This window comes from Gemmata sp. SH-PL17, assembly GCF_001610855.1.
GTDB lineage: Bacteria > Planctomycetota > Planctomycetia > Gemmatales > Gemmataceae > Gemmata > Gemmata massiliana.
In genome coordinates this window covers 920282-977952 of sequence record NZ_CP011271.1, presented here as the reverse complement: position 1 = coordinate 977952, position 57671 = coordinate 920282, and the positions used below count along the sequence as shown (strand labels likewise).

Annotated in this window: 43 protein-coding genes (1 of these 43 cut by a window edge); 20 read left to right on the top strand and 23 right to left on the bottom strand. The window is 64.0% G+C overall.

Going from position 1 to position 57671, the window contains the following annotated elements:
* Positions 1-76 precede the first annotated feature (76 nt).
* Positions 77-874 (bottom strand): SDR family NAD(P)-dependent oxidoreductase, encoded by a 798-nt coding sequence (locus tag VT84_RS03915; protein ID WP_082838583.1) that lies wholly within the window; start codon positions 872-874, stop codon positions 77-79.
* Between the two features lie 67 nt (positions 875-941).
* Positions 942-1697 (bottom strand): segregation and condensation protein A, encoded by a 756-nt coding sequence (locus VT84_RS03910; RefSeq protein ID WP_052553254.1) that lies wholly within the window; start codon positions 1695-1697, stop codon positions 942-944.
* A gap of 148 nt (positions 1698-1845) precedes the next feature.
* Between VT84_RS03910 and VT84_RS03905 the strand changes: the two genes are divergently transcribed.
* The 4 genes from VT84_RS03905 (at position 1846) to VT84_RS03885 (ending at position 5244) form a co-directional block, all read left to right on the top strand.
* Positions 1846-2868 (top strand): S1C family serine protease, encoded by a 1023-nt coding sequence (locus VT84_RS03905; protein ID WP_082838582.1) that lies wholly within the window; start codon positions 1846-1848, stop codon positions 2866-2868.
* A 365-nt stretch (positions 2869-3233) separates the two neighbouring features.
* Positions 3234-3602 carry an RNA recognition motif domain-containing protein gene (locus VT84_RS03900; RefSeq protein WP_052553257.1) on the top strand — a complete coding sequence of 123 codons (369 nt, stop codon included), beginning with the start codon at positions 3234-3236 and terminating at the stop codon, positions 3600-3602.
* 542 nt (positions 3603-4144) lie between these two features.
* On the top strand, positions 4145-4414 hold the full coding sequence (locus tag VT84_RS03895) for a 50S ribosomal protein L27 (RefSeq protein WP_052553260.1): 270 nt from the start codon (positions 4145-4147) through the stop codon (positions 4412-4414).
* Positions 4415-4830: 416 nt separating this feature from the next.
* Positions 4831-5244 (top strand): HNH endonuclease, encoded by a 414-nt coding sequence (locus VT84_RS03885; RefSeq protein WP_052553262.1) that lies wholly within the window; start codon positions 4831-4833, stop codon positions 5242-5244.
* Between the two features lies 1 nt (position 5245).
* On the opposite strand, the gene proS is transcribed toward VT84_RS03885, so the two are convergent.
* The 4 genes from proS to VT84_RS03865 all read right to left on the bottom strand — a co-directional run bounded on the left by proS (position 5246) and on the right by VT84_RS03865 (position 10420).
* A complete protein-coding gene (proS, locus tag VT84_RS03880) occupies positions 5246-6787 on the bottom strand; it encodes a proline--tRNA ligase (RefSeq protein WP_082838580.1) in 1542 nt (513 codons plus the stop codon).
* Positions 6788-6964: 177 nt separating this feature from the next.
* Positions 6965-7249, bottom strand: a complete 285-nt coding sequence (locus VT84_RS42105) for a Gmad2 immunoglobulin-like domain-containing protein (protein WP_082838579.1) — start codon at positions 7247-7249, stop codon at positions 6965-6967.
* Positions 7250-7269: 20 nt separating this feature from the next.
* Entirely contained in the window at positions 7270-9129 is a 1860-nt protein-coding gene (locus tag VT84_RS03870) for a serine/threonine protein kinase (RefSeq protein ID WP_162271578.1), read from the bottom strand.
* 271 nt (positions 9130-9400) lie between these two features.
* The gene (locus VT84_RS03865) at positions 9401-10420 is read right to left on the bottom strand and encodes a WD40 repeat domain-containing protein (RefSeq protein ID WP_082838577.1); all 1020 of its coding nucleotides are present in this window, start codon (positions 10418-10420) and stop codon (positions 9401-9403) included.
* An 87-nt stretch (positions 10421-10507) separates the two neighbouring features.
* Here VT84_RS03865 and VT84_RS03860 point away from each other — a divergent pair, with 87 nt between their 5' ends.
* The gene (locus VT84_RS03860; protein WP_052553270.1) at positions 10508-11161 is read left to right on the top strand and encodes a hypothetical protein; all 654 of its coding nucleotides are present in this window, start codon (positions 10508-10510) and stop codon (positions 11159-11161) included.
* A gap of 265 nt (positions 11162-11426) precedes the next feature.
* On the opposite strand, the gene VT84_RS03855 is transcribed toward VT84_RS03860, so the two are convergent.
* The 5 genes from VT84_RS03855 to VT84_RS03835 form a co-directional block, all read right to left on the bottom strand.
* Positions 11427-11963: an ankyrin repeat domain-containing protein gene (locus VT84_RS03855; RefSeq protein ID WP_157469170.1), complete on the bottom strand. Its 537-nt coding sequence runs from the start codon at positions 11961-11963 to the stop codon at positions 11427-11429.
* 82 nt (positions 11964-12045) lie between these two features.
* On the bottom strand, positions 12046-13260 hold the full coding sequence (locus tag VT84_RS03850; protein WP_052553274.1) for an NADP-dependent isocitrate dehydrogenase: 1215 nt from the start codon (positions 13258-13260) through the stop codon (positions 12046-12048).
* 179 nt (positions 13261-13439) lie between these two features.
* The gene (locus VT84_RS03845; protein WP_082838576.1) at positions 13440-14222 is read right to left on the bottom strand and encodes a tyrosine-protein phosphatase; all 783 of its coding nucleotides are present in this window, start codon (positions 14220-14222) and stop codon (positions 13440-13442) included.
* A gap of 258 nt (positions 14223-14480) precedes the next feature.
* A complete protein-coding gene (locus VT84_RS03840) occupies positions 14481-16019 on the bottom strand; it encodes a Gfo/Idh/MocA family protein (protein ID WP_082838575.1) in 1539 nt (512 codons plus the stop codon).
* Between the two features lie 146 nt (positions 16020-16165).
* Entirely contained in the window at positions 16166-16900 is a 735-nt protein-coding gene (locus VT84_RS03835) for a prolyl oligopeptidase family serine peptidase (protein ID WP_082838574.1), read from the bottom strand.
* Positions 16901-17277: 377 nt separating this feature from the next.
* Between VT84_RS03835 and VT84_RS03830 the strand changes: the two genes are divergently transcribed.
* Positions 17278-17826, top strand: coding sequence for a hypothetical protein (locus VT84_RS03830; RefSeq protein ID WP_082838573.1), 549 nt, complete (start codon positions 17278-17280; stop codon positions 17824-17826).
* Positions 17827-17926: 100 nt separating this feature from the next.
* Here the strand turns inward: VT84_RS03830 and VT84_RS03825 are convergent, their stop codons facing one another.
* Positions 17927-19990: a choice-of-anchor X domain-containing protein gene (locus VT84_RS03825; RefSeq protein ID WP_082838572.1), complete on the bottom strand. Its 2064-nt coding sequence runs from the start codon at positions 19988-19990 to the stop codon at positions 17927-17929.
* A gap of 208 nt (positions 19991-20198) precedes the next feature.
* A complete protein-coding gene (locus tag VT84_RS03820) occupies positions 20199-21080 on the bottom strand; it encodes a protein kinase family protein (protein WP_082838571.1) in 882 nt (293 codons plus the stop codon).
* A gap of 374 nt (positions 21081-21454) precedes the next feature.
* Here VT84_RS03820 and VT84_RS03815 point away from each other — a divergent pair, with 374 nt between their 5' ends.
* Positions 21455-22207, top strand: a complete 753-nt coding sequence (locus VT84_RS03815) for an SDR family oxidoreductase (protein WP_082838570.1) — start codon at positions 21455-21457, stop codon at positions 22205-22207.
* A complete protein-coding gene (locus tag VT84_RS03810; RefSeq protein ID WP_052553290.1) occupies positions 22200-23654 on the top strand; it encodes an aldehyde dehydrogenase in 1455 nt (484 codons plus the stop codon). Before VT84_RS03815 ends, VT84_RS03810 begins: the two co-directional genes overlap by 8 nt.
* 9 nt (positions 23655-23663) lie before the next feature.
* Here VT84_RS03810 and VT84_RS03805 read toward each other — a convergent pair whose 3' ends face one another.
* Entirely contained in the window at positions 23664-25142 is a 1479-nt protein-coding gene (locus tag VT84_RS03805) for an amidohydrolase family protein (RefSeq protein WP_082838569.1), read from the bottom strand.
* 818 nt (positions 25143-25960) lie between these two features.
* Here VT84_RS03805 and VT84_RS03800 point away from each other — a divergent pair.
* On the top strand, positions 25961-26779 hold the full coding sequence (locus VT84_RS03800) for a helix-turn-helix transcriptional regulator (protein ID WP_082838568.1): 819 nt from the start codon (positions 25961-25963) through the stop codon (positions 26777-26779).
* Between the two features lie 225 nt (positions 26780-27004).
* On the opposite strand, the gene VT84_RS03795 is transcribed toward VT84_RS03800, so the two are convergent.
* A complete protein-coding gene (locus tag VT84_RS03795; protein ID WP_082838567.1) occupies positions 27005-28165 on the bottom strand; it encodes an aldose epimerase family protein in 1161 nt (386 codons plus the stop codon).
* Positions 28166-28337: 172 nt separating this feature from the next.
* Between VT84_RS03795 and VT84_RS03790 the strand changes: the two genes are divergently transcribed.
* From VT84_RS03790 to VT84_RS03770, 5 genes are all read left to right on the top strand, one after another.
* The gene (locus VT84_RS03790) at positions 28338-30293 is read left to right on the top strand and encodes a YjhG/YagF family D-xylonate dehydratase (RefSeq protein WP_082838566.1); all 1956 of its coding nucleotides are present in this window, start codon (positions 28338-28340) and stop codon (positions 30291-30293) included.
* A 4-nt stretch (positions 30294-30297) separates the two neighbouring features.
* Positions 30298-30966, top strand: a complete 669-nt coding sequence (locus VT84_RS40455; protein WP_239465671.1) for a hypothetical protein — start codon at positions 30298-30300, stop codon at positions 30964-30966.
* Between the two features lie 16 nt (positions 30967-30982).
* Positions 30983-31672 carry a hypothetical protein gene (locus VT84_RS40450; RefSeq protein ID WP_239465669.1) on the top strand — a complete coding sequence of 230 codons (690 nt, stop codon included), beginning with the start codon at positions 30983-30985 and terminating at the stop codon, positions 31670-31672.
* Between the two features lie 104 nt (positions 31673-31776).
* A complete protein-coding gene (locus VT84_RS39930; protein WP_204249850.1) occupies positions 31777-32394 on the top strand; it encodes a hypothetical protein in 618 nt (205 codons plus the stop codon).
* 243 nt (positions 32395-32637) lie between these two features.
* On the top strand, positions 32638-34236 hold the full coding sequence (locus tag VT84_RS03770) for a c-type cytochrome domain-containing protein (RefSeq protein ID WP_082838565.1): 1599 nt from the start codon (positions 32638-32640) through the stop codon (positions 34234-34236).
* Positions 34237-34381: 145 nt separating this feature from the next.
* On the opposite strand, the gene VT84_RS03765 is transcribed toward VT84_RS03770, so the two are convergent.
* Both VT84_RS03765 and VT84_RS03760 read right to left on the bottom strand, forming a co-directional pair.
* Complete coding sequence (locus VT84_RS03765) at positions 34382-36571, bottom strand: type VI secretion system Vgr family protein (protein ID WP_082838564.1); 2190 nt, start codon at positions 36569-36571, stop codon at positions 34382-34384.
* Positions 36572-36777: 206 nt separating this feature from the next.
* Positions 36778-37254 carry an Hcp family type VI secretion system effector gene (locus VT84_RS03760; protein WP_052553309.1) on the bottom strand — a complete coding sequence of 159 codons (477 nt, stop codon included), beginning with the start codon at positions 37252-37254 and terminating at the stop codon, positions 36778-36780.
* Between the two features lie 330 nt (positions 37255-37584).
* Here VT84_RS03760 and VT84_RS03755 point away from each other — a divergent pair, with 330 nt between their 5' ends.
* From VT84_RS03755 to VT84_RS03735, 5 genes are all read left to right on the top strand, one after another.
* Positions 37585-40695, top strand: a complete 3111-nt coding sequence (locus tag VT84_RS03755) for a PVC-type heme-binding CxxCH protein (RefSeq protein WP_082838563.1) — start codon at positions 37585-37587, stop codon at positions 40693-40695.
* Between the two features lie 670 nt (positions 40696-41365).
* The gene (locus tag VT84_RS03750) at positions 41366-42496 is read left to right on the top strand and encodes a thiamine pyrophosphate-dependent dehydrogenase E1 component subunit alpha (RefSeq protein ID WP_052553313.1); all 1131 of its coding nucleotides are present in this window, start codon (positions 41366-41368) and stop codon (positions 42494-42496) included.
* Positions 42497-42662: 166 nt separating this feature from the next.
* Positions 42663-43721: an alpha-ketoacid dehydrogenase subunit beta gene (locus tag VT84_RS03745; protein ID WP_052553836.1), complete on the top strand. Its 1059-nt coding sequence runs from the start codon at positions 42663-42665 to the stop codon at positions 43719-43721.
* A gap of 60 nt (positions 43722-43781) precedes the next feature.
* Complete coding sequence (locus tag VT84_RS03740) at positions 43782-45113, top strand: dihydrolipoamide acetyltransferase family protein (RefSeq protein WP_082838562.1); 1332 nt, start codon at positions 43782-43784, stop codon at positions 45111-45113.
* Entirely contained in the window at positions 45106-46398 is a 1293-nt protein-coding gene (locus VT84_RS03735; protein WP_052553319.1) for a glycosyltransferase family 87 protein, read from the top strand. Before VT84_RS03740 ends, VT84_RS03735 begins: the two co-directional genes overlap by 8 nt.
* Here VT84_RS03735 and panD read toward each other — a convergent pair.
* On the bottom strand, positions 46379-46738 hold the full coding sequence (gene panD, locus VT84_RS03730; protein WP_052553321.1) for an aspartate 1-decarboxylase: 360 nt from the start codon (positions 46736-46738) through the stop codon (positions 46379-46381). The two genes, VT84_RS03735 and panD, sit on opposite strands and share 20 nt — an antisense overlap.
* A gap of 97 nt (positions 46739-46835) precedes the next feature.
* Between panD and VT84_RS03725 the strand changes: the two genes are divergently transcribed.
* Positions 46836-47522, top strand: coding sequence for a DUF1080 domain-containing protein (locus tag VT84_RS03725; protein WP_052553322.1), 687 nt, complete (start codon positions 46836-46838; stop codon positions 47520-47522).
* Positions 47523-47687: 165 nt separating this feature from the next.
* On the opposite strand, the gene VT84_RS03720 is transcribed toward VT84_RS03725, so the two are convergent.
* From VT84_RS03720 to VT84_RS03700, 5 genes are all read right to left on the bottom strand, one after another.
* A complete protein-coding gene (locus tag VT84_RS03720) occupies positions 47688-50729 on the bottom strand; it encodes a protein kinase domain-containing protein (protein ID WP_082838560.1) in 3042 nt (1013 codons plus the stop codon).
* Positions 50730-50972: 243 nt separating this feature from the next.
* A complete protein-coding gene (locus VT84_RS03715; protein WP_082838559.1) occupies positions 50973-53057 on the bottom strand; it encodes a PPC domain-containing protein in 2085 nt (694 codons plus the stop codon).
* 96 nt (positions 53058-53153) lie between these two features.
* Positions 53154-53759, bottom strand: a complete 606-nt coding sequence (locus tag VT84_RS03710) for a hypothetical protein (protein WP_052553328.1) — start codon at positions 53757-53759, stop codon at positions 53154-53156.
* 603 nt (positions 53760-54362) lie between these two features.
* On the bottom strand, positions 54363-56687 hold the full coding sequence (locus VT84_RS03705) for a methyl-accepting chemotaxis protein (RefSeq protein ID WP_082838558.1): 2325 nt from the start codon (positions 56685-56687) through the stop codon (positions 54363-54365).
* Positions 56688-57387: 700 nt separating this feature from the next.
* Positions 57388-57671 carry the final stretch of an EF-hand domain-containing protein gene (locus VT84_RS03700; RefSeq protein WP_239465898.1) on the bottom strand. Its footprint extends 1192 nt past the window's final position, so 284 of the gene's 1476 nt are visible here — the last part of the coding sequence; its start codon lies beyond the right edge, outside the window; the stop codon is at positions 57388-57390.

Sequence of the window (57671 nt, the reverse complement as noted above, 5' to 3'; positions counted from 1 at the left end):
CAGGGTTACTCTCTCGCGCGGGTACTGGAACGGGTACGACCGCCACGGCACGCTTGGTTGGGCCGAGGCCCCATCCTCAAAGGCGCCGGCTCATCATCCACTTCACCGCACGAATCACCACACCGCGCGGGGCGAATCGCTCCAAAAACAGCATCACCTTGTTCCGCCAACCGGGGACGACCATCCGGCGGCCCGCTTTCATTGCGTTCAGACCGGCCTCGGCCACCGGGCGCGGTCCCATCGCCTGCCCCGCACTGAACACGCGCGTCGTTTGCATGCCCGAAACTGCCGCGAATTCAGTCGCGACCGGTCCGGGGCACAGCACCGTTACCGTAACTCCGGTCCTGCGTAGTTCGCTGTGGAGCGCTTCGGAGAACGAGTTCACGAAGGCTTTAGTGGCGTAGTAAACGGCCATGAACGGGCCGGCTTGAAACCCCGCGATCGAACCCACGTTCAGAATGCGCCCACTGTTCCGCGCGACGAACGCGGGTAGAAACAGCCCGGTCAGTTCAGTGAGCGCGGTGATGTTCACCTGAATCATTCGTAGCGCTTTACCGAGATCCGATTTCGTGAACGGGCCAAGATCCCCGAACCCGGCATTGTTCACCAGCACGTCGATCGTAATTCCCGCCCCTTGAACAGCGGCGAACAACTGGCGCGGCGCAGCCGGGTCCGCGAGGTCCGCAGGAAACACGTGACACGCAGCCCCGTGTTTCTGCTTCAGTTCGTCAGCGAGCGCGCGGAGCTGCTCGGCCCGGCGCGCGGTGAGAATGAGATCGTGATCGACAGCGAGCAGGCGCGCGAGCTCGACGCCGATCCCGGCGCTGGCCCCGGTGACGAGCGCGACCGGCCGCGGGGACGGTGGCGTGGACATAACGGTACTCGTTGTGGTGTGACGAACGACGTTTCGAGCGGTCCGTCACACGAATCGACCGGCTCGTTCAAGACAGGATAGGGTCCGCGGCCGGCTCGACCTCTGCCGGTGCGTCGGGAAGGGTGACGAGGAAAATGTCGCCGTCGAGTTCGGGCTGTTCTAGACCCAAACCACGGTGCCGGATCAGTTCGAGCACCGCAAGGAAGATGCCAATGAGTCGCGCTTTGTAATGCGGGGGCGGGAACGCTTCGCGAAACGGCAACCGACCGCCGGACGCGGTCACGCGCTCCATGAGTTGCGCTTCGTACACGTGCTGCGGGGTGTCATCCACCGCGATCGTGGTCGGCTGGAGCGCCTGTGTTTCGCGCATGAGCCGGGCGAACGCACTGACCAAGTCCCACAACTCGACCGGGCGCACTTTGGGCTCGTGTTCGCGCGCCGGTTCGGGCGGCTCCAGGCGCGAGAGCCGCGTACCGGCCTCTTCCGCCTTCGCCTCGAGCGCCGCTGCCGCGTCCTTGAACTTCCGGTATTCGAGCAACTGACGCACGAGTTCGCGGCGCGGGTCCGGTTGGTCGTCGGCAGCGTGGTGCTCGTCAACGGGAAGTAGCGACCGGACCTTGATCTCCATTAGCGTGGCGGTCATCACCAGGAACTCGCCCGCGGCTTCGATGTCCAAATCCTTGACGGCTTGAACGTAAGCGAGGAACTGGTCAGCGAGTTCGGCGATGGGGATGTCGAGAACGTCCACCTCGTTCCGCTTGACCAAATAAAGGAGCAGGTCGAGCGGACCGTGGAAAGTGTCGAGTGCGACAAGGTGTGACATGGGAACCGGACCGCAACCTTCGGGCGTTCACGCGCCCGGAGTATAACGGCCCCCGGGAAAGAAACCTAGCCGGGTAGTCCGGCCGCGCCAGCCTGCCGCTTGCCTGACCGGGATAGAATGGGCACCTCGAACGAGAAAGGTCCGTGCCATGTCGCGGTTCTGGCAGCACTTCATTACGAACGGCGGGGAGGATACCGACGCGCCCGGCGAACCGAAGCGCGAATCGACTCCCGAGCCGGAAGACGTACTCGATGCGTTCTCGCGCGCCGTTGTCGGCGTCGCAGACAAACTCCGCCCGGCCGTTGTAAACCTCCGGGTCGGTAAGGGAATGCGGGGTGGGAGCGGGTCCGGCGTGTTGTTCACACCAGACGGCTTCCTGCTCACGAATCACCACGTCGTCCAGGGGCACGAAAAAGTCCGCGTGCGCCTCAGCGACGGTGCGGAAATGAGCGGTCGCGTGGTCGGTAACGACCCGTGGACCGACCTCGCGGTGGTACAAGCGGAGGGCGGGTCGTTCCCGTTCGCCACGTTCGGCGATTCGGCGAAGATCAAGGTCGGCCAACTCGCCGTCGCGATCGGCAGCCCGCTCGGGTTTGAATCGACCGTGACCGCGGGCGTGATCTCCGCACTCGGGCGCACGCTCCGCAGCGTGTCCGGCCACTTGGTCGATAACGTCATCCAAACGGACGCGGCCCTCAACCCCGGCAACAGCGGGGGACCGCTCGTCGATTCGCACGGCCGCGTGATCGGCATCAACACCGCGGTCATTCAGCCCGCGCAGGGCATCTGCTTCGCGGTGCCGATCAATACCGCGAAGACGATCCTGCCGCAACTGCTGAAACACGGCCGGGTGATCCGCGGGTACCTGGGGCTGCACGTGCGGCAAGTACCGGTCGCGCCAGAACTTCGCGAGAAGTTCGAGCTGGAGCAAAAGAGCGGCGTCGAGATCCTGATGCTCGAAGAGGACGGCCCGGCACAGAACGCGGGGCTGTGGATCGACGATATTGTCATCGGCTTCGGCGGCAAAACCGTGGCAAGTGTGGACGACCTGCACCGCGCGCTTACGCAACTCCCGGTCGGAATCCCCGCGAAAGCCGCAGTGCTGCGCGAGGGGCGCCGGGTCGAACGCGCGGTGGTGCCCGGCGAGTACCCCAGCCCGGTACGCGGCTAATCGCCTCTCCTCGGGACTGTGAACTACACAGTTCCGAGGAAGAACATTTCAGGTTCCCGCAGAATTGCTCTTTTTATTCTGTAAACGCGGTGTATTATTCCTCACACTGATGTGGCGGGTGCCGCTCAGTCCAGGAGCTACGAATCGCTTTGCTGCCATCTGCTTCGACACTTCTTGGTCTTTCGACTCTGAGCTACCCTCACAGCCTCCAAGACAGTCAAGCCAGCATCGTTGCAGAGGAACTGTGGTACACGATCATTCCTCGTGAGTGATTGCGGCCCCAGCCACTCGTCAGTCCTGTCCTCAGCGCGGGGGGCTTCCGCGCAGCGTTCTATCGGGCCACCGGCCCAAGAGTAAGAAGACTAATGGCGAAGAAGTTGTACGTCGGTAACATCTCGTTCCAAACCACCAGTGACGACCTGGTGCAAGCGTTCTCCCAGTACGGCACCGTGCTGGGCGCGCAGATCGTCAGCGACCGCGAAACCGGCCGCAGCCGCGGGTTCGCGTTCGTCGAAATGCACGACGGCGGTGACGAAGCGATCGCGGCCCTCAACGGCGCCCAACTCGGCGGCCGCACCCTGACCGTGAACGAAGCCAAGCCCCGCGAAGAGCGCCCCCGCACCGGCGGTGGTGGCTACGGCGGCGGTGGTGGCGGCGGCTACGGTGGCGGGCGCGGTGGCAGCGGCGGTGGCTACGGTGGCGGGCGCGGCGGCAGCGGCGGTGGCCGCTACTAAGTAACCGATCACGCCCGTGGGCCGGCGCTCACTGGCTACGAACTCCCTTCTGCACCGCGCGAAGCGTGTTGACCACCTTCTGCGCGGGACGTGGGGCCGACTTTCGGGACCAAGAAGAGGGATTCTTCTTCGCCCGGACGAATGGCACCCGCGCCGCGGACGCGAGTACGTGGTCAGCGAGCGCCGGCCTCGGCGTTTTCCGATCGCCACCCGACACGTGATTGACCACCGCTAACATTTGCTAACATTTCCGGCTCAGCAGAGTCTCGCGGACCCCTCAACCGAGCAAAAACACTCGTTTTTCCAGTCAAATAGTAAAATTACACGATCTCACAGCCCCATGCCCGCGGCTAACAATCACCAACATTTCCCCGGTGTATGTACCCGCATCAATGGGTTGCAAAGCCGCACCTGGGATTATACGCCAGGCAGTGGACAAAAATCCACAAGAATACCTCCCGTACTCGCGCCTTGCCCACCCCCGTAGGACCGCTACAATACTCCATCCTGCGTAAAAAACAGAAATTCAGGAGAATAGAGTCATGGCACACAAAAAGGGTCAGGGGTCAGTCCGCAACGGTCGCGATTCGCTGTCGAAGCGCCGCGGGCTGAAGGCCTACGGCGGCCAGGCGGTCACCATCGGTAGCATCATCGTGACGCAGTGTGGCACCCGGTACTCGCCCGGTCGGTTCGTGCGCCTCGCGAAGAACAGCAGCATCTTCGCGCTGGTGGCTGGTAAGGTGTACTTCGACCAGGGCGGCAAGCGCATCAACGTGCTGCCCGACGACGCGACGGCCACCGCGATCGGCTAAAACAATCCGAGAGGAACGCAAACGAACCGGCCCGCGCGTACTGACGCGCGGGCCGGTTCGTTTGTTGAGAGTATCAGCTTCCGTTGTGGTGTAGGACGCGGTAATATTTGGTTAGGAGTTCCACTTCCGACCGGAACCACTCATGGCCGACGATCCCATCCTGTCTCTCTGGAGCCGACTCATTAGCCCAACGGGACACCCCCTCCCGCCAAACCTGGCTGGGTACGTTCTGCGCCTCGGATTTGATGACGGCGACCGGGCACGAATGGGGGAATTGTCTGAGAAGTCTCAAGCCGGGACACTTTCGATCGATGAGCGTGCGGAACTGGAAGCCTACTGCCACGCAACCGCGTTCCTCAGTGTGTTGCAGTCCAAGGCCCGCGTTGCGATACGAACGCCCAGCTCAATAAGCAACAATGGCACACCCGCGGCATGAATTCGTTCGTGCGCGGGCCGGTGCGGTATGCGAATACTGTCGCCTTCCGGAAGCCCTGTATCCCGGCCCCTACACGACGGAACACATCATCGCCCGACAGCACGGCGGGTCCGATCGCGACGACAACTTGGCTTACGCTTGCGGGCACTGCAACTTACATAAGGGGCCAAACATCGCCGGACTCGATCCCGCGACCGGCCTGCTGACGCGCCTGTTTAACCCGCGCGTAGATGTTTGGAACGATCACTCTGAATGGTCCGGTCACATCCTCACTAGCCGAACACCCGTTGGGCGCACGACGGGTGTTGTTCTGGCAATGAACGACGCGATGGCCCGCGTCGTTCGAGCCGCACTTTTGGCCGAGGGCGTGTTTCCACCGATCCCCCCGGCCTGATCTAGTACGCCCGTGCGAACACCACGCGGCGCGCGGACGGCTTACCGGTGAAGATGCACGTCCCGGCTTCCTGCGGGCCGTCGAACGGTAGACACCGGATCGTCGCCGCGAACTCCTTTTGCACACTCTCTTCCGTCTCGCGCGTGCCGTCCCAGTGGGCGTACACGAACTTCAGCGGCTCCGTGCCCGCTTCCGCAGCCTCCTCGCGCGCGGGGAACAGGGCCTTGAACTCGTCGAGCGTGTTCGCGGTCACGATGCGCGAGTCGCGGAACGCCTTCGCCCGGTTGTACAGCGATGCCTGGATGTCGCGAAGCAGTTTCGCAATGTGCTCGGCCGCACCCGTGAGCGGGATGCCGAACTGCTTCCCCTCTTTTCCGGGTACGTCGCGCCGGGCCACGGCGCAGGCGCCCTTCTCGATGTCCTTCGGCCCGATCTCCACGCGGACGGGCACCCCGCGGACCTCGTGCTCCGCGTACCGGAACCCGGGTTGCTTGTCGAACAGCGTGTCGATCTTCACGCTGATCGGCTCGTAGCCGAAGAAGTCGTCGCGGGGCAGCGCACGCAGCTCGGTCGCGAGCTTTTCCGCAGCGGCGATCGAGGGGCCGCGCTCCGTATCGTTCTTGCCCAACGGTACGATAACGACGTGCGTGGCCGCGAGCCGCGGGGGGATTACGAGCCCGTTGTCGTCGGAGTGCGTCATAATGAGGCCGCCGATGAGCCGCGTGCTCACGCCCCAACTCGTCGCCCAGGCGAACTCTTCCTTGTTCTCCTTGTCCTTGAACTTCACATCGAATGCCTTCGCGAAATTCTGGCCCAAGAAGTGCGACGTTCCGGCCTGGAGCGCCTTACCGTCCTGCATCATCGCTTCGATGCAGAGCGTGTACACCGCACCAGGAAACTTCTGCCCGTCGGTCTTGGGACCGACCAGCACGGGCATCGCCATCCACTCTTCCGCGAACTTCTGGTACACGCGGACCATCTGGAGCGTTTCCGCTTCGGCCTCTTGTGCGGTCGCGTGGGCGGTGTGCCCCTCTTGCCAGAGGAACTCGGCGGTGCGGAGGAACAGTCGCGTGCGCATCTCCCAGCGCACCACGTTCGCCCACTGGTTAATGAGTAGCGGCAGGTCGCGGTAGCTCTGTACCCACTTCTTGTAGGTGTTCCAGATGATCGTTTCGGACGTGGGGCGAATGATGAGCGGCTCTTCGAGTTCGGCCGCGGGGTCGACGTGCAGCGGCTTGCCGGGTTCCGCTTTCAGGCGGTAGTGCGTGACCACCGCGCACTCCTTCGCGAACCCCTCCGCCATCTGTTCTTCCTTCGCCAGGAAGCTCATGGGAATGAAGAGGGGGAAGTAGGCGTTGACGTGCCCGGTGTCCTTGAACAACCGGTCGAGCGCGCGCTGCATCTTTTCCCAGAGGGCGTACCCGGTCGGCTTGATGACCATGCACCCGCGAACGTCCGAGTTGTCCGCGAGCCCGGCTTCCTTGACGATGTCCAGGTACCACTGGGAGTAGTTCCGGGCGCGGGGCGTAATCACGTCGGCCATGAGAAGTTCCTTGACAAATGAGGCGCGCGCCCGGGTTTAACGCCGGGCGGCGCGTGTGGTCACGATTATAGATAGGGACGGCCCTGCGATCGAAAGGTGATCGGGGCAACGAGAAAGTCGCGGAAGGGTCCGTCGCTTAAGGTCACCCGAAGGATGTGAACCGTCCACTACCAATCGTCAACTCACGGTGAGCGAACCCACCGAATCGGACGCCGTCCCACTAACCGTTGCGACGACCGAGGCTCCCGTGTAGGCTTGGGTGGCACTGATATTCGAGTACCAGTCCCCGCTAACAGCCGTGACGAGAGCTCCCGTTGCCACCGTTGCACCACCGGAATCTTTTAGCACAACACTAATTTGCGACGAAGTAACCGTCGCCTCACACTTGCCGCTCACAGTAAACGAGCGAGCTACTGTTGCTCCATTGGTCGGCTGAGAAATCGTGATCCAGGGTGTGGGCATTCGAGTTCCTAACTCCGGAATCAAGGAAGGGGGGTAAGGGTCACGTTCCGGACAGCAACCACCGATCGGTACCCCCAAACTCCGATCGCGCCTCGCGCGTTCCACGCGGGGTATTTAATGCCGTTGTCGGGGATCAAATTGTTCAGCTCTTCGTGCGGCTTGGAATATTTCGCCTGAACTTCGGCAATGGGTAACGGCCTAAACCGTGACGTATTGTCGCCCGATCGAATCCACCGGGCCTCAATACCCGCCGGGGTCACGTCGACCTCGATCGTGCGCCACGGCCCCGGAGTTTGATTCGCTTGAGTGAACGGAACAGAAGCCAAACCCATGTAACGGAGACCGAAAGAAACGGTTGGCGATTTCGGAAGGCACACATGGACGAGGCTAGCCCCCTCTGGCCCCGGGGGAGGAAAGCCGGGAGGAGGAGGAGTAGAGAATTCAGTGAACTTGACCAAAAACGCAATTTGGGACCGCCAATTATTGTCGCCAAGGGCGGTCTGCCGGCCGAAGTACAGCCCAACTTCGTGCCCCCCGGGACTGCGCGATCGACCGTCTGAGGTACGAATCACATCCGCCTGCGACAGATCGGCGCGGATGCGATAACGATTGATCGTCGTATCGGGGAGTAGATCGAGCATTGATAGGTCTTGCGTGCTAAACGCGCACGGAGCATTGGCCTTGTCGGGAACAAATTCCGCCGAGCCGAACGCCCATTCGGACCACACGGGCCGCCCCGAATCTTTCACGAGCGTAACCGAGCGGCCGGCAAGAAGTTCTGCCTCTATATACGAGAGCGGCTTGGGCGGAGGGGGAAGCGGGGCGCCAGTGGCCGGCGGCCAGGTACTAAGGCTTATACCGAGGACAAACACACCCACGAGAGCACACACGAGTAACGCAGCCCCGGCCAGCGAACCGCGATTCCGAAGCACCGCCTTCCGTGCCCGGCGCAAGGGCGTGAGCGGCTTGGCGAGAACGGGCTTATCCTCAAGGAAGCGGCCCAAGTCCGCAGCCAGTTCTTCCGCGGTCGCGTACCGAGCACTCGGCTCCTTCTCCAGGCACTTGTGGACGATCGCTTCGAGGTCGACGGAGATTTCGGGGCGCACGGTGCGAATGCGGGTCGGCTCCGCGTGCTCGATTTGCCTAACGATCTTGTGCAGTTCGGACTCCTTGAACGGCGCCCGCCCGGTGAGCGCGTAGTAGAGAGTCGCACCCAAGCCGTAAACATCGGCCGTAGCCTCAACAACGGAAGCTCCGGTAACTTGTTCCGGCGCCATGAAGCCCGGCGTGCCCAAGACCCCGGTACCCTGCGTAACACTGACCGTGCGGTCGAGTTGTTTGGCGAGACCGAAATCGGACAACTTCGGCTCGACATCGGTCAACTGCAGGGTCGCCAAATCAGCAGCCTCACTCGAGTCCGCGGTCCCGTTTTTGAACTGTAGGAGCACGTTCCCCGGTTTAATATCGCGGTGAATGATCTTCGCTTGATTGGCCGCGTGGGTTCCGTGGGCAACGGCCTGAATTAACTTCGCGGCATCCTTTGGAGCGAGCGGGCCACGGGCACCAACGAACCGGGACAGCGTTCCGGGCGAGGCGAACTCCATCGTGTAGTGCGGCGGGTTCTGCTGTAACTTTGCGGCAAAAACGGTAACGACGTTCGGGTGCGTGAGCGAAGCCAGCGTTTCAACCTCGACCTGGAGCCGACCAACGGCACCGGAATCGCCGGGCACGTGGAGCAGTTTGACGGCAACCTGGCGCTTGGTTTCGACGTCGCGCGCGAGGTACACCGCGCCCACTCCGCCGCGCCCGAGTAGGTGGGAAAACACTAACCCCGGCGGGTTCGGCGGGAGCACTTCGGGCGCCGGAGGCGTCGAGCGCACGCGCGCACGTGGTTCGGTAATCTCCGGTACGTCCGTTTCCGCGCGCGGGTTAACGCGCCGGGTTCTCGCACAAACCGAGCACCCGTCACCCGATTCGGGCAGAATCAGGCGCGAGCACTGCGGACACGTTATTGGATTGGTACCCATAGTGTGTTGTGAGCGCGAGTTATTCGAGTGAATGGAGAAGAGTTTACCCGCACGGGAACGCAAACGCAATCTCCGAGAGCGGACTATTTTATTCGGGTTTTTACCCGCTTAAAACAACCGGGTTCTAACCCAGATCCCAGATCAGGACGCGCCCGAAGCGCCCGCCGACGGCCGCGGTCAGCCCGTCGGCCGACACCGCAACGCACATCACGCACTCGAGTTGCCAACTCCAATCGTTAATGAGAGTTCCGGTCGGCACGTCCCACAACTGAATGCGATTGCGCGGCCGCTTCACCAGAAGCCCGCGCCCGTCGGCTACGAACGCAAACGTCCCGGGCCAGTCCCAGTTCCCGCGCTCGTCCTCCACCTGCAAGGTCGATACCGGAGCAAGTACGACGTGTGGTACCGGAGCCGCGGTCGTCGTTTGCGCGGGCGGGTTCGCGCCGTTCTCTCGCTGGACACGCGCGGCGTCCGCCGGAGACTCGTCTTCGTCCGGTTCCGCGTGTTCGCCGATCTCGTACACGCGAAGTGTTGGCCCCTCGTGAATCGCGAACCGCTGCTCACCGGGGCAGAATTTCACCGAACCCGGCCACAAGTGTTTCGGCTTCTCTTCGTCGCGCTGGACCGTGGCGATTACGTTTCCGGTGCGGAGATCGAGCACCACATTCTGACGGGTCGGTCGCGTCCTGGTATCGAGAACCGCGAAGCGACCGTCGGGCGAGAGCGCGTCTACGGCGACCGATCCGTTGTGTTTGTACCCGCGCCACCGGGAACGCGGATTCGTAACCGGATCGGGCTCCCACTGAATCACCCGGCAGTACGGGTCGATCCCCGTCGTGCGCGTGTCGTCAGCGGTCAGAAGCAAATTCCAGTGACAACTCGCGCTGAGAAGTTCCCCCGTCGTTGCGTCGAAAACTTCGACCCACTTCGCGCTCCCGGTCGCAACGAACCGTCCGCCCGCGCAGAACGTAAGTCCTCGGAGAACGTCGCGCCGCGGTTGGGCACATACCGCGATCGTGTGGCCAGTTGCGCGATCGAGGAGTGTGACGCCGTAGTGCGGTTGAGACACCGCGATCGTGTTCCCGTCCGGACTAAAAACGATGTGCGTAACCGGTTGGCGCGTGACCATTTTTAGAGCGATCATGGGCCGCGGTATCCTTCATTCGGGGCGCACGACATCAGAAACGGACGACCGCCGTTCGCGCCGGGTTCGGTCGGAATGGGGGCACACATGAACCGCTGGTTCGACGGGGTGTATTTGGTCGGCCGGTACAACTGGTTGCAAACCGGCGTGTGGGTACTCGCTCACAACGGCGAAGCGGCGGTACTGGAACTCCCGCCGACCAGCCTCGTGGGGGTCGAATTCGGCCCCGGTCCGGCCGCGGACGCGGCAGCGGTCGCACACGAACTCGGGGTCGCGGTGAAATTCCTCCTTTGCACGCACGCGCACCACGACCACTTCAGCACCCGCACGTTCGACGCGATGCGCCAGCGGTTCCCGGAAGCGGCCCCGGTCTTGCAGAGCGGCTTCCGGCAACTCGCCGGCGATTCCGGCCCCCGGTACTTCGATGATGGAGCTACGCTGTTCGTTGGGGGCGAACCGCTGCACCTCGTTCACGCCCCAAAACACAGTCACACCGACACGATGGTGATCTTCCGCGGCGCGGCCTGCACCGGGGACTGGGAACTCAACACGGTGCGCACGGTGAACGAGCGGGTGCCGGTCGAGGCGCGGGTGCGCTCCTGTGACCGCATGATCGAGTTCGTGACCCGCACCGGTTATCGCGTTCACCGCGTGTACTCGGTTCACGCCAACGACCGCCGCGACGGAGTGGACTTCCCCGCACTCATGGCCGACACGCGCACGGACCGTCGGTTGTGGTGAAACGCCCGCGCCCTACCAATAAGGACCGGCACTTCTCCCATCAAAGATTCCCGTGCGTCGCGGTCTGAAGCGCCCGGAATAATGTCGAATGCCGTACTCTCGCCAGAACAGCGATTGAATTTTTTCGTGGCCCTGCTCCTCTAGCCTAACAACGACAATCCGCCAAAATCTACAGCCCCTTGTCAGGAGCTGTTGGTGACCAGCTATGAGGTTCGAGCCGGCCGTTCGCCTCAAACGGCCACGGTCCGCACGAACCGGTCGCTGGCTACCCCTGGCTACTGGCTGCTTCGAGTACGGACACGATCTCTTCCACCTGCCCCGGGTCGTTGAACGCGCGGCGCGCGGCGCGGCGGCGCTCCTGCCACCAGATGCGGAAGAACTCGGGGTCCGCGTCGGGCAGTTCCTGGCGCATTCGGTCCAGTTCGGCCTGTTCGTCCGCACCCAGTTGGAGCTGGTTGTTTTCGTCGAGCGACGGGGACTTGTGCGGTTTCCGCCGCTTGGTTTGCAGGCGCATGAGCTTGCGGCGGGCATAATCGAGCGCGGTCAGGCCGGCGCCGTCGGTCGCGTGGGGATCAGCGCCGTGGGTGAGAAGCGCCCGCACCGTGGCGGCGTTGGGGCACGAACTGCGAATGTTGGCGATGAGCGGAGTGGTGCCTTTGGCGGAGCGGCAGTTGGGATCGACTCCCCACGAGAGCCGCTCCGCGACGAGATCCGCGTCACCACGTAGAGCGGCGAGGTACAGTAGTTTCTCGAACTTGCGACGGAACTCGGGGTTACGGGCCATCGCGCGGAAATCGTCCATGCCGTTCCCCCGCATAAGGCCGCACTGAAGTGATTACCGCGCCCGGTTCCCACAAGAAGCCAGCCGGGCGCGGTGCGTGCTATTAGCCCATCCGCTTCTTGAGTTCGGCGTCCACCGCGTCGAGGTACTGTTCGGTGGTCAGGTACGGCGTCTTGTCGCTGATGAGGATCGCGAGATCCTTCGTCATCTTACCGCCCTCGACCATATCGACGCAGACCTTCTCCACCGTCTCCGCGAACTTCACCACGTCCGGCGTGTCGTCCATCTTCCCGCGGTAGATCAGCCCGCGGGTCCAGGCGTAGATCGACGCGATCGGGTTCGTGCTCGTCGGCTTGCCCTTCTGGTGCTCGCGGTAGTGCCGCGTCACGGTGCCGTGGGCCGCTTCCGCTTCGACCGTCTTACCGTCCGGCGACATCAGCACGCTGGTCATGAGGCCGAGCGAGCCGTATCCCTGCGCCACGGTGTCGCTCTGCACGTCGCCATCATAGTTCTTGCACGCCCACAGGTACCCGCCGGTCCACTTCATGTTCGCGGCCACCATGTCGTCGATCAGCCGGTGCTCGTAGGTGAGCTTCTTGGCGTCGAACTGCGCCTTGAACTCCGTGTCGAAGACCTCCTGGAAGAGGTTCTTGAACCGGCCGTCGTAGACCTTCAGGATCGTGTTCTTCGTCGAGAGGTACACGGAGTAATCGCGGCCGAGGCCGTAGTTGAAGCACGCCCGCGCGAACCCCTTGATGGAGTCGTCGAGGTTGTACATCGCCAGCGTGACACCACCGCCGGGCGCCTTGAACACTTCCTTCTCGATCGCCGGGCCGCCGTCGGCCGGGGTGTAGGTGAGCTTCACTGTGCCCGCGCCAGGAAACAGGATCTCGCTCGCCTTGTACTGGTCGCCGAACCCGTGGCGCGCGACCACGACCGGCTTGTCCCAGTGCTTCACGAGCCGGGGCACGTTCGCGCAAATGATCGGTTCGCGGAAGATGGTGCCGTTGAGGATGTTCCGGATGGTGCCGTTGGGCGACGGGTACATCCGCTTCAGGTTGAACTCCTTGACGCGGGCCTCGTCCGGGGTGATGGTCGCGCACTTCACCGCGACGCCGTACTTCTTCGTCGCTTCCGCGGAGTCGAACGTCACCTTGTCGTCGGTCGCGTCGCGGTGCTCCATACCGAGGTCGTAGTACTTGAGATCGATGTCGAGGTACGGCAGGATGAGCTTCTCGCGGATCTTCTGCCAGATGATGCGGGTCATCTCGTCGCCGTCCATTTCGACGACGGGGTTCTTCACCTTGATCTTGGCCATTGACAGAATCTCCGGGAGGGAACGTGTGCGGCGAGAAGCCATTAGCTTATTTGCGGGGCGGAAGTGCGAACAGAAGGGACCGGCCCGCCGTACCGCGGAGCCTCGGGTTGACCGGCCGCGGTCGTTCCCGGTGGAGATGTGCGAGAGGGGCGAACAGAAGCTACGAAGACGGGACGCCGTTACGCCCCGAACATGCGCGAGAACCAACTGCGACCGCTCGGGCGCGGCGCGGGCACCTGGACCGGTTCGCCCCGGAGTACAGCCGCGCCCCACGTGCCCGCGATCCGCGCCGCGTGTTTGCGCCCGACCCATTTCGCGAGCCGCGCGAAACCGGCGGCCATCTTCGGGCGCCGGCGCTCGATGCCGTGCCCGTCGGACCCGAGCAGGTGAATACAACCGTCCCGCGCCCACCGCTTGAGGGCCGCCTCGAACTCGGGCGCCCACGGCTCCGCGATCGCGCGGGCCGTCACCTGGATCAGGCACCCCGCCTCGACCCACGATTGTGTCAGGGCGGGATCGTCGAGCAGTTCCGCGTAGCGCTCCGCGTGCGCGATGATGAGGCGGACGCCCTCGCCCCGTAGTGCGTCCGCGAGCGGGAGCACGTCGACGAACGCGCCGTGCGGCATCTCCACGAGGAGCCACTGTTTGTGGTCCCCCACGGACATCAGCGTGCCCCCGCGCCACTCGTCGAGCGTGGTGTTCGAGAGCATGACCTCGCCGGTCGGGTACACCGAGAGCGGGATCTTCTTCTCGCTGAGCACGGCCGCGAGCGCCGCGGCGGACGAGCGCAGTCGATCGGCGGTGTTGTCGGGGTAGTTATTGTTCTGGTGCGCGAGTGCGGTCGCGTGGCGCGCCCCCTCGCTCACGAGCATCCGACACATTGCGAGCGCGACGTCCATTGTGGGGGGGCCGTCGTCGAGGCCCGCGAGTAAGTGGACGTGGGTGTCCGCGAGGGGAGTCATGCGATTCGGGAACCGGGCGAGCGTGAAAAAGTAAGTTAAGGAGTTCCGTCCCCGCTCGCCGAAATAGCGAACCAACCGAATCGGGCGGCCTATTCATTCTCTTAGAGCACGGACTGTACCGGCGGGCAGAAAATCCGAAAACGAACAAAGCACGGAACCGGAACGCGGGCCAATAGTTGGGGCCGCGTTCCGGTTCCGTGCTCACCGCTCAGTGCGGGGAGCGAACGGTCGGCTCACCGACCGTTCGCGGGTGACGATTTACTCGCCGGCCGGGTCTTTGCCGTTGACCCACGGGCCTTCGAGCTTCTGGTACGCCGGCGCCTCCAGCAAGCTGCCCTTGTCGCCGGCCTTCCAGCCCTGAACCTGGTTCGGCTTGCCGCGCTTCTTGCTCCGGGCCTCCCACCGGCTCGCCCAGCTCGCGTCCGCTTCCTTCGGGGCGCGCGTTTCCTTGTCCCAGAACAGCGCCTTGCCGTACCGGTAGCTCTGCACACCCATGTTGACCGTCGCGAACGCCGCGGCGCCGAGTTCCGGGGTGCTGAGCGTCGTGCGGTTGCGGGTGCGAACGCACTCGAGGAAGTTCTCCCACAGGGCGTAGGTGGCGTCGCCCTTCTTCGGGTTCTCGAACACGTGGACCGGCTTGTCCTCGCCGTTGTTGCTCTTGGGCTTGGCCGGGCCGCCGGCGATGTTCTGCCCGTACACCGAGAAGCCCTTGATGAAGTCGCCGCCGCCGTCGAACTTGATGGTCGCGAGGTGGCCGCGGATCATCTCACCGAACTGCACGTCGTTGCACATCGTCGCGCCGACGATGAACTGGCAGCCCTCGTCGTAGTCGGCGACCACGGTGGCCACGTCCGGCACGTCGCGGCCGTCGTACTCGAGGTACAGGCCGCCGGCGCCCACCACGCGGGCCGGGAACCGCAGCCCCATCGCCGCGATCATGTGCGTCGTCTGGTGGACGAAGAGGTCCGTGTACATGCCGCCGCCGAACGGCCAGTAGCAGCGCCACTGGGCCCAGATCGCCCGGTCGAACGCCTGCTCCTGCGGGGTCGGCCCGAGGGGGGCGCCGTCCACGCTCTGGAACTTGTGCCCGAGCCACATGTCCCAGTCGATCGTCTTCGGGCTCATGTCCTTGGTGAGCGGGTAGTACCGCCACTGGCCGACCGAGCTGTTGCGGAAGTAGCTGGTCTGGCCCTGCATCACCTTACCGATGTTGCCGGCGGCGACGTACTCGTGCGCGGCCAGCCAGGTCGGGTCGGCCATGCTCTGCACGCCGACGGTGACCACCTTGTTCGTCTTCGCCGCGGTGTCGACGACCGCGATCGCTTCGGCGATCGTCTTGGTCATCGGCTTCTCCATGTACACGTCCTTGCCCGCGTTCATGGCGTCGATCGCCATGCGCGCGTGCCAGTGGTCCGGGGTGGCGATGCACACCAGATCCACGTCCTTCTGCTCGAGGATCGTGCGGTAGTCCTTCGACACGTGGTTCTTGTCGGTCTTGTCCAGCCCGCACTTATCGGCCGACGGGTACAGCCCGCGCCCCTGGATCACGCCCTTCTTCACCTCGCCGTCCCACACGTCGCACACCGCGGCCGGCGCGACCGCCTTGCCCTCCTTCTGCATCTGGAGGATGACGCCGATGTGCTGTTGGCACCGGCCGCCCACGCCGAGGAAGCCGACCCGCAGCTTCTCGTTCGCGGCCTTGATCTTCGCGTAGCTGGCGGCGGGCAGGCTCATCGCGGCCCCGGCCGCGGCGCTGCCGGCGATGAACGTCCGGCGGTTCACTGAGGACTTCGACACGGTAAGCACTCCTGAGTGAGAGGATCAGTGTTTTCAGTGGGGCGGCTCGCGACCGCAAAACCAGTGGCAGCGAACCCGGTCACCAACCACCACACTGAAATCGGGACTTTTGAGGCGGAGAATCACAAATCTTTGGCGGGACGACGTTACTTTTTCTTCTGCCCTAACAGCCACTTGTACAGTTCGTCGGTGCCGTAGGCCATGTCCCACGAGTTGTGACCGACCTTCGGGTACTCGGTGTACTTCGGTTCCGCGCCCGCCTTCTTGAGCGCGTCGATCATCTCGCGCGAGCGCTCGACCTTCACGGCGGTGTCCGCGTCCCCGTGGAAGCACCAGCACGGGATGCTCTTGATCTTGTCCGCTTCCTTCGGGTTGCCGCCCCCGCACACCGGGACGATCGCGGCCCAGCGGTCCGGGTGCGCGGTGGCGATGCTCCAGGTACCGTACCCGCCCATCGACAGCCCGCTGAGGATCTGCTGCTTCGGGTCGGTCTTGTACTCTTTCTGCACCGCGTCGAGCATTGCCAGCGCCCGCTTGCCGTCGTCGGACGTCGCGCTCCACGTGCGCTTCTCCGATTGCGGGATCACGACGATGAACGGGAACGTTGCTTCGCGCTTCTTGATCGCCTCCCCGAGCCCGACCTCGACCGGCATCTTCTGCCCGCCCTTGGTCTCACCGGACCCGTGCAGGAACAGGATCGTGGGGTACTCCTTCGTGCCGTCGTAGCTCTTGGGGACGAACACCACGTAAGGTGAGGTGCTGCCGTCCGCGTTCTTGAATGTTTTGTCAATGAAGCCGGTTTTCGGCTTCTCGTCGGCCCGAACCGGCCGCACCGCGACGAGCGCGAGCAGTACGACCGCGGAGAGGAACAGGGAGCGCATGAAGGACTCCGGAGAGGGGCGGTGCGGTAAAGCCTATCAAACCGCTATTCGGCCCGCCAGCACGCACGCGAAAATGCCGCCCGTCTCTCGTCTAGACGATTGATTATGTGTGCGGCGTGCGTAACGGGCCGGAGGTTCGGAACGGATTGTTGTGCCGGCGGCTGATTGTGATTACCTTGGTAACGAAGCGCTACGTTTCCCGTACCGAATCGTGCGGATTACTGGTCTTCTGTAGCCGGCCTCTGTGAGGCCGGGGAGCCACAAACTGTGGACCTCCCGGCCTCGCAGAGGCCGGCTACAGAAACCAATCAAAACGAGACGGTATCAGCCTGTCAGCGACCGCGCGACCTCGATCTGTAGCTCCGCCGAGATAACCCATGACGTTGCGCGAGCGGTTGCGTGGTATACCCGCCGACGCCTGGTGGGGGTACGCGACCGCGGCGGCATTCGGCGCGTGGTTCATTTCGTGTGTGCTCGTTGGTCCCGACCTGCTCTTGCTCGCGTTCGGGTGCCTCACCCTTCCGGTGTTGGCAGTCGTCACCCTCGTACTCGCGTACCAACTTGCGGTTCGCCGGGCAAAGAAGGCGAGAGCCTTACCGCTGTTTCTGATGCTGGGGTGCGTGACGGTCCTTGTTGGCGCTCCGGGCGTGACGGTGGAACTGCACCTGATCGCCAGTGTGTACTGGGCCGGCGGTCCCAACGCGCTCAACGACTGGGCACAAGATGTGATGAACGAACAGAAGGCAGAGCGCGAATCCGGAAAGGCCGATACCGAGCAGCCCCACCAAAGGATTACCCCGGCTTACGGGGGTGGGTCCGTGCCGGCCCACCGCTTCTGGTCGAATACGGGGCCGGGCACTTTCACTATGGAATCGTGGTGTATCCCAGAGGGGAGGGCCCGCCGACCGCGTGGTGGCAGCGGATAGTAGGGTGGCCTCCCGAGGTCGTGACTTACCAGGAGAGCTGAGGCAGCGCTTTTAAACCCGGCGCCGGTTGTCCCACCAAAGCCGGGCCTCGCGTGTTACTTCACGCGGACCTCGACCGGGCGCTCCAGTGCCCGCAGCGCCCCGTGTCGTCGCGCCAGCGGGCGCGCACGCGGTACTCGCCCGGCGCCTTGAACACGTCCGCGGGGATGTCGATCGCGCGGCCCGTGGCCTCTTCCTTCCGCCAGTGGTCGTCGAGTTCGTACCAGCCGAGTTGCCCCACACGACCCACGCGCCACTCCAGCGCCACCGACTTGCGCCCGGCCGGGGAGACGAACGCCGCCGCCTCGAACCGGAACTTCCCGTCGGGCCGCTCGACGGTCGGTTTCGCGGGGATCTTGTCGTCCTTGGCTTCGTGGGCCAGGTAGCCCCACCCGTAACCGCGCTGGTCGCCGTCGTTCGGGGCGTAGTTCTTCGTCGGGCGCGAGTCGGTGCAGAAATCGACGAGGTACTTGCGGAAGCCGGCAAAATCGTTGGTCGCCAGTGTTCGCGTCCACTTCCCGCCGAAGTGATCGGCACTGGACGGGTTCACGAAGTACGCCCCCTTCGGGTTGATCCGCGGGGAGAAGTTCCAGCGCGCCTCGTCGAGCCGCGGCCAATCGACATCGTGCTTCTTCGGCGTGAGGGCCGCGCTCAGGTCCGACACCAGTTGCCCCACCTGCCCGCCGCGGTCGGTACCGTCGGCCGCGAACAGGTCGAGGATCTCGCGGGCGCGGTTGCGGTACTCGATCGCGATCGCGGGGTGGTTGAGGCACCCGATGGCCTCGATGTGGCCCGGTTGGTGGTGCCGCGGAACGAACGTCATGTCCATGTCCCACGGGATCGGCGCCCACCGGCCATCGGGATGGCGGTAGTACCCGTGGTTGCCGTCGGGCCGCAGGTCCACGTTGCCCAACAGCCGGTTCAGCGCGTGGAAGCTGTAGTACGCGGGCAGGTCGAGGTTCTTCCGCCACCACTCTTCCTTCGGGTTCGACCGCATCCCGTTGAGGAACGTCTCCCACTCTTTCTGGGCCTGGTCGCCGGTGATGGTCTTGGGCGTGTGCTTGATTCCGCTTTGCGCGCTGACCGTCAACCCGTCCGGCAGCTTGCGGTCGGCGAGCAACTTCGGCTCCATGTCGCCCAGGGCCACGTACAGCCCCCACAAGTCGCCCGCGAACTGGTCCTTCGGCACCTCGGTGGCGCCCGTGACCACGCGCCACTGCACCCACGTCGCGGGCTGGCTGGGGACGCCCGCGAGCCGGTACGAGCGCATCGAGAGCACCTCGTCCATACCCGCGATGCCGCGGTGGACGGGCAGGTACGGGGTGGACTGCCCCGGGTTGAGGTCGAGCCCCCTGCACGCGGCCGGGAACGGCTTGTCATCGTGATCGGCGAAGGGAACCTCGTGCCCGCGGTTGAACTTCAGCCCCCACTTGTTCTTGCCGGCGATGTGGGCACTCCCCTGACCGCGGTTGCTGTACTGGATGTGGTCGTACACCACGCCGCGGTAGACGAGCGTGCCCTGCTGTTTCTGCTTGTGGAAGTTGCCGTCCCACTGACTTTTCGCGACGTCTTCGGCCCGCGCGAGCAGGTGAAGGGTTTGCAGCGTGCCGAGGAACGCCGCGGGGAACTTCACGACAGGGGCTTTGCCCGGCTCGCGCGAGCCGGACCACATGGCCGGCCCCGCATCGCACCACCACGCGAAGTTGGGGCAGGTGTCGTCGGCCTCGGGCGCCTGGATCGCTTTGCCGTCCCGACCGACTGCCGTAACGCGATACCGCACCAGCCAGCGGTGCTTCTGGTACGTAGCCGGGACGCGCGCGCTGTACACGCCGTCGCCGGCCTTCGCGTCCCCCTCCTTGCCGTCGTCGCGCAGTGACAGGTCGAACCAGTTCTTCTCGTATTCGGCGTCGCCCTTGCGGATGTACTTTCCGGGCGCGACGAGTTGGAGTTTCAGGACCGGTTTGGTTACGCCCTCCGCCAACCGCACGGTGACGAGGACCGACGCGCCGGGCTTCGGCGCGACCGGTTCGTGTTGCACGTGGCTGATCGCAGCGGCCTTCTCCGGGTCGGCGGCAATGGAGGGCATCGCGACAAAGCACAAGGCGATCAGAGCAAGGACGCGCATTGGACGATACTCTCGATGAGCGTAAGGAGCCGCCAGATACCCAACACGGCAACACGAACTGCGCTACCACGCATCGCGTTTTCGCACAATCCGCGCAGGCGCCAAGTAATTCAACAGATTCTACTGTTACTGAGAGGCACTACGAACCCACGCTCCACGCAAAACATTCTTGAGCACCGAACACACCTAAACAGACAGTCGCCTACCCCTACGACCACGATCTAGCGTCTCGCAGTTCTTTCCAGAATTGTAACGCCGATGGAATTCGCAAATGCGTGTGACACTGCAGCGCTTTAGCAATTATCGGTCCGTATGGCGATGGCAATTGTTTGGCCCTGCTACTAGGCACACCATTGACGATCTGTTCGTGTGTGAACCGTTGGTCGGTCTTCGTAAGCAGTGAAAGAAGTAGCAAACCTGTGTGATAAATATCTGTGTGTTTCCCGACCTGACCGAACTGAACAGGCGCGAGGCATTCGGGTGGAAGCATCCATTGAGCCATGACGGTTCCGAACGCTCGGATCTCCGCTTCCAATTTACTAATCCCGAAATCACTAATTTTGAACACTAGATCAGGCGCAGCCTCGGGTTCAATACGATTATTCACGCGCGTCACCAGGATATTTTTAGCATGTAAATCCTTATGGACGTACTGTTCGCCATGTATGAAATGTAACCCTTGCAAGATGTCACGGGCAATGTATGGAAGCCAGGCCTCGCCCTCAACATCAGAAAATGTGATAAATTTCTCAAGCGTTAAATCGCAACGCTCGACTATTATATAAAATGTATTTCGGTATTCAAATGCCTCGTGGACATACGTAATATTGGGGTGACGGAACGTAATTAGATTCATCAACTCCCGATGCCAATTATCTCGCACTTCTGCGTAACTCTGGTTGCGGGGAATTAGTACCTTTGCGGCGAGGTTGTTTCCCCACTCATCAACGCATTGAAACACACGTGCGAACGTGCCTTCTGCTATTTCCTGCCCCAGACGGTATTGGTGATTGTTATGAACAATCACTTCCCCATCAGCCGGTAGCGTGGGCTGTTTAGGTGGCGCAACGGGAAAATTCCAACTCGCCATTGTCGAGTCTCCAAAATGTGCATCTAAATGTCCACCACGATTAGTAGCTGAGAGCATGGGTTGACCGTTCAGGGCCAGAAACGGGATGTGGCTAGCGGTCGAGCCGCTTCCTGGACAGGGAGGGCTAACGGGCCGGTGACCGACTCCGGATAAGGATCGGGTAAACAAACATCCCAGTAGCAACCCAACGAAGAGGCCAAAGGCGACGCTTCGTGACTTATCTCTGGATATCGATCCAGGATAACTCACCCGCCCTGCTCTCGACATCACTTTACGCACGCGACAGGGATTTCCGCGGTGGTATCTCGTGCCACTCGCGGGGCCGTGTAGGATGTCAGGGAACAGAACACGCGGTTCTCGGGCACGTCGTCATCATGAACGATCTCGCTGGTAAGAAGGCGCTGGTGTGCGGCGGCTCGCAGGGTATCGGCCTCGCGGCAGCGCGGGAACTCGCGGCGCGCGGAGCGGAAGTCACGGTGCTCGCGCGCTCCGAGCCACCGGGTGAAGATCAGTTCGCGTTTCTGCGTGCGGACCTGCAACAGATCGAAGCTCTCATTCCCGCGCTGGAAAGTCAGTTACAGTCGGCGCCCGCGTTCAGCATTCTCGTGAACAATAGTGGCGGTCCGCCGCCCGGTCCCATTGTGGACGCGACGTCCGAACAGTTCCTCACGGCGTTCAAACAGCAAGTCCTCGCCGCGCACCTCCTCACGCAGTGGACGCTTCCTGCGATGAAGACCCAGGGGTACGGCCGCATCATCAACGTCGTCTCCACGAGCGTCCGAGAGCCGATCGAGGGCTTGGGCGTGTCGAACACCATTCGCGGCGCGACCGCGTCGTGGGCGAAAACGCTGTCGCGTGAGGTCGGCAAGTTCGGCGTGACCGTGAACAACGTGCTCCCCGGCGCCACGCGGACCGCGCGCCTGGAGGCGATCATCAAGCGGAAGGCCGGCGCGAGCGGCAAACCGCAAGAAGAAATCGAAGCCCACATGCGCGCGGAGATCCCGGCCGGCCGGTTCGCCGAACCGACCGAGATCGGGGCCGTGATCGCGTTCCTCGCGTCGCCCGCGGCGGGGTACATTTCCGGCGTGAGTGTTCCGGTGGACGGCGGGAGGTTGCACTGTGTCTGAGCGCGAGCGCCTGCAGAACTACATCGAGGGCCGGTTCGTCGCACCCGTGCGCGGCGAGTACCTGCCCGTTTACGAACCCGCGACCGGGCGCCAGTTCGCCGAGGTCGCGTCGTCCGACCGGGCGGACGTGGACGCCGCGTGCATCGCGGCCGAGCGCGCGGCCCGCGGGTGGCGCGAGACGCCGGTCGAGAAGCGCGCTGTGATCCTCGACGCGATCGCGAACAAGCTGGAAGCGCAAATCGAGCGCTTCGCCGGCGCGGAATCGAAAGACAACGGCAAGCCGGTGTCACTGGCACGGGCCGTAGACATCCCGCGCGCGGTGTCGAACTTCCGGTTCTTCGCGGGGGCGGTTCAGCACTTCGCGAGCGAGTGCCACCCGACGTCCGCCGACGTGCTGAACTACACACTCCGCACTCCGCTCGGCGTGGTGGGGTGCATCTCGCCGTGGAACCTCCCGCTGTACCTGTTCACGTGGAAGATCGCGCCCGCGCTCGCGAGCGGGAACTGCGTGGTCGCGAAGCCGAGCGAAATGACCCCCGTAACCGCGACGATGTTCGCCGAACTGTGCGGCGAAGCGGGGTTACCCCCGGGGGTGCTGAACATCGTTCACGGCACCGGCCCCGATGTGGGCGAAGTGATCTGCACGCACCCCACCATCAAGGCCGTCTCGTTCACCGGGGGAACGAAGACCGGCGCCCGGATCGCCTCCGTCGCGGCGCCGCTATTCAAGAAACTCTCGCTCGAACTCGGCGGGAAGAACCCGGTGCTCGTTTTCGACGACTGTGCGTTCGACGAAATGCTCGCGACCACGCTGCGCTCGTCCTTCAGCAACCAGGGCGAAATCTGCCTGTGCGGGTCGCGCATCTTCGTGCAGGACGCGATCTACGAGCGCTTCAAAACCGAGTTCGTGGCGCGGGCGAAGAAACTCCGCGTCGGCGACCCACTGGAGCCGACGACCGAACAAGGCGCGCTCGTTTCCGAGCAGCATCATGCGAAGGTGCGCAGCTACCTCGACCTCGCGCGCAAAGAGGGCGGTACCGTTCTCTGTGGCGGCGAAGTGATCTCTCCTCCAGGTCGGTGCGCGAACGGCTGGTTCCTCTCGCCTGCGGTCATTGAAGGGCTGCCGCACAACTGTCGCACGAGCCAGGAAGAGATCTTCGGCCCGGTCGCGTCGCTGTACCGCTTCAAGACCGAAGATGAGGCGATCGCGCTCGCGAACGACACGCCCTACGGCCTCGCGTCCGTGGTGTGGACGCGCTCGCTCGACCGCGCCCACCGCGTCGCCGCGAACCTGCACGCGGGGATCACCTGGGTGAATTGCTGGATGGTGCGCGACTTGAGAACACCCTTCGGTGGGGTCAAACAGTCGGGCGTCGGGCGCGAGGGCGGTTGGGAAGCGCTCCGCTTCTTCACCGAACCGAAGAACGTGTGCCTCAAATTGTCGTAGTCCGATCGATCACCGGGGCACTTTTCGGCCCGCGACCCAGACGGCCCCGATCGCTCGTGTGTTGCGGATGTCAGCCAGTGGGTCCGCGGTCAAGAGGACCAGGTCCGCGTACCGGCCCGGCTCGATCGCGCCCAGGTCCGCGATCCGCTTTAAGCACCAGGCCGGATTCACGGTCGCGGTGCGCAGTGCCTCGGCCGGAGTCAGCCCGGCCCGCACGAACAGCTCGAGTTCGTCGTGGAGCGACGCCCCGGGGGGCACCAGCGGGCTGGGCGTGTCGGTCCCGGCCAGGAGCTGGACCCCGGCCGCGTGCATGCGCCCGACGAGCTTGATCTCCCCGTCCAGAAGGCGCCGGAGTTGCGCCAGATCCTGGTGCGTGTACCACCGGCGTCCGTTGACCAGGCGCACCCCGTCGGGCTCGAACTTGCGCACCCAGAGGAACTTCGCCAGTGCCGGGAGCTTCTTCTCGAGTTCCGGGTCGAGCGCCTTCGGGTCGTCGAGCCGGGTCAGCCCGCGCGTCTGCACGAGCGTGGGCGCGTGCCACGTGCCGTTCTCCACGAACACCCGGAACCCGGCCGCCGCGTGCGCGGGATCGTAGGCATCGAGAGCCTCGAGTTCGGTCTTCCAGTGGACGTGCGGGTCCGGGTTCGGTGCGGTAACGGACTCCCGGAGCCGGACCGCGCACCGGTCCTCGATCGGGGAGCACATCGCGGCCACCCCGTCGAGGTGCTCGATCGTGTACTGCCCGGCGGCGCTGGCTCGAGTCGCGGTCACCCCTCGGGGCACGTGCCCGACCAACGGGAGCCCCTGCGCCTTGGCCTCGGCGAGCGCGGCGAAGTACGCCTCGGGCGGGAGCATCGGGTACACCTTCACGAACGGAACACCGAGATCCTTGAGCGCGCGGACCTGCTTGCGCGCGTCCTCCGGGGTGTCGGCCCGAAGGACCCGGAAGTTCAGCGGGAAGGGGATCACGGTGCGCGTGCCGTCGAGCATGTGAGACGTGGCCACGAACCGGGGCCGAGGTGCGCCGGGCGGGGACGCGAACTTCGGGTCCGGAACCCCGGCACTGAGACTGAACATGTGCCGGGCCCCGGTCACCCCGTACCGGAGGAACTCGGCCGCCGACGCCTCTTCCGCGACATGGGCGTGCATGTCCCACAGCCCGGGGATCAGGAACTGCCCCGTCCCGTCCACGACGCCCGCGCCGTCGGGGACGCGAACGGTGCCCGTGGGCTCGACCGCGACGATCCGCTCCCCGCGCACGGCCACGGTCATGTTCGGTTTGGTACGCCCGGCGACCACATCAACGACGGTGACGTTCGAGATCGCGAGGGTGGCCTCGACGAACCGAGGTTCCGGTGGGCTCGGCTCCGGACCCGACCCATACGAGCCGGACGCGAGATTGCGGAGCGCCCAGGCAAGTGCCCCCAACCCAACGAGGGCACATGCGAAGAGCAGCACGCGGGGGCGGCAAACACGGGCGAAACGCATGACCACTCCGAGAATGGTGCGCGGACGTAATGGGACCGCGGCTCACCGCGATCATTCGTGTATGGGTGCTTTTCCTGGCCGATATCACCGATTCACTCGCGCTCGGAACCGGAGCCGTCCGAGCACAAACTGAAGCCGCTTGCCGAGTCCACCGGTGCCGTGGGCTCGGGGTGGGTCGCGCCCCGGGACAACCCCAGGGGCGCGACCGCACCGTCGGCGAGGGCGAAGCCGCCGACACTCGGGTAGGAAGCGAACACGAAGTTCGCTTACCGCACAGGGGCAAACAAATTACGGAGATAAAAACGTGACGTTCGGTCCTCAAAGCATGTCGAATCTGCCGTCTTATTGCGCGAGTCGGCAGCACACCGTGAAGCTACGGGACATTACACCGCCATCACGTTTTCTGTCGACCCCCGTAATTAAGGGGTAGCCAGCGCAACATGTATCCGTACCGGGGTTTCCCCCGCTGCGGAGCGGGCGCAGAAGCGCGCCCGCCCGGTCCGATAAACGGCAGGCGAAACGGGGTGGCAGCGTGAAGTAGGGCAGTTCCCGAACACCTCACGCCGACTCATTGCGGGGTGACCGGTGCCGGAAGAACCGGATCGTGCGGGATGTAACCAATTACGGATCAATACTTCTCATTCGCTCGTTCATTTCTGCACTTGTGTGTGCCTCTACGACAAGGTAATTCTATTTCTTGGCAATACTCTCCCAATTAGACGTGCGGTTGCACTGCGCCACGAGCTGTTACACCAGATTTCAAAGCGGCTACCTGATGTAGGTAGTGTTCAATAGCACCCACATAAATCTCATCGGGCATGGGAAAATCCGCTCGCCTTCGCTCGTCCGACATTCGGTCCTTATTTCGGATCGCTGGTGAGTGCCGAGACCTCGGCGACGACCCGACCACGTGGCGCGCGCACTGGTTCGCCCTGTTAGCGCGGTTCACCGGGGCGGATCTCGTTTGCGGCGGCGAGAAGGCCGGGGTTCTGGTCGGGACCGGGAGAACCATCGGGGTGGCCGCCTGGGGCTTCGAGCACGGGTTCGACCCGACCGGGTGGGAGCGCTCGATCGAAGCTTACGCCCGGAACCCGGACTACTCCCCGGCCGAATCCCGGTACTTAGACCGAGTGCGCGCCGAGGGCGAACAGGCGTTGGCCCGGTCCGACGTGATGGCGGACCGGGAGTGGGACCGTTCGCCCGACTATCAAGACATCTGCCGGGTCATCGGGATCAACCACCTGACGTGGAGCAACCACCGGATCGGCCCCGCCTCCGCCGACGAGCACAGCGCGATCTTGGTCATGCGGGCCATCGGAGCGCCCGATTTTTCGGCCCGCGAGAAGGCGCTCATTCAGGCGTCCCACGACCTCATCGCTCCGCTCGTGGGCGGCGCACTGGCCGCGTTCGCGGACCCGGCTCCGACCGACCTCACGCCGGCGATCCGCCGGGTTCTCCGGAGCCTCCTCGAAGGGGACAGCGAGAAGCAAATCGCGGCGCGCCTCGGGATCAGCCGGCACACGGTCAGCGAATACGTCCAGAGGATTTACCGGCACTTCCGGGTGACTTCTCGTCCGGAACTCATGGCCCGGTGGTTAAATCGAGGGTGGGCAAGCCGGTGCGCCTGGGACGTATAGCTACGATCCCGCTATTCCACGCGAAGCGCTCGAGAGGGGGCGTAAAATCGCAGGCACCGGACCCAGGGTCAAGTGTGTTCAGAAACTGGTCGAAGTGTCACGGCGTGCTTGGAAGCGCCGGGCGCGCGAGTGCGGCAAATTGAATTGCTTTTAGAAAACCGCCACAGATAGCCCTGACAAGTAAAAACGCCCCGTCTTCCGGGGCGTTCCGGGCGGAAGAATTGCTCACCATTTGAAGTGATACACGGTCGTCTGCTTGTAGGTCTCGCCCGGCTTCAGGACCACGTTCGACTTGTCCTTCCACTCCGCCTTGTTGATCGAGTCCGGGAATTTCTGCGCTTCCATGCAGAACCCGTTGTACTGCTTGTACTCCGCGCCGCCCTTGCCCTTGTTCGTGCCGTCGAGGAAGTTGCCCGTGTAGAACTGGAGCCCCGGTTCGGTGGACAGCACTTCCAGCACGCGGCCGCTCTTCGGCTCGACCACGCGGGCCGCCAGTTCCGGGCGCCCGGTGGTGCCCTTGTCGAGCACGTAGTTCAGGTCGAACCCGACCGGCTTCCCGCCGGCCTTCTCCAGATCGGCGCCGATCGTCTTGGCCTTCGTGAAGTCGAACGCGGTGCCCGCGACCGGGGCGATCTTGCCCGTCGGGATCAGCGTCTCGTCGGCCGGGGTGTAGTTCTTCGCGGCGATCGTGGCCTCGTGGCCCTTAATGTCGCCGCTGTTGTGGCCCGCGAGGTTGAAGTAGCTGTGGTGCGCGAGGTTGCAGAGGGTCGTCTTGTTCGTGGTCGCGCGGTAGTCGATCACGAGTTCGTTGTTATCGGTCAGCGTGTACGTCACCTCGACCGCGAGCGCGCCGGGGTAGCCCTCTTCCCCGTCCGGGCTGGTGCGCTTGAACGTCACGCTCGGGCCGGTCGCGGTCAGGCTCGCTTTGCCCTGCCACACCTTCTTGTCGAACCCCTCTTTGCCCCCGTGCAGGGTGTGCGGTTCGTTGTTCGCGAACAGCTTGTATTCCTTGCCTTCGAGCGTGAACTTCGCGTTCGCGATGCGGTTCGCGCAGCGCCCCGCGTTCGTGCCGAAGTACGGGTGCCCCTTCAGGTACCCGTCGAGGTTGTCGAACCCGAGCACCACGTCGGCGAACTTACCGTTCTTGTCCGGGACGTGCAGCTCGGTGATGATCGCGCCGTAGTCGATGCACTTCAGCACCACGTTGTTCTTGTTCGTGAGCGTGTACTGGGAGACGTTCGTCGGCCCCTTCTTGTTGTTGTCCGCGGGCGCGGGAAGGGCACCGAACTTGGTTTCCTCGAACGCCGGCCCGGTGCCGGCCTTCGGTTGGGCGGACGCACCCGCGGTCAGTGCGAGCGTGATACAGAGAGCGGGGAGAGTTCGCATGAGTCCTCCGGAAGCGAAATGGGGTGGGGACATGGTATCCAACCTCAAAGGCCAAGCTAGAGAATGGCCCCAAAGAAGCGCAAAAAGCCCATAATGAAACAGTGAACGCTCGCGTCTCCCCATTTGTAGCCCGGTGTGCTTTTTTGTGCCGCCGCTGGCTTTGGAGCTTTCGATGCCGTCCGATGTCCTCGACACGCCCGAGTCCGCGTACCAAATCGTCACCACCGGGAGCGGGCCGAAGGGCGCGCTGCCGCTCACCGACGAACTCCTCCGCCACTCCCCGAGCGGAAACCTGTTCGGGTGGACGCAGAACGTCGGGATGGGCTGGAACCCGGCGCTGCTCGGCGGCAAAGAGTTCACCATCCTCAGCACGCACGGCGGGCTGCGGGCCGAGGACGGCACGCCGATCGCGCTCGGGTTCCACTCCGGGCACTGGGAGGTCGGGTTGCTGGTGAAGGCCGCGGCCGAAGAGTTCGCCCGACTGCGGTGCGTCCCGTTCGCGGGCGCGATCACCGACCCGTGTGACGGGCGCACCCAGGGTACGGCCGGGATGTACGACAGCCTGCCGTACCGCAACGATTCGAGTCAGGTGATGCGCCGGCTGATGCGCTCGCACCCCACGCGGGCGGGGGTGATGGGCATCGCGACGTGCGACAAGGGGTTGCCCGCCATGATGATGGCGCTGGCGTCGCAACACGATCACCCCACGATTCTGGTACCCGGCGGGGTAATGCTCGCGGGAGAAGCGGACCACGAGGACACGGGGAAGGTGCAGACGATCGGCGCGCGGTACGCGCACGGCGAAATGACCATCGAGGAAGCCGCGGACGCCGGGTGCCACGCCTGCGCTTCGCCCGGCGGCGGGTGCCAGTTCCTCGGGACCGCGGCCACGTCGCAGGTCATCGGCGAAGCACTGGGGCTGAGTTTACCGCACTCGGCGCTCGCACCGTCGGGCCAACCGATCTGGCTCGACATGGCCACGCGGTCCGCCCGCGCGCTGGTCAACATGACGAATCGCGGTATTCGCACGCCGCACATTCTCACGGAAGCGGCTTTCAAGAATGCGCTCGCCGTGTTCGCGGCGTTTGGTGGCAGCACGAATCTGCTCCTGCACACGCCGGCGATCGCGTTCCATGCGGGCATCAAGCGCCCCACGATCGAAGATTGGACGTTCTACAACCGTAAAGTTCCGCGCCTCGTTGATGCGCTCCCCAACGGGCCGATGAACCACCCCACGATGCGGGTGTTCCTCGCGGGGGGCGTCCCGGAAGTCATGCTCCACTTGCGCGAACTCGGACTGCTCGAACTGGACGCTCTCACCGCGAGCGGCGAAACGCTCGGCAGCAACCTCGACTGGTGGGCGAAGTCCGAGCGCCGCACGCGGCTGCGCGAGCTGCTCCGCACGCGCGATAGGGTCGATCCGGATACCGTCATCATGTCGCCGGACGCGGCCCGCAAGCGCGGGCTGACGAGCACGGTCACGTTCCCAACCGGGAACCTCGCACCGGACGGGTGTGTCATCAAATCGACCGCGATCGATCCTGCGGTGGTGGACAAGGACGGCGTGTACCGGAAGCTCGGCCCGGCGAAGGTGTTCATCCGCGAGAAGGACGCGATCAAGGCGATTAAGGGCGAAGGCGAGCGCAAGGTCGTTCCCGGCGACGTGCTCGTGCTGTGTTGCCGCGGACCAATGGGTAGCGGAATGGAGGAAACCTATCAGGTGACGTCCGCGTTGAAGCACTTGAAGTGGGGGAAGCAGGTCGCGGTGATTACGGACGCGCGGTTCAGCGGCGTTTCGACGGGCGCGTGCATCGGGCATGTCTCCCCGGAGGCGCTCGTGGGCGGGCCGATCGGCAAGCTGCGCGACGGCGATCTCGTGCAGATCATCATCGACCGCAACAAACTGGAAGGCACGATCGACCTCGTGGGCGACGCGACGGGCAATCACGGTCCGTTATGGGGGGGCGCGGAACTCCAAGCGCGCGCCCCGCGCCCCGACCTGGCCCCGGACCCGGCACTGCCCGCGGACACCCGCTTGTGGGCCGCGCTCCAGCACGCGAGCGGCGGCGTGTGGGGCGGCTGCGTGTACGATCCGGACCTGATCGCGGCGAAACTGGCGGGGCGGTGAGAGAATGACCGAAGCGGAGTGGTTTACGAGCGGTTCTCGGGTTCACATGCGTCACGTGCTGAAGGGCTTGGGGCGCTACTCTCCCCGCCGCTGGATTCACTTTAATCTCGCGTGCATCGGTCGCGCCCGTGACTTGATCAATGACGAGCGGTGTGCGCACTTTCTCGAAGAGTTAGAAGCGCATATGGCGGACGGGGGGCGCAATACGCTTCGGTCGTTTCATCGTGAGGAAGAAGCAGTACGAGACGCGATCCGGCACTTGTGGCGTCGTCGAGATGATCCGCTCCGGGGGGCTCGCATCGTCGCAGCGAGAGCAGTTTTGACGGCCAACTCACCTTCATTCGCTTCATCGGAAAATGTCGCGATTGCGTTTCAGCGCCGGTCGTATATCGAAGGGCTGCAGGAGCGCCGGCGCCATTGCGTGCTACTTCGCGACATTTTTGTTAACCCGTTTCGCCCGTGCGTTTTCTCTTCGGAATGGCGCACGTCAACTACCATCGCGCTTGCGGCGCAGATGTACGAGTCACGCGACTTCAGCGCGATACCCATTCTGGCCGACGCATTCCAGGAGGCCGGGTGCGAGGACGATGTCCTTTTGACCCACTGCCGTGACCCGAAGCAGGTTCACGTGCGCGGGTGCTGGATTGTTGACCTACTATTGGGGAAGGAGTGATATTGAGGGGATTCGCGTGACCGAAGTGGAGTGGCTCGAATCGACGCACCTGTTCGGGCTGCTCGACTACGCGCGGCGCCGGGTAAGCGGCCGGCGGCTCTGCTCCTACGCGCTGTTTTGGGTCGACCAGACACTACACCTGCTGACCGACGCGACCCGCCGGGGCGTCGAACAGTACCGGGTGCAAGCCGCCGAACCGGGGCGCGTGATCGAGCACACGTGGTACGCTTACTCGCCCGGGTTCAGTACGAGCTTCACGCACGGTAGCGCGGCGAACCACGCCGAGGACGCGGCCCAAGCGCTCCAGTTTAACGACTGGACGACCGCGGCGCTGGTCGCGGGGCGCGCCGTCGCCCAGGACCGCGTGTACGGTCCGCGCACCCCGGCCAGCGCGAGGTCCGTGTACGACCTCCGGTTCCGGTTCTGGGAGGTGGCCGAGCACGTCGTCCGCGAGCAAGTGTTCTCCTTGCGGTGCGCTGCGGGGAACCCGTTTCACGCGCACACCTGCGATCCCGAGTGGCTCACGCTCACAGCGCTCGCACTGGCCCGAACGGGTGACTCCGGCGACGTCTCCGCGCTGCCCATTTTGGCCGACGCGCTTCAGGACGCAGGGTGCGAGGACGGCACAATATTGGACCACCTGCGAGGCCCCGGCCCGCACCTTTCTTGCTGTTGGTGCGCGGCCTTGATACTCGGCAAAGGGTGACGAATGCCCGAGTACCTCTCTTCGTGGTAACGTTCTGAACTGTTGTCGTCCATTCAGGTTCGCGTGCGAGAGATTCGCTATTGGGTCATGCGTGAGGTTCCTTCATGACCGAAGCCGAATGGTTGAAATCGAAAGACCCGGCCGTGATGGGCGAGTTCGTGCGGGCGAAGCGCCGCGCCAGTGCGCGGGTGCTGCGGCTGTACATGGCCGCGTTCTGGAACTGGCAGTCGCACCGGCTCGAAACAGACGCCCAGTGCGAGCTGTTGCGCAGCCGTGCGGCGCGCGTTGAAGAGTGGGCCGACAGCGGCGTTTACCCGGCCGACGCCGCCAGGGGATTCGCACTCGTGTTCTTCAACCACCGGGTTCGGGAAGGGTTCATGAGTACCCTTCGCGCGCCCGCAGGATGGAAAAAAGGCGGCCCCGCAAAGAAACGCGCGATCTGGGTACTGCACGAGGTGTTCGGCAACCCGTTCACGCTCGGTCGTACACGCAAGGGTGTCCCGCGCCGCGGGTGGATGTTCGACAAGTCGTGGCGCACGGAAACCGCCGTGCTGCTCGCGCGCCAGATGTACGAGTCGAAGGACTTCAGCGCGATGCCGATTCTGGGGGACGCGCTCCAGGACGCCGGGTGCGACAACGCCGACATCCTGAACCACTGCCGCAAGCCGGGCGAACACGTGCGCGGGTGCTGGGTGCTCGATCTGGTGCTGGAACGGAACTGAACGCAAATCGGGGGCGCATCGAACCGGCGATTGCGATAAGGTTGCTGGACGCCGGCCGGTGATGGCCTGTCGGCGCGGGTTGAGGTGGTGAACCCCGCCCGCAAGGGCGGCGGGTTGTTCGACCGTGCATGTGCTCGCCCCTTGTACTTCACCCACCGCCCTTGCGGACGGGGTTCACCAAATAGGCATCGAGCCGATACCGACCGCCAATACCCGCCTGTCGTTATCCCCGAAGGAGCACGCATGCTCCGGTTCCTGTTTGTGGTGTGTGCCCTCTGTGCCCTTCGTGGCGAATCCCGGTCCGCGGACCCGACGTACTGGCAGGACGTGCGGCCCATTCTGCGCAAGCACTGCGTCGTGTGTCACAGCGAGCGCCGGCTCGACGAACCGGACCTCTCAGCGAGCCTCGCGCTCGACAAGCCGGACAACATTCGGAAGGGCGGCAAAGGCGGCAAGGTGACCGTGCTCGTTGCGGGCAAACCGGATGAGTCACTGATCGTAACTCTACTCACTGCAAAAGACAAAAAGCGCGCGATGCCGCTGGATGCGGATCCGTTGTCTGCCGACGAGATCGCGACCATCCGCAAATGGGTCGCGGTCGGTGCCCCGGAGGGCACGAAGCCCGCTGACAGCGCGGGAACGGCCACAACGGGGCCGGCACGCCTCACGCGCAAGATCGACGTCGTTTTCAGTACGAAAGCCACACTACCTCGAACCGCGAAGTTGCCGGGGCCGCTCGAACTCACGCTCCCGGTCGGGCCGCTCCCGCCGGTCGCGGCCGTCGCGTTCAGCCCGGACGGGAAGTGGCTCGCGAGCGGCGTTTACGGTCGCGTCACGATCTGGGATCTCGCCAGCGCGAAGCCGGCGAAGGTACTCACAAACGTTCTCGGCGCGGTAAACGACCTGAAGTTCTCGCCGAACGGCAAACTGCTCGCGGTCGCGGGCGGGCAGCCCTCGGCGCGCGGGGACTTGCGACTCTTCGATACGACCGAATGGAAGCTCTTACACGCACTCGGCGGGCACCTCGATACGGTGTCGAGCGTGTCGTTCTCCGCGGACGGCAGCAAACTGGTGAGCGCCAGTTTCGACAAAACGGTCCGGCTGTGGGACATCAAAGAAGCGAAGCCGCTCCACGCCTACACCGGGCACTCCGACTTCGTACACGCGGTCAGCTTCGGTCCGGACGGTTCCTGGTACGCGACCGCGAGCAAGGACCGCACCGGACGCATCGTCGATGCCGCCACCGGGAAAGGGCTGTTCACGCTCAGCAGTACCGACCAGGAGGTGCTCGCGGTCGCGGTCAACCCGACAAACGGACAAGTCATGGCCGCGGGACTCGATCCGCTCGTGAGCTGGTACGACCCCAAAACGGCCGAGCGTCAGCGTCGAGCGGGCGGGCCGGGCACGTCCACGCACGAGATCGCAATCGACCCGAAGGGAACGCTCGTCGTAACAGCCGGCGGGGACGGCACGATTCGCACGCTCAACCCGAAGACCGCCGCGCAAATCAAGGCGATGCAAAGCGGTTCGGTGGTCTTCGCGGTCGCGGTGGACGCCGACGCGAAACGTATCGCGAGTGGTGGCGCTGATGGTGTGGTGAAGTTGTGGGACGCGACCGACGCGCGCCTGTTGGTCACATTGTGGTCGGGGGCGGACGGCGCGTGGGTGTCCCTGGCACCGGAGGGATACGTTGCGGGTCAGGATGCGCTGCTTGAGAAGGCGTCGTGGAAGGCTACCGGAAAAGCGGTCACGGACCCGAAACTACTCGCCCCACTGAGAGACGCCGGCCAGGTGGGACAAGCCGCACGAGGAGTGAAGTTGCCCGAACCGGTGTGGAAATGATACCAACTGCTGTTGGACCGTATCGCGAGAGCGGCACAAACAACCCAACCCGTTCTCGATGGTGCGAACCGGCACGCCGGTTACGGAGCAGGTTGATTTCCATGCGGCCCCGCCCGCGCCTTGGGCGCAGTCGCGGGCGGAAGATTCAGTTGATTTGCACGAGACCGCCCTTCACGGTCGTTACCCCGGCGCCTTCGACCGCGACCATTGGGCCTTCTACCTTCACTTGAGCGTCGCCCTTCAGGTTCACGTTCGGCGCCTTCACGGTCACGCCGGCCGGGGCGACTTCCACCGAACCCGCGCTGGCTTTGAGCGTCACCTTTGCGGCGTCGATCAAAACCCCGCTCGAATCGATGACGATCTTGTTCGCGCCCACCTTCAGCGTGATCGACGTTCCGGCTTGGATCTCGATGCTGCCCGCGGTCGCCTTGATACCGATATTGCCCTTTGCGACGGTCAACGTGTCGTTGCCCGTGTCGACGCCCACCACGCGGTTGCCCTTCGTGATCGTGTGCGTGTCGTTGCCCTTGGACACCGTGATGCCGCGGTTCCCCTCTTGCACGGTCACGGTGTAGTCGGATTTCACGTCGACGGTGCGCGTGCCCTTGCTCACGGTCAATGATTCGTTGCCCTCGGACACCGTGACGCTGCGGTTGCCCTTGCTCACGAGCAGCGTGTCGTTGCCCTTCGAGACCGTTCGGTCGCGGTCGCCCTCTTCGATGGTGATCTTTTCGTAGCCCTTTTGCACCGTGAGCGTGCGATTGTTCTTGATCTGAATGAACTGGTCGTGCTCGACCTTCAGGTCGTCGTCGTTCTCCACGAACCGGTGGAAGTCCTTCTGCGCGTGGAAGTAAATGTCCTCCTTGCCCTTCAAGTCCTCGAACCGCAGTTCGTTGAAGTCCTCGGTCCCGCCCCCCTTGCTGGAGCGCGTTTTCAAACCGCTCTGGGTCATGTTGGAGGGCAGCGCGTAGGGCGGCATCAGTTCGGCGTTGTACACGCGGCCCGTGATGAGCGGGCGGTCCGGGTCGCCCTCCAGGAACTCGACCACCACCTCCTGGCCGATCCGGGGCGTGAAGACCATGCCCCACTGCTTGCCCGCCCACATCTCGGACACGCGGATCCAGCACGAACTGTTCTCGTCCTTTTTGCCGAGCCGGTCCCAGAAGAACTGCACCTTCACGCGGCCGTACTTGTCGGTGTAAATCTCCTCCCCGCTCATGCCGACGACCACGGCCGTCTGTGCCCCGGAGATCCGGGGGCGCGGGGTCGTTGGCGCGGGGCGGAACGGCCGGGCCGTAGGGATAACGACGAACAAGTTCGAGTAATCGGCCATGCCGGGGCCGCCCCCGGCCCAATCCTCGCTCGCGTTGTGCTCCACCTCGAGGAACACGTAACTGCCGTTGTCGGACGGGTGCTTCTCCAGGGTGAACTTGCCCCCGGGAGTAAAAGACGAGCACCGGCTCGAACCGGTCGCGGTGTCGTACCCGGCCTCCACTTCCTCCATACGCGACTTCGCGAGCGCGGTACCGTCGCCCGCGACCGGGTACCCGCCCGGGTAGTCGAACAGCTCGAACTTGCCGATGCCGGTGAGCGAAAGGTTGGTGTCTACGTCCTTCAGCAGGTTCGTGTCCGGCGTCTCGAAGTTGTAGTCGGTGTGGGTAATTTTTCCCGAGCGGAACGCGAACCGCCGGTCCCAACTCGACACGCTTTCTGCGCCGGGCATGTCCGGGCGGTACTCGACTGTGCCGTGCGGGGCGCAGTCGAACGTGACCGAGTTCGAGTCGGCCAGGACCAGCGTGTGTTGCCCCTCTTTGAACTCGAAGAAATAGTAGATCCCGTACTCTTCCATGAGCCGCGACACGAACGCGAACGCGGTCTCGCGGTACTGCACGCAGTACTCGCGCGTCGGGTACGTCCCCTGGAGCTTCTTCTTGTAGTCGGTGAGCCCGAGCCGGTCGAAGGTGCTCGTGATGATCGCGTCCACGGTCATGTTCTGGAAGATACGGCAGTCCGTGGTGCGCGTGAGGAACCACAGCCAGGGGACCACTTCGGCGCGGTACCGGCGCAAACCGCGGTCCGCGGTTTCGCCCGCGACCAGTTTCCGCACGAACCCGTGGAACGGGCGCGGGGAATCGTCGGGCATGTTGATGGTCCACCCGACCGCCTTACCGACCAGATCGGCCGCCGCGACCGTCAGGTTCTCCGAAACCAGATCGAGCGTGAACTCGAACGGCGCGGAGACGCGCTCGCGCCCGCGGAACCCGGTGACGACGAACGCATCGGCCCCGAGCGGGGTCGTGAGCGTGACGAGTCGGCGCTTCTGTGTGAGGGGCATGTCGTTCCGCGTCCCAATCTTTCGGAATCGCAAGTCGTAAAATCGGTTGCCGGGTCGAACGTCATAAATCGGGAGCACTGCGAGTCGCGTGGCCGGGCGATTGAACGTCAGGAAGGTCGAAAGTCGTAAAGTCGAAGACCAATGTGGTTGGTACCTTCGACTTTACGACTTTCGACCTTCCTGACGTTCGACTCGGCACCACCTGCTTACGCGGCGGCCGCGGTCGCCAGGTCGTAGGACACGCGCGGGCTGTCGGTCACCGAGTTGTCCTGGCCGTATTCCTTGAAGGCGTATTCGATCTTGGTGAAGTTGATCGAGAGGCTCTCGGTCGGCCGGTCGCCGCCGCTCGACAACGAGTACCCGCTCACCATACAGTTGGTCAGTTTGTATTCCGCGTACATGCGGAGGTTCTTACCGTCAGTTGAGCAGAAGTGGATGGTGCATTCTACACCCTTGCCGGTGAGCGCCTCTTGGAGCCAGGCGAAACTGGACTTGTCCATTTCCTTAGAGACCACGATCTCGCTGACCGAGGGGGCGGACGCCTCGCGGTTCGCGGACTTCCCGACCGGTGACCCGATCCCGCGCCCCACACCCCACTGGAAGCTGCTCACTTCCACCCAATCCTTGTGATTCGTCTCGGTCACGTTCCCGACGATCTTCCCGTACTTGACGTAAACCGGCATAACCTTCTCCTCAGTTGTGGGGTGAAGCACCCCGGACTCGAACCGTTTGTTTTTTCGGGCCGTTGACTCGTGGCCCGCGTTGGATGCCTAAGTTACGGCCCGGCCCGCGTGATCCTATCACTGATTTTTTCTGCCGGTCCGAAAATCACACTTCGCTCCGTGAGGCTTCAAGTTCTCGGTTGAACAGTTCCGAGTTCGGAGGTCGAAATTACCCACTCCCCCATTTCGTCGCACCGTGTTGGAACTGTGCAGGAAGGGCTTTTGTTCTGAGACGCGAGGTGGTCTAATCTGGGTCTTCCTCGTTAGCACTTTTCGCGGAGATCCGACGTTATGCGGTTCCCTCTCTCAGTGGCCTCGTTACTCGTACTCGCGCTGCCGGCACTCGCGCAGCCAAAGCCCCCGGACCTGCCCCCCCACCTGATGGCCCCCACCGACGCCCTCACACCCGCGGAGGAGCGGAAGGCGTTCACCGTGCCCGCCGGGTTCGATGTGCAACTCGTTGCCAGTGAACCCGATATCCAGAAGCCGATGCAGATGGCCTTCGACGCGAAGGGCCGGATGTGGGTGACGACCTCGTACCACTACCCGTTCGTGCCCCAGGGCAAGCCCACCGACAAACTGTTCGTCCTCTCCGATTTCGACTCGAAAACCGGCAAGGCCGGGAAGGTGCAGGTCTTCGCGGACGATCTGAACATCCCTATCGGAATTCTGCCGCTCCCGGATTGCAAGAGCTGCATCGTGTCGAGCGTCGGTGAGATCCGCAAGTACACGGACACCGACGGCGACGGTAAGGGCGACAAGATGGAGGTGCTGTTCAGCGGGTTCGGCTCCCGCGACACGCACGGGATGTACAACTCGTACACGCTCATGCCGGACGGGTGGGTGTACTCCTGCCACGGGTTCGCGAACGACAGCACCGTGCGAGGGAGGGACGGCCACGAGGTGAAAATGAACTCCGGGAACACGTTCCGGTTCCGACCGGACGGTTCGCGGCTCGAGGTCTGGACCCGCGGGCAAGTGAACCCGTTCGGGATCGCGGTCGACCCGTGGTTCAACCTCTACACGGCCGACTGCCACTCGAAGCCGATCACGCAACTCGTTCCGGGCGCGTACTACGAGAGCTTCGGTAAGCCGCACGACGGGCTGGGGTTCACCCCGCACGTCACCGCGCACCCGCACAAGAGCACCGGCTTGTGCGGGCTGGTGTGGTACGACGCGAACCAGTTCCCGGCGGAGTACAAGGGCACCATGCTCCTCGGCGATGTGGTCAGCAACTGCATCAGCTCCGACAAGATCGTGTGGAAGGGATCGACCCCGGTCGCGATCGAGCAGCCCGACTTCCTGACGAGCACGGACCGGTGGTTCCGCCCGGTGGACATCAAGCTCGGCACGGACGGCGCACTGTACGTGGCGGACTTTTACAACAAGATCATCGGTCACTACGAAGTGGACCTCAAAGACCCGCGCCGCGATAAAGACCGCGCACGCATCTGGCGCATCGTGTGGACCGGCAAGGACAAGAAGGCGCCCGCGCCGAAGTTCCACCGCGCCGATTTCACGACCGCGACGGACGCGGAATTGATGGACGACCTGTTCCACCCGAACCTGGCGGTGCGGTTCTTCGCGGGGCACCAACTCCGGCGCCGCGCGACCGAGGGAAATCTGAAGGGGGGCGTCCCCGGCGACAAGCTGGCAAAGAACCCGGAACTCGCAGCCTCGGTGATCGGCTGGAGCGCGTTCATCTCCGAGGCGCGCCCGCAACCGCTGGCGGCAAAAGATTACGAATTGCTGCGGGCGATTCACAAGGACGTGGGTGTTAAATCCGATCAACAGACCGGGCACCTGATTCGCGCGCTTTCGAGCCGCCCGAAGTGGGACAAGGACGAACGCGCGATCCTGCTCGAAGCTCTCAAATCGTCCGACTCGGCTCACCAAACGCGGGCCGCGGTCGAAACGGTAGCCCTGCACCCGCACGCGGAGTTCGTGGAACCGCTCGTCGAGGTGCTGCGGAAGTGCCCGGCGGACGACGTGCTGTTAAGGCAGGCGGCCCGGATCGCGCTGCGGAACTGCCTCCGCGACGACCCGAAGGGGTGGCCGACGGAGTACAAGGCCGTTTACGCGGACATGGCCCTCGCGATCACCAGCCGCGACGCGGCCAAGTACCTCCTGTCTCAGATCAGCACGCGGAAGCTGTCTGCGGACCGGTTGCCGCCCGCGGCCGAACACGTCGCCCGTTACGGCGGCACTGAGGACGAAGAGACTCTGTTCAAGTCGCTGTCGTCGCCGCCGAACGCGGACGCGGTCGTTGCCGCGTTTAAGGGGGTGCAGGCTCGTGGAGCAAAACTCGGCGCCGATGCGACGAAACACCTGTTGGAGCACGCGCAGAGCGCGGTTCACGCGAGTGATTTTGCGGCGGGCCTCCCTCCCGCGGGTGTCATTCGCGCGGTTTGGGGACTGCGAGTGCTTAATGCACTTCCCACCGTTGCCGAGCGCGGAGCGAATGGACCGAAATTAACACCTCAATCCGTGACGGCCCTCGCGTCCGCGGTGGCCAGCTCGAAGGTGTCGGACGAGATCCGCATCGGGGCGGCGGAAGTGCTGCTCCGGTACGCGCCGGCGGAGAGTATTAATGCGGTGCGAAAGCAACTGGCGGAACCGACCACGTCCGAGTCCGTGCGTGCGGGGTTCCTGATCGCCTTCGCAGCGTCCAACGTTCCCGGGGCGCAAGTCGAAGCTCGTGACGGGATGAAAGGCGTGCCGTACCGGATCGCGGTGCAGATCGCTCTGAACCTCGCGGGCACAAAAGGCGGTGCGGACGTTCTTCTTACCGCGGTTAAGCAAGGGCAGGCGCCGCAGCGGTTGCTCCAGGAAAAGGCCGTGGTCGAACGGCTGAAAGCGTCCGGCGTGCCGAACTGGGAGAAACAGGTCGCGGACTTAACGAAGGGGCTTCCGCCCGCGGACCAGCGGCTCGCGGACCTCATCAAGAAGCGCGCGACCGGGTTCGCGTCCGCTAAGGCCGATAGGGTTGAAGGCGCGAAGCTGTTCGCGAAGCACTGTGCCGCGTGCCACAAGATCGGCGACCAGGGCGGGAAGATCGCCCCGCAGCTCGATGGCATCGGCGTTCGAGGGGTGGAGCGCCTGCTCGAAGACGTGCTCGACCCGAACCGTAACGTCGATCAGGCGTTCCGCGCGCGGTCGATCACCACGAGCGACGATCGCACCATCACCGCGCTGATGCTCCGGGTCGAGGGCGAGGTGCTGGTGGTCGCGGACCTGGAGGGCAAGGAGAAACGTATCCCGCTCAAGGAGATCACGCTGAACCGCGAAACGTTGCTCTCCGCAATGCCCGCGAACTTCAGTGATGTGATTCCCGAAGTCGACTTCTATCACATCATCGCGTACTTGCTCGATCAAAAAGCGAAAGACCCGCCGAAGAAGTGAGCGCAGGAGAACAACGAGCGTGTCGCGGGTACGCGCGGCACGTCTAACGAGTGAGTATTGGAGAGAGGGCGTCCGCTGCCCCGGACGGTTCGTAAATCGTCCGGGCGGCGCACGCTCTACCCGAAGTTGTTTCTCGGCGGGCATCGGCAGTGCAAGTTGTTGGTGGATGCGCGTTAGAGTTTGTACCGATCATGTTCACGGGCGGGATCTTAGCGCGGTTTTCAACGCATTTCGCGGCCCGCCCGTGCACTCGGAACTAACACCGCGGAAGGTCTCGGTTCCAGTTGCTCTTGTGCGTGACGGGCGGTTTTTATCTCCTATCGGCCGCGTTCGGAAACCGCAATCTGCCCGACGGCGCAGCAGCCCGAGGTGTATAATGTCGATAGACAGTTAGCGGGGCGCGTTTCGATTTCGCAACAGTACAGCCCTGCTCGCGTATTCCGCACAGTTTGCCGAATCGCGCGACGCGCCCGTCGTCTAGGATTTCTTCAGCGTTGTGTTTGGTGCTTGATATTTGGTATTTTGCGTTTCGGCCCGATTCCTGCTGTGGGCGTTCCCCCGACAATCGCTGCCGAAACACTTAATATCAACGAAAGCCCGGATCACTGTCGTTTTCGGACCCTGGTCGGTCCCTCCTCTCCAAAACCGACCTCTGCCGGGAGTATTCCACATGCCGGAATCAAACGAGGATCCGCCCGATATTGAGGACGCGCTGCTGCGGCGCGGCACACGCACCGCAGCACCGTCCGCGATCCGCTCGGGTCGCGACGTCATGTCGGTCGAGGTCGCGCTCACGGTTTTTCGTCAGATGCTCCGCACGCGCGCTCTTGAGGAGCGCAGCATCAAGATGTCCAAGTCCGGGGAGGCCTACTTCTGGATAGGCGGGCCGGGCGAAGAGGCCTTCAACGTCTGCCTCGGACTTCAAATCAACAAGGGCCGCGGTCCCGCTCACGATTACCTGCACCTCCACTACCGCAGCGCCGGGGTCATGCTCGCGATGGGGATGCCCATGATCGAGCACACGCGGCAACTCGCGATGCGGTGGACCGACCGGCACTCTCGCGGGCGCAACTTCGTCGGCCACTACAGCATTCCCGAGTGGAACGTCGTTCCGGTGACGAGCGTGATCGAGGTGCAGTTCGCGATGGCGCCCGGTACGGCGCTCGTCCAGAAGCGCCACGGACTGAAGAACCCGCACGAGAGCGAGGGGATCAGCGTCGTCGTGGGGGGCGAAGCGGGTACCGCGGAAGGCGACTTCGAGACTTGCCTCAACTGGAGCACGCGGCCCGGTATGGAACTGCCGGTGCTGATGCTGGTGACCAACAACCGGTACGGGATCTCGACCGACCTCGATACCGTTCACACGCACCGGCCGATCGCGGACCGGGCGGTCCCTTACGGTGTGCGCCACGAGACGATCGACGGCACCGACCCGATCGCGGCGTGGCACGGCATCGATCGCGCGATGCGGTACTGCCGGCGCGAGCGCAAGCCGTTCCTGCTCGAAGCGATGGTGAGCCGGTTGCACGGGCACTCGTCTTCGAGCGGCGCCCAGCGCAACTGGAACGAAGTCGATCCGCTGAACGCATTCGAGCAAAAGCTCATCGACGCGGGCGCGATCGACATCAACGGTGTTCGCGCGATGAAGGACGAGGCGAAGGCGGAAGCGGACGAGGCCGTCGTCGCGACAATGAAAGAAGATGAACCGACCCGCGAGGACGTGTACGCCTTCACCTACGCCGCGAGCGAGGTGGACGCAGTTTATCCCAAAGATTTCACCGGTCTTCCCGGAGCGAAGTAAGACATCACCACGAGGGGCCGGATTTCGGATTGTCGGTTTGCGATTGGTGATTGGAAGCTTTCGGGAGTTCCCCGTCCTTCAATCTTCGACCGCAAATCCGCAATCGAAAATCCCGCTCCCCGTGGTGAACGGCTTTTACGGCCTGTAACTTCGCCGAGGAGCGATGATGGCGAACATGGCACAAGCGGTGCGAATGGCACTGCACTACGGCGAGAAGCACCTCGGTGTGACGGACGTGTTCGGTGAAGACGTCGGTCCGCCGCTCGGCGGGGTGTTTACCGCGACCCAGGGGCTGAAGACCGCGTGGAACACCCCGCTCGACGAGCGCGGCATCATCGGCACCGCGATGGGGATCGCCTACGCCGGTGGCCGGCCCGTCTGCGAGATCCAGTTCTGCGACTACGCCTTCAACGTTCTGGACATGTTCAAGCTCGCGGGCAACCAGCGGTGGGCCAGCGGCGGCGGGTACGACATGCCCATTGTCGTGATGACGCCGAACGGGGCGGGCATCCGCGGGAGCCTGTACCACTCGCACAGCTTCGAGAGCTGGGCGAGCCGGCTCGCGGGCTGGAAAATCGTGATGCCGTCCAGCGCACTGGACGCTTACGGCCTCGTGCTCGCGGCGATCAAAGACCCGAACCCGGTCCTCGTTTTGCTCCCCAAAGCGCTGCTCCGCGCCCGCGACACGCGACTCATCCCGGGCGAACCGGCCGACGCGGACGAACTGAGCCGGATGATCGACGCGCCGATCGGGGACCGCACCGAGTGGGAACCGAACTGGCCGGAACTCGAAGACCACACCGTGAAGATCGGTACCGCCGAACTGGTTCGCGAGGGCACGTTCGGCACCGTCATCAGCTACGGGCGCTTGCTGCCGCTGTGCGCACAAGCCGCGGACGAACTCGCGACCGCGCACCACCGCACGTTCGACGTGATCGACCTGCGGAGCATCTTCCCCTACGACTGGGATATGATCTCCCGTAGCGTGCTGAAAACGGGCCGCGTGCTGATCGTGAACGAGGACACCGAGGTCACGAACTTCGGCGAGCACCTGCTCCGCCGGATCGTGGACGAGCACTTCTACGATCTCTCGGTGCGCCCGCGGACGCTGATGGGCAAACACGTGCCCGGCATCGGCATGAACCAGAACTACGAACTCAACAGCGTCCCGCAGTTGGGCGACATTCGCAGCGCGCTGTGGGATCTGGCGACCGAGGCCACTTAAAAGAACCCGATTCCCGGTCGAACGAAAAGCCCACACGGGACACGCGAGCGGAGCGAACACATGGATTTTCCTCTCCCGCCGGTCGGCGAAGGGCTGCTCGAAGTCGAGCTGACCCGCTGGCTCGTGAGGCCCGGCGACGCGATCGCGCGGGGCCAAGCGATGGCCGAGGTGATGTCCGACAAGGCGAGTATGGAGGTGCCGGCACCCTTCGCGGGCACGATTACCGCGCTGAGTGCCGCGCCGGGCACGAAGATCAAAGTTGGTCAGGTGATCCTGAGTTACACCCCGGTCGGCGATGGGAGCGCGAAAGACAAACCTACCCCCCCGCCCCCCCTCCCTGAAGGAAAGGGGGAGCTGACGCGCGAGCCCGCTGAACTTGGGTCAGTGTCTCCCTCGGGTGTGAGTTCTGTCTCCCCCTTCCCTTCAGGGAGGGGGGACGGGGGGGTAGGTCTTCGCACCTCCAACGGCCACACCACGACGCTTCCGCCCGCAGCACCGTCCGTGCGCATGCTCGCCCGCAAGTTCGGGGTCGACCTCTCACTCGTTCGCGGGAGCGGCCCGCACGGGCGCATCCTGCTCGACGACCTCGCACCGTACCTTACTCCGCGCCCCAGCCCCGGTGCCCGTCCCGCGTCCGCGCCGAGCGGAACGGACACGTCGAAACTCGATTTCGGCATCGCCGGCACGCGACAGAAACTCATCGGCCTGCGCCGGCGTATTGCCGAGCACATGGTCGAATCGAAGAAGCACATCCCGCACTATTCGTACATCGACGAGTGTGATCTCACCGACGCGGTGAAGCTGCGGACCCAACTCCGCGAGCCGCTCGCCAAGGCCGGCGTGAAGCTCACCTACCTCGCATTCTTCGTGAAGGCCGTAGCGCGGGCGCTCAAAGAAGTACCGATCGTTAACAGCACTTACGACGAGGCCGCGGGTGAAGTGGTGCTCCACGACAAGTATCACATTGGCATCGCGGTCGCGGCCCCGAGCGGGTTGATGGTGCCGGTCGTCAAGGACGCGGACAAGAAAGATCTGGCCACCATTGCCACCGACATCGAGCGCCTGGGCAACGACGCGAAAAGTGGCAAGAGCAAGCTCGACGACCTGCGCGGCAGCACGTTCACGGTCACGTCGGTGGGGGGGATCGGTGGGCTGATCTCCACGCCGATTATCAACCACCCGGAAGTCGGGATCATGGGCGTGGGCAAAGTGGTGAAGCGCCCGCTCTACGACGCCAACGGCGCGCTGAAGCCGTCGGACATCGTGTACCTGTCGTTCTCCTTCGACCACCGCGTCGTGGACGGCGCGATCGGGGCCGCGTTCGGCAATGCCGTCACGCGCTACCTTCAAACTCCGGCCGTGCTGCTCCTGCCGGAGACGTTCGGTGGCTGATCGCAGCGGTACAACGTGGATACTACGGTTCGCGCCGGCCGTGTTACTCGGCCTGCTGGGTGTTCAGCAGGCTCTGGCAACGAACCACTTTCCCGACCTCTTCATCTACCGCGCCGGCTCGGAACTCGGGCTGCGCGGCGAGTCTCCTTACAACATCGCACTCATTCGACAGATCACATCGGCCCAGTTCCCGGACGATAGCCCACAGGAAGACAGTTTCATCCTGAATTGTGGGTACTTTCTCCCACCGATGGCCGCACTCGTGTTCGCGCCGTTCGCGGCACTCGCGTGGCCGGCAGCCAAGGTCGCCTGGGGGATCGTGATCGGCTTCGCCGCGGCTGGGATCGCCTCGTTACCGGATCTGTTTCAGAAGTCCGGTGCCGAGCCGCCGATACGAACGGGGGTTCTATCGCTCATCGTGCGGTTCTCGCTCGTGTTGAACCCGCTCGCACTGGCAATCGCAATCGTCGGACAGGTCACCGTCGTTTCGGTCGGGTGCGTGGTGGTGGGGTTGTGGTGCATTTCGTACAACCGACCGGTGCTCGGCGCGGTTCTGTGGTCCGTGGTGTTCGTGAAGCCACACGTCGCTCTGCCTCTTATTCCACTGGCTTGGTACCTCGGTGGCTGGAAACCTGCCGCGATCCTGGTCGCTTTAGTAGCCGGTTTAAACCTGCTCGGTGCAACAGTGATGGGCGGTTCGCCACTGTTCCTGAAGGATTACTTCGACTACCTCCCGACCGGCCACAAGGCCGTTCTGTACAACCAAGCGGAACGGAACCCACAAATCACGAGTTGGAACCGCCTTCTCATCTCGTGCGGCGGTCCACCCATCGAGCTCAGTGCGATCACGACGATCGCCGGCTACCTCGTATGGGGCGGGCTGGTGGTCGGTCGGTGTGCGGTGACAGGTCGGCGCCCGCCCGCGCCGTGGGCGGGCGCGGCGGCCGTTTCGGGTGCGGTGGTGTGCAGTCAGGTATTGGTGTACGAGCTGCTGATGCTCGTGATCGCCGTGCCGTGGATACGCGATTTGTTCGCTGCCCGGCGCCTGGTGTGGGGCTGGACGGCCGTGCTATTCCTGGTGATTCAGACGATCCCTATCAACGGCACAAGCCCGGTGCTCGATTTCTACCGCCCCGGCGGCGCGCTGGCGTTCGCGCTACTCGTACTCCTGGGGCCAATCGCTCCGGAGCTGCTCCCGCTCTCGCCTTCCTTGCAATCGGGGGAGCACTGCCCCGCACCGGTCGCGCGACAGGACGAACCCGGCTTCACGACACGGTGCCCTTAATCGTGTTCCCGCGGTCGATGAACACGACCCGCGGCTGGTGTACGCGGGCGTCCGCGTCCTCGTACTCCGCGAACGTCGCGATAATCACGATATCGCCGGTGCGGATCAGGTGCGCACCGGCCCCGTTCACGCAGATCACCCCGCTCCCCCGCGGCCCTTCGAGTGCGTAGGTGATGAGGCGCGTCCCGTTGGTCACGTCCCACACGTGGATCTGCTCGTGCGGCAGGATGTCCGCGGCTTCGAGCAGGTCGGTGTCGATCGTCAGACTGCCCTCGTACTCGACGTTCGTTTCCGTCACCGTCGCGCGGTGCAGTTTCGACTTCATCATGAATCGGCGCATGTGATCCCCAACTCGCGATCCGTTAGCATTTCGCTGACCATTCTACGCGCAGCGGGTAAGATGTCGTGCGGACGACACCTATAAAGGAGCCTGATTCATGCGAATTGCTTTACAATTCGGTGCCCTCGCGGTCGTGGTGTGCGCCGCGAGCCTGCGCGCGGACGAGAAAGCCCAACCCCCCGAAAAGCCGGCCGCGCCGCCCGCCGGGTTCACGAGCCTCTTCAACGGCACGAGCCTCGACGGGTGGAAGGTGAGCGGCGGTAAGGCCGAAGCCTGGGGCACCGAAAACGGCACGATCGTGTGCAAAAGTGGCGGGGGCGGGTACCTGCTGACCGAAAAAGAGTACGCCAACTTCGAGTTCCGGTGCGAGTACAAGTGGGCGAAAGCGGGCGGCAATAGCGGCGTCGGCATCCGCACCCCGGAAAAGGGCGATCCGGCCTACGCCGGCATGGAGATCCAACTCATCGACGACGAGGGCTGGGAATCGGTCAACAAGTCGAAGTTGGCCGGCTACCAGCACACCGGCTCCATCTACGATGTGCAGCCCGCGAAAGAGGCGAAGAACAAGAAGATCGGTGAGTGGAACACCGTGAAGATCGTCTGTGACGGGCGCAAGGTGACCGTCGTTCACAACGACGTGGAACTGGTGAACGCGACCCTTGACGACTACAAGAAGAAGTTCGATAAGCACCCCGGCTTGGAGCGCACGAAGGGGCACATCGGGTTCCAGAGCTACAACATCCGCGTCGACTTCCGCAACGTGTGGATCAAAGAACTGAAGTAATCTATTGGGAACCAACAGAATCCAGGGGTTGAAACCCCTGGCCATTACCGGTGGCCCCGTTGCGGCCGCAAAGACAACGGGGCCACCGGTCTTTTGCATTTGGACCCCGAAGGGGTCACCGGTAGTAGCCAGGGGTTTCAACCCCTGGATTCTTGGATTTATTGGCTATACCGGAACGAGGTACGTGCCCGCGAGCCGGTCTTGCGGCGGGCGCGCCGGGAATCGCAGTGCGATTACCGCGTATATGGGCAATAGTGCCGCTGCGAGGAGCCACAGCACGGCCGCCAGATACATTGCGTCGGGCAAATAGACCTGCAACAGAATCGAACCGAGCAACAGCGCCGTAATCGGGAACCACACCAGTCCGGCCCGGAACGAACACTGTCGACGGTACGCCGGGCGCCCGTCCGCACGGATAATTGCGATACCCGCCAGCATCATTGATACCCCACGCCGAGTTACACCCGCGAAGAGCATCAACCCGACCGGCACGAGCGCGAACACCATCGATACGATTGGCACGACCGAAACCCACGGCGCGCGGGAGCGAGACTGAGAGGAGCCCGCCGGCGCACCGGCCCACAGGAGCACGGGCTCCACCGCACTCGGGGAGAACACGGTGCGGTCCGCGCCCGAACGTTCCAGTATGAGACGCTGTGGACGGAACAACTGTGCGTGCCGGAGTTCGGCTTCCGCCTGGGTGCGCTCGACGAGTTCGTTCACGCGCGATTTCGCGTTCGGGTTGCTGAGTGCGGACAAAAGTTCCGGGGTGACCGCGTCCGGAAGTCGAGTTAGCGTTTCTGGGTGCGCCAGAACTTCGGCGGCCTGCTTCGCGCGCTGAGCTTGCAGTGTGGACTCGAACGCCATGAACAGCGCGAGCATAAACGCAATCGCGAACATGCTCGCCACGGGCAGGGCTAACAGCGCGGCCTGGATGCCCAGGTGCGCCGCCCGCACTTGCGCGGTGACTTCCGGCTGCTGGGCGTGCGTTTCGGCCAGTTCCTTTTGAAACTCCACGAGCGGGGGCTCGGTTTCAAAGAGCTGGTTCAATACGCGGCTCGCGTGCGCCGGGAGCGGCGCACGCACGGGGCCGTTGTTCGATCGCGGTTGGCCTTCCAGTACGAGCGACGTCACCTCGCGCAGTACGGCCAGCGGCTCGTTGGGGCGGTAATGCGACGCACACAGCGGGAAATCGAGCACCTGCACGCGGCCGTTCGGCTCGACCCAAACGTGATCGAGTGCGAGACGCGGGGGGACCGAGCTTTCGGTCTCCGCGACGCGGAACTCTTCCACCAGTTGTTCGAGTAAATAGCGGGCATCGGCCCACGGCATCGGGTACCCGGGGCGAACCGCTTCGACGAGCGGTCCGCCGAGCGGCGCCGCGAACGCGGTCCAGTCGAACCCGGTTCCGCCCCAACTGATCGCCCCGCGACCCACGCGGCGCAAGCGCGTCGGGCGCCCGGGGTCGGTGTTGAGGCTGAGCGTGCCCCACGGACGCAGCCAAAGGAGCACGCTGCGCCCGAGCGACCGGTCCTCCGCGAGCCACACTTGCTCGTCATTCGATTCGACCGAGAGGCGCCCGCGCACGACGTACCCACCGACGACTTCGGGCAGCGCATCCGCGGGGGGCGGAAGCAGCGTTTGAAGCGGGGTCGGTTGCCGCACCGCGAGCCGCAGCTTGCGCGCGCCCAGGGGCCGCTGCGTGACGCGACACCCGCTCGCGAAGTCGTGTATCCCTCGGTAGCACCACTTCTTCCGAACCTGGAGCAAAATCGCCGTGGCGCTGCCGAGGAACGCGACGGTACCGAGCACCCCACCCAACCCAGGACCGAACCAGTGGATCAGTTCCTCTGGTATGAAGAACGCCCCGGCGAGTAGCGCGTGGAAGACGAACACCCGCACCAGCGCGCGGCTGACCCCGGGAGGGCCAGTCTGCCCGATGCGTGAGACTCGCAGCCCGAGGAGCCACTTGCCGGGCGTGGCGCCGAGCAACCCTTCGCTCAGGGCGAAGTACGCCATCAGTAACCCGACCGGGAGCCAGCGCAGCTCGAAGAGGTCGATTTTGCCCGTCCGCGAGCCTTCCAGCCAGATGCGGAGTACTTCCGCTGGGAAAATCAGGAACGTGAGCAAGATGCGGTCGAGAATATACGCGGCGGCGAGCACCCGCGGGCGGGCCGGGCGCTGGCGCTCGGGGAGTAAATCGACGAGCGCTTCGCGCAGGTCGTCGAGCGTCTGCCACCGGCGCGTGCGGTCGCGCTCCAGCCCTCGCAGGAGAACGCTTTCGAGTTCCGCGGTGACTTCCGGGCGCTTGGTGCGGATTCGGGGTAGCGGGTCGGAGATCGCCTTGGCGAGTGCGGTCGCTGCGCTCTCGTGGTGGAACGGCGCCTGACCGGTGAGCAGGAAGTACAGCGTGGCCGCGACCGAGTACACGTCCGAGCCGTAGTCGAGTGGCTCCCCGCGGATCTGTTCCGGGGACGCGAACAGCACCGTACCGAGGAACGCGCCGGTCTGCGTGAGGTGGTTCTGCCCGGTGCCCGCGAGCGACTTCGACAGGCCGAAATCACCGACTTTGACGCGGTCGTCGGCCGTCAGGAAGCAGTTGGACGGTTTCACGTCGCGGTGAATCATGCCGACGCGGTGCGCTTCGCTCAGTCCGTCGATAATGTCCAGCGTTCGGGTGATGGCCTCGTGCTGGGACAGTGGACCGCGCTCGTCGATGAGATCCTTGAGCGTGCGCCCCGGCATCAGCTCCATCACAATGTACGGGCGCCCGTTCTCAGTGTCGGCGGACAGCACGAACACACAGCGCGGGTGCGTGAGCTGACTCGCGAGCCGCCCCTCCTGGCGGAACCGTTCGACCGACGACGGATTGGACGCGAGCCGCGACGACAGCAGTTTCACCGCGACGCGGTGCCCGGAACCGGGCGCTTCGGCCTCGTACACGGTGCCCATTCCGCCGGCGCCGAGCATCTTCACGAGCTTGTACCCGCCGACCTCTTCCGGGGCCGGTTCCTGGGCGGGCGGCAGGTCGTCATCGATCCCCGAATAGACCTGATCGGCGTTGGGGGTGAACGTCTGCGTGTGCGTTTCGGACGGCAGTCGCGCGCTGTCGGTGAGCTTCTGCCCGCAGTACATGCAAAACAGCGGCTGTGCGTCCGCGGAGACGGACGACAGGGAGCGGTGACAGCGGGGGCAGGTTACGACCATTAGTGCAACACGCGGGCGGGGCGAACAGCCATTATCAGCACGGGTGCCCGATCCTCAAGCCTCACAGTAATTACAATGTGCGCCGCGGCTTCATTTCGTGCATGGCACACGGATTGTTGACCTCGTGTCCCGTAAACGGGAACGGCATCTTAAGGGCGGCAATGGAGTACGTTTGCGCTGATAACCCCGTCCGTGCCAGTCAGGAAGTTGCCCCGCACTCGACCTGTTGCCGTAGAAGCATCCCTACTTTTTCACGGTCACCCAGATCACGTCGCTCGCGTACCCGATTTTCACCACAAAATTGATCGCGACGAATCCCTGTACGCATACCGGTACGTCGGTCGACTCGGGAGCGTTCGGATCGGCTCTGAGCGTGATGTAACCCGTGCTACCAGTGCCCAGCAGCGTTTTGCTCTTGCCCTCCACCATTGTCACACCGGGCGGGAGCGGGTTGCCGTAAACCGTGTTGAGGTGCCGCAAAAGCACGTCGAGCGTCACGTCCTTCGTGTACTGTGGTCCGCGGACCACTTCGACATCGATTCGCACCTCCTCGCCCGGTTTCAGCGCGACGCGGGGCTGTTTCACTTTGATTTCGAGCAGGTCCGACGGGTTGGTGACCGCGACCGCGATCATGCCCGCGTCGAACCGTCCGCGGCCCCCACCGGGAAGGTAGATCTCCTCCACCGCGACCGCCGGCCGTGTGAGCTGAACGGCTTCGCCCCGCTCGTTGGTTGCAGTCGCCGTGCCAGTGACCTTCACGACCGAAGCATCGAGTTTCACGTCTTTCGCCGCGCTTACCACGAGCAAGCCCTGAGTCATATTCGCGGGGATCGTGAGGGCATTCACGGAAATACCGGCGGGAAACCCCTGCGCGTCCACCTTCACCGGTCCTGTGAAACCGTTTGCTCGCGTCACTTGCACGAACCACGCGGTGCGCGAGCCAGGGCCGATCATGGCCTTCGCGGGATCACACTTGATGGCGAAGTCCGGCTTCGCGAAGTCGCATTCGAGGTAGTAGATGAACCCGTCGCCGCCCTTGTTGTTCAGGTCGCGCATGCGGACGACGTAATCGCCGTCGCTCGGTGGTGTGAAAGTCAGCCCCGCGTCTTTGCCGTTGAGGTCGTCGTTGGACGCGAGAATCTTGCCCTCGGTCGTCATTACGTCGATTTGAGAATCGAGTTGGCTGGTCAGCGGCGAACCGAAGCGCCGGGCGAAAACTTCGAGGCGAACCGCGCGTCCCTTCGGGGCCGTGAAAACGAAGTGATCGAGGTCGCGTTTCGTTCCGATACGGCCGTTCGCGCCGCCCGGAATCGCGATTCGCGTCGCTTGCTTCGGCGTGTCGTTCGGCTCTTGTTCCTCGATCAGCGGAACGGGCGTCACCACAACGGGAACGGGGTTCGTTTCGGTTCCGTTGAGTTTCAGCGGCGCGGTGTGAATACCGGGTGCAGTTGGTGCCGTGATGAGCCAGTCCTTCCCAGCAACGGCCGCACTCCCAACGGGTTGCGCCTTCACGGACTGGCCCGGGTTCACGGCGAGTGGAAAAGACCACACGGCCCGCGGTGCATCGGTGATCGAGAGCGCGTAGGCCCAACGTGGATCGCCGTCGTACTTCGCGTCGCGCACCGAAACGCGGTACTCGCCGTCCTTCGGCACGGTGAACGTCAGCACAGGATCGGCGAAATACCCGTCGTCCGCGGCCGCGAGTTCGCGCCCCTCGGTGTCGTAGATCGCGATGAGCGGGTCCGCGTGTTTTTGGAGATCGTGGATCTTGTCCTGAATCCGGGCACACGTCACTTCGAGCGTGAGTCGCTGACCGGCCCGCGCGCGGAAAGAATAGTAGTCGACGGCTTCGGGGGTCTTGATGCGCCCGCACACCACAGACGGCACCGGAACGGGGTGCGGCTTCGCCATCGTGGACGGTGCGGGCTTTTCCCTCACAACGGGGGCATCAACGACGAGGAGTTGCCCAAGCGACGAGACACCGAGCGTCGACGCGATGCGGAACTCGCGCACGCCGAGCGGCGCATCGGGCGCGACCGTGACTTTCAGTGTGCCCGAAAGGATATTGGGGTTGGTCGGCGCCTTCGGATTTGGTGTTTTTGGCGCGGGTTCTTTGTTCGGTGCGACTTCCGCGCTGACGCCGGCGCCTTCTATGAGAACCTTGTACGCGCCTGCGAGCGAACTGGTGCGGCACTCGACAATCACGTCCGCCGTGGTGCCGCGTTGGACCGCGACCGGCGACACGTGCGTAATCATCGGAAAGGAGGTTTGCGCCGCGGCCACCGGAGCGATGGCGGCAACGCACAAAAGAGCGATCGCGGTACGCATGCGAAAGCCCCGAAAAGCCGGGCGAACGGCCGGCACGAGCCGGCGGTACCGAGAGCGCCCGATCGAGGTGAACCGGACGGGCGCTCGAAGCCGAACTTACTTGCCTTCTTCGTACTTGCTCAGTTCCAGTTTCACGACCTCGTTGGACTGGAGAACGAACTCCTCCTTCACGATGCCGCGGTCCTTGGCGAACCACAGGCGCACGGTGGTCTTCGCCCCCGCGACGTCCATGTCCTTACCTTCTACGTACACCGTCTCGAAGTCGCCGGCCGGGGTCTTGATCTTCTCCTTGTCGTTGACCACCTTCATCGTGCCCTTGATGGTCTGCGTGCCGACCTTGCTGTTGACCTCCCAGGTCGCGTCCTTCTTGATCGGGAGCGCGAGCACCTTCACGGGCGGGTCGAGTTTGTCTTCCTTCACCTTCGTGCGGTACACGCCGTCGGCCTTGATGACGTACACCTCGGACATCTTCGACTCGGTGCCCACCTTCGTATCGACCTGGAAGTGGTCCTCGGTGCCGACCTTGTCGGACTTCACGACCACGACCTTCACTTCGTTGTCACCGACCTTGTAGGTCCACGTCGTGTTCTTCTTGAGCGGGAAGTACCCTTCGGCTTGTGGCGCGTCCTTCGGTTGCGCGAGTACCGCGCCGCCGAACATTACCGCCGCCGCACCCAAAACCAAACGGATCGCGCGCAACATCCGCAGGACTCCTGAGTTGTTACCGGATGGAAAAGGCCGTCGGAGTAATATACGCCACCGCTCCGCGAAAGCCCATGAGACTCCCACTCGCGGATTCGATACCCGCTCCGCGCCACGCTAACAATTGCTAACCTTTTGGTCCGCGGGCGGTTTCTGATTCGCTATATTCGCGATCTAACTGTCTGCGCCTTAAGGTTTTGGGAAGACATTCGCCCCACATGCGCGGCAGCGGGTGCTAACAATCCTCCAAAAACCGCGATTTTCGGCTAACACGGCACCTCATTTTGGGTGGAAATCGGTGAGAAATGGAAGAGTTTTGACAGGATTTACAGGATGAACGAGATCAGAACCCAAAGTCGGTTGAACACGGCCTCACGAGCCGCGATCTCGAGTGCCTGTTCCGAATCCGGTCGATCCCGTCAATCCTGTCAAAACTCTTCCACTTCTCACCGGCTGTTCGCCGGTAACGGCTGCCGATCACCTACCGTTCGTCAAATCCGCGGGCGACGGCAGCCATTTGCTAATTCTAACGAAGTGAACAAAAGAATACAACAAATTCCCCGCCGTACCGGAACTCACCGCTCGGGCGATCCCGGAACGGTTTTAGAACTCGGTGAACCCGCCGTGATCGTCGTTCCCGAGCCGGTCGAGTTCGTGGGAGCGCCCGTTGCCGTTGGAGTGCCCATTCTTGAGCGCCCGGGCCACCGCGGGGCGAGGTTTGGTCGCCGGGAGTTTGGCCCGAACCGCACTCGGCGCCCGCCCGTTTTCGCTGAGCTTGAACCGTGCGACGAGGTCGCGGAGCTGGGCGGCTTGGTCGGTGAGCGTTTGGGCCGTGGCGGACATCTCTTCGGTCTGAGAGGCGTTCTTCTGGGTCACGGCGTCCATCTGGGTGACGGCCTTATTGACCTGCTCGATGCCCGCGGACTGTTCCTTGCCCGCGGCCGCGATCTCCGTGATGATGTCCGTCACCCGCTTCACCGAAGTGACGATCTCGCCCAGCGCCGAACCGGACTGATTCACCAGTTCCGTGCCCGCGTCAACTTTTTTGACCGAGTCCTCGATCAGCGACTTGATCTCTTTCGCGGACGTGGCCGAACGCTGGGCCAGGTTGCGCACTTCGCTCGCCACCACCGCGAACCCCCGGCCTTGTTCCCCGGCCCGGGCCGCTTCGACGGCGGCGTTGAGGGCGAGCAGGTTGGTCTGGAACGCGATCTCGTCGATCGTCGTGATAATGTCCGCGATCTTCTTCGACGACTGATTGATCGCGCTCATCGCGTCGACCGCGTTGCCGACCACCTGACCGCCCTTCTCGGCGATGTCGCGCGAGGTACTGGCGAGCTGGCGGGCCTGTTGCGCGCTGTCGGAGTTCTGGCGCACGGTGGCGGTGATCTCTTCGAGCGTGCTCGCCGTTTCTTCCAGGCCGCTGGCCTGCTCTTGGGCGCCGGTCGAGATCTCGTCGCTGGCCGCGGACAGTTGGCTCGAGGCGTGCGCGAGCTGCTCGGACACTTCGCGCACCCCCTCCAGGGCCGCCCGGACCGAGACGATCGCCCGATTGAGCGCGGCCCCCATCTGCCCGACTTGGTCGGTACCCAGGTCCGGGGCCTCTTGCGTGAAGTCGCCCGCGGCCACGGCGCGCACCGCGGTCATGATCGTGGCGACCTTGTCTTTCAACTCGGCCGCGTCCTCCTTGACCTTCTGTTCCATGTTCTTGGCGGCCGTGATGTCGGTCGCGAATTTGACCACCTTGTAAGGCTTGCCGTTGAGGTCCGGGATCGGATTGTACGAGGCCTGGAGCCACACGGCCCGGCCCGCTTTGTCCACGCGCTGGAACTCGCCGATTACGGGTTCGCCCCGGTTCAGTTTGGCCCAGAACTCGCGGTACTCGGGGCCGGACGCGAGCGCGGGGGCGACGAACGTGCGGTGGTGCCGGCCCTGAACCTCCGCGAGGGCGTAGCCCATCGTGCGCTGGAAGTTCTCGTTGGCGCTCGCGACGGTCCCGTCCATCTTGAACTCGATCACGGCCTGGGCGCGCCCGATGGCCGCGATCTGGCCGGCGAAGTCCGCGTTCTCCGCGCGCTGCTTGCCCACGGCGTCCCAGTCGACCTTGTCCTGGTGGAGCGCGGTGTGGATGCCCTGGACCGTGGCGTTGAGGGCCGCGCCCATCTGCCCGAACTCGTCGGCCGAGGTCACCGTCGCCTTCTGCGTCAGGTCGCCCGTGGACACCGCCCGGAGCACCTCCACCGTGGTGTTCAACGGGTTCACGATCAGGTTCCGGAAGAAGATCCCGAGCCCGATGGCCACGAGCACCGCGCCCCCGATGACCGCGTACATGGTTGCCTTGGACGACGCGAACAGTTCCCGTGCGTCCTTGGCTTCGCCCTCTCCGATCTCGCCCTGTAGGTCGCACATCTCGTTCAGTTGCGCGTTCATTTTGAGCGCGTTGGGGATCGAGTTGAAGCACACCTGTTCCGCGCGCTCGAGATCCCCACTCTTCAGCGCCCCCATTATGGCCTCGTGGTCCCGGTAGAACTCCGCCACGCGCGGCTGGAGCTCGGCCCAGAGCTTCTTCTCCTTCTCGACCATCGGGAGCGCTTCGTACTTTTTCGCCGCTTCGCGGGCCTTGACCACCGCGGTTTCCAGCGCGCCCGAGGCCTGGGTCCTTATGGTCTCGTCCTTGCGGCGCGTGGCCATGAGGAGCGAGCGCTCGGTGCGCTGAACGGCGCTGAGGTGCCCGCGCAGGTCGGTCAGCGCGCGGAGCGACGGGAGCAGGTTCCCGTTGGCGTTCTCCAGGGACTGGTTGATCTGGGTCATGGACCGAACGCCCCACAGCCCGACGGCCGCGCACGCGACCGCGAGCACCAGGAACCCACCGACGAGGCGCGTACCGATCCCCAGGTTATTGAACTTCTCCGTGAGTTGGCTCGGCATGGACAGCGTATCCTAAATCGGGTGGCGGCATGGCGAGCGGGCGGCGCGGGCGAACGTTCGGGCGCGGGCGAACCGGGGCACCGGTCGTGCGGTGGTCGTCACGAACCGGTTGAAGTCAGTCGAGGTGTGAGGAGCGCGTTTAATTTACTAAATAACGTAAAATCGTCGATTCTTTATAAGCTATTTTCTGTAAATACTCTTTGAGCATTGCAACACTAGAACCGCATCCGCGCCGTGCGCCTCCTACGGGGCAGGAATGTCAAAATTCGCGCGAGGCGGCGAATCTTATGGCCCAATCACCAAATTAGGACGAGGGCATCGCATAAGGGCGCGGGCAAAGTGGCGCGCGGCAGGTGCCACACCGCCCGAGCTTCGCAAGGAACTCGAGCTTCAAGTGCGTGCGGTTCGATCTTCCGTTGAGACAACCAACCCTAGCGCGCACCCGCGGGTAGCGCGCGTCAGGAAAATCCCCCGCGCGGCTCAAGTGCGCCGCGCCGACGCGAAGTAATTGGATTCGCGCATTCGATCTGGAAGTGCCACGGATTCGCGAGGTGTTCGTGAATGGTCTTGGCCCTTACCGGTGGCGGTGAGGGCGGGCCGGTCACTTCTGCCGTTGGGGGCGGACCAACGGCAGAAGTGATGCGGCGCGGGCGATTCGAGAGCGTCCGTGCCTCGTTTCGCCCGCGCCGCACGGCTCTTACTATTTCTTGGCCTTCTCCGATTTCTCTGCTTCCTCCGCGCTCAACAACCCGTCCTTATCAAGATCGAGTTTGTCGAACACGTCGGCCGGGCCTGTGAACTCGCGCCGGGACACGTCGCCGTCGCCGTTACGGTCCATCGAGCGGAACCACGCCGGTCCGCGGCGCGCGTCGAGGGCCAGTGTTTGAGGGTACCCGCGACTCGCCGCGACGAGGAGCACGTTCGGCAACGCCTTCGGGTCGAACGCACCACTGGTGACGCACCCCGCACCCTTTAACTGCTCCC

Bases quoted from the DNA above. Each gene is read 5' to 3' on its own strand.
- VT84_RS03705 (WP_082838558.1), bottom strand. From the start codon at position 56,687: ATGCCGAGCCAACTCACGGAGAAGTTCAATAACCTGGGGATCGGTACG.
- VT84_RS03715 (WP_082838559.1), bottom strand. From the start codon at position 53,057: ATGCGTACCGCGATCGCTCTTTTGTGCGTTGCCGCCATCGCTCCGGTG.
- VT84_RS03790 (WP_082838566.1), top strand. From the start codon at position 28,338: ATGCCGTCCGATGTCCTCGACACGCCCGAGTCCGCGTACCAAATCGTC.
- proS (WP_082838580.1), bottom strand. From the start codon at position 6,787: ATGGCCGACGTGATTACGCCCCGCGCCCGGAACTACTCCCAGTGGTAC.
- VT84_RS03795 (WP_082838567.1), bottom strand. From the start codon at position 28,165: ATGCGAACTCTCCCCGCTCTCTGTATCACGCTCGCACTGACCGCGGGT.
- VT84_RS03800 (WP_082838568.1), top strand. From the start codon at position 25,961: ATGGGAAAATCCGCTCGCCTTCGCTCGTCCGACATTCGGTCCTTATTT.
- VT84_RS03740 (WP_082838562.1), top strand. From the start codon at position 43,782: ATGGATTTTCCTCTCCCGCCGGTCGGCGAAGGGCTGCTCGAAGTCGAG.
- VT84_RS03750 (WP_052553313.1), top strand. From the start codon at position 41,366: ATGCCGGAATCAAACGAGGATCCGCCCGATATTGAGGACGCGCTGCTG.
- VT84_RS03910 (WP_052553254.1), bottom strand. From the start codon at position 1,697: ATGTCACACCTTGTCGCACTCGACACTTTCCACGGTCCGCTCGACCTG.
- VT84_RS03835 (WP_082838574.1), bottom strand. From the start codon at position 16,900: ATGCGCTCCCTGTTCCTCTCCGCGGTCGTACTGCTCGCGCTCGTCGCG.
- VT84_RS03710 (WP_052553328.1), bottom strand. From the start codon at position 53,759: ATGTTGCGCGCGATCCGTTTGGTTTTGGGTGCGGCGGCGGTAATGTTC.
- VT84_RS03820 (WP_082838571.1), bottom strand. From the start codon at position 21,080: ATGGCGAGTTGGAATTTTCCCGTTGCGCCACCTAAACAGCCCACGCTA.
- VT84_RS03845 (WP_082838576.1), bottom strand. From the start codon at position 14,222: ATGACTCCCCTCGCGGACACCCACGTCCACTTACTCGCGGGCCTCGAC.
- VT84_RS03860 (WP_052553270.1), top strand. From the start codon at position 10,508: ATGAACCGCTGGTTCGACGGGGTGTATTTGGTCGGCCGGTACAACTGG.
- VT84_RS03770 (WP_082838565.1), top strand. From the start codon at position 32,638: ATGCTCCGGTTCCTGTTTGTGGTGTGTGCCCTCTGTGCCCTTCGTGGC.
- VT84_RS42105 (WP_082838579.1), bottom strand. From the start codon at position 7,249: ATGCCCACACCCTGGATCACGATTTCTCAGCCGACCAATGGAGCAACA.
- VT84_RS03855 (WP_157469170.1), bottom strand. From the start codon at position 11,963: ATGGACGATTTCCGCGCGATGGCCCGTAACCCCGAGTTCCGTCGCAAG.
- VT84_RS03725 (WP_052553322.1), top strand. From the start codon at position 46,836: ATGCGAATTGCTTTACAATTCGGTGCCCTCGCGGTCGTGGTGTGCGCC.
- VT84_RS03720 (WP_082838560.1), bottom strand. From the start codon at position 50,729: ATGGTCGTAACCTGCCCCCGCTGTCACCGCTCCCTGTCGTCCGTCTCC.
- panD (WP_052553321.1), bottom strand. From the start codon at position 46,738: ATGCGCCGATTCATGATGAAGTCGAAACTGCACCGCGCGACGGTGACG.
- VT84_RS03755 (WP_082838563.1), top strand. From the start codon at position 37,585: ATGCGGTTCCCTCTCTCAGTGGCCTCGTTACTCGTACTCGCGCTGCCG.
- VT84_RS03765 (WP_082838564.1), bottom strand. From the start codon at position 36,571: ATGCCCCTCACACAGAAGCGCCGACTCGTCACGCTCACGACCCCGCTC.
- VT84_RS03745 (WP_052553836.1), top strand. From the start codon at position 42,663: ATGGCGAACATGGCACAAGCGGTGCGAATGGCACTGCACTACGGCGAG.
- VT84_RS03900 (WP_052553257.1), top strand. From the start codon at position 3,234: ATGGCGAAGAAGTTGTACGTCGGTAACATCTCGTTCCAAACCACCAGT.
- VT84_RS03815 (WP_082838570.1), top strand. From the start codon at position 21,455: ATGAACGATCTCGCTGGTAAGAAGGCGCTGGTGTGCGGCGGCTCGCAG.
- VT84_RS40455 (WP_239465671.1), top strand. From the start codon at position 30,298: ATGACCGAAGCGGAGTGGTTTACGAGCGGTTCTCGGGTTCACATGCGT.
- VT84_RS03805 (WP_082838569.1), bottom strand. From the start codon at position 25,142: ATGCGTTTCGCCCGTGTTTGCCGCCCCCGCGTGCTGCTCTTCGCATGT.
- VT84_RS03850 (WP_052553274.1), bottom strand. From the start codon at position 13,260: ATGGCCAAGATCAAGGTGAAGAACCCCGTCGTCGAAATGGACGGCGAC.
- VT84_RS03830 (WP_082838573.1), top strand. From the start codon at position 17,278: ATGACGTTGCGCGAGCGGTTGCGTGGTATACCCGCCGACGCCTGGTGG.
- VT84_RS03885 (WP_052553262.1), top strand. From the start codon at position 4,831: ATGGCACACCCGCGGCATGAATTCGTTCGTGCGCGGGCCGGTGCGGTA.
- VT84_RS03895 (WP_052553260.1), top strand. From the start codon at position 4,145: ATGGCACACAAAAAGGGTCAGGGGTCAGTCCGCAACGGTCGCGATTCG.
- VT84_RS03865 (WP_082838577.1), bottom strand. From the start codon at position 10,420: ATGATCGCTCTAAAAATGGTCACGCGCCAACCGGTTACGCACATCGTT.
- VT84_RS03760 (WP_052553309.1), bottom strand. From the start codon at position 37,254: ATGCCGGTTTACGTCAAGTACGGGAAGATCGTCGGGAACGTGACCGAG.
- VT84_RS03905 (WP_082838582.1), top strand. From the start codon at position 1,846: ATGTCGCGGTTCTGGCAGCACTTCATTACGAACGGCGGGGAGGATACC.
- VT84_RS03825 (WP_082838572.1), bottom strand. From the start codon at position 19,990: ATGCGCGTCCTTGCTCTGATCGCCTTGTGCTTTGTCGCGATGCCCTCC.
- VT84_RS03915 (WP_082838583.1), bottom strand. From the start codon at position 874: ATGTCCACGCCACCGTCCCCGCGGCCGGTCGCGCTCGTCACCGGGGCC.
- VT84_RS39930 (WP_204249850.1), top strand. From the start codon at position 31,777: ATGACCGAAGCCGAATGGTTGAAATCGAAAGACCCGGCCGTGATGGGC.